This window comes from Chryseobacterium sp. UNC8MFCol (assembly GCF_000482305.1).
Taxonomy (GTDB): domain Bacteria; phylum Bacteroidota; class Bacteroidia; order Flavobacteriales; family Weeksellaceae; genus Chryseobacterium; species Chryseobacterium indologenes.
Genome location: NZ_AXUZ01000019.1, coordinates 57,672 through 115,342 on the forward strand (window position 1 = coordinate 57,672; position 57,671 = coordinate 115,342).

Sequence of the window (57,671 nt, forward strand, 5' to 3'; positions counted from 1 at the left end):
AGAATCAAACCAAATAGGAGAGGTCATTATGACCAAAAGGAAACCTGTGGTGAAACGGAAAGTAGACCGTCTGGAGTTTAATGTCGAAAATAGTAACATTTCATCTTTGAATGCCTGGGAAATTCTTAAAAATACACCCGGAGTAACCACTAATAATAATGTGCTAAGAATAAAGGGAAGTACCGGTATTCTGGTAACCATCAATGACAAAAAAGTTATGCTGTCCGGGGATGAGCTGAAAAATCTTCTCGAAAATACCCAGGGAGATGAGGTGAAGTCTGTAGAGGTCATTACCAATCCACCGGCAAAATATGAAGCATCGGGTAGTGCTGTACTCAACATCGTCATGAAAAAAAATAAGATTGAAGGGTATAGAGGAATTCTTACCTCCAAATATATTCAGACACAATATGCCAAAGCGGTTTTCGGACTTTCACAATATTACAAAAAAGATAAACTTTCGGTGATGGCAAGCTATTACAGAGGTTTGGGAACCTATTATCGCGAAGGAACAGACCACGTCAATTATCCGGAAAGCCAGACAAGATGGATAAGTACCATGAACAGGAAGGATAAAAACACTAACCAGAATACCCTGAATTTTAATGTCGAATACGAGCTGGATAGTCTGACCAACTTGAGTCTTAACTATTCAGGGTTTTTCTATCCGAAGTCCTACGGAACCTATCTTGTGCCTACACTGATTTATAATAGTCAGGATGTAGCGGAATCCAATTATACGACGGTCAATGACCACCGCAACCGTGTTACGAATAATGCTCTGAGCTTTCAGTTGGAAAGAAAACTGAATACAAAGAGTAAATTATCCTGGATAAACTATTTTGCCGGAAACAATTCGGATAAATTCCAGCGTGTGAATACGTATCTCAACTTTGCCGGACAGCCTCCGAGAGAAGAAAATTTTCAGACGCAAAATAATTCGGATGTTCAGTTGTATTCTTCACAGTTAGATTATCAATGGAAAAATGACAGGCTGGAATTTGAATCGGGAGCAAAATACAGCTTTGTAAAGACCAGAAGTACACTTGATTTTTCTGATAATGAAAACGGACTTTTACAGTATAGACCTGAAAAGAGCAGTGTTTTTAATTATAAAGAACATAATTTTGGCCTCTATTCTTCACTCTCATATACTCTGGGAAAATGGAGTTTCAAAGGTGGGCTTCGTGCTGAAATGACCAACCTGGAAGGAATCGTTTCCGAGCCTTATGAGCTGAATGAAAATAAATACTGGAAGTTTTTTCCCACTTTTTATGCACAATACACGACAGATGATAAACATGAGTTTGGCTTCTCTTACGGGAAAAGGATTACCAGACCTTTCTATTCATGGTTGAATCCTGCCAAATCTTATTATAACCTGTTTTCCTACTATCAGGGAGATCCGGAATTAAAAGCCACCATTACCCATAATCTGAATTTTACTTATTCATGGAAGGAATGGAATGTAGATTTGTATTACCGGAAAGAAATCTATCCGTCAATGGAAATCTCATATCAGGAGCCAAGTACCCATCACCTTATTTATTATTTTACCAATATTGAGAATGGCGAGGCTTTTGGGCTGAGCTTATATAAAAGTTTTCAGGTGAAACCCTGGTGGAATATCATGGTGTCTGAAAATCTTGAGCATAATGAAAACAATTTCAAGGGAACCGACGGGGCGCTTTACAAAAACAAGGTCTGGAATCTGGATTCCAATATTTCTGCCAGCTTTACCCTGGATAAAAGCAGTGACTGGAAAATGGAAGTAGGACACCGCTACAATTCCCCGGGCATTCAGGGAACTTTCAGGATCTCGGGTGTATGGTCAGCCTATTTTGTGATGAATAGAAAGTTTTTTAATAAAAAACTCGAAGCAAGCTTATTTTTTAACGATATATTCAGAACTACAGGAAAAAAAGTAAGTACAAAATATGCCAATCAGGATAATTATTATCTGGATTACGGCGATGCGCAGGGTTTTACATTTTCTCTGAAATACAATTTTGGAAATCAGTCCGTGAAAGATGCTAAAATGATAAAAAAGACAAGTGAGCAAGATCGTTTGTAGTATATTTTTAATCTAAAGCGAAAAATTGAAAAATATTATGTTAAAGAAGTAGTCGCGCTGTGTTACATTTTCGCTATTTTTGATACTTATCTCTAAAAAAGATCGTTATGAAGAGAATTTTTTCCGGAGTGCTGGTGGCGGTTTCATTATTGCAGTTGCCGGCTCAGGAGCTGTATATGCCCAGAAATATCAAAAAAGCTTACGAAAAAGGAACACGTGATATTTCCGGAGCGCCTGGTAAAAACTACTGGCAGAATAAAGGAGTGTATAATGTAGAAGTAAAGGTGGATGCCACAACCAAAACGGTTTCCGGAAAGGAGACTATAATGTATACGAATAATAGTCCTGATCATCTTAATGATTTAGCCATAAGGTTCGTCAATAATCTTCACAAACCGGAATCACCAAGATCAGGATCAGTCTCAAAGGATTTTTTGTCTTCAGGGCTTAAGATTAAATCATTTATTGTTAACAATGAAAAATATGATATCAATAGTGACGACTGGGGAACTGTTGAAAAAGTGAAATTGAAATCTGCTTTACAATCAAAATCAAAGTCAGAGATCAAAATAGAATGGGAATATCCCCTGTCAATACAGAGTGGGAGAGAAGGGCAGATTGATCCGGAAACGTTTTATGTAGCATATTCTTTCCCAAGAATTTCGGTGTATGATGACTACAACGGATGGGATATGCTTCCGCATTCAGACAGACAGGAGTTTTATAATGATTTTAATGACTATAGTTTTCAGATCTCTGCTCCGAAAAATTATGTTGTCTGGGCAACCGGCGATTTCCTGAATCCTGAAGCTGTTCTTCAACCGGAGTATCTGAAAAGATATAAGGCCTCTTTGAAAAGTGATCAGGTGATGCATATTGCTTCGGAACAGGAGATGAAATCCGGAAAAGTGACCAAACAGAACAAATGGAATGTATGGAAGTTTAAAGCGAATCATATTACAGATTTTTGTTTCGCATTGAGTAATCATTATGTATGGGACGCAGCAAGTGTTCAGCTAAAAACGAAAAGAGCAAGCGTTCAGGCAGGTTACAAAGCCGGGGCAAAAGATTTTGAACAATATGTTGGCTGGATGCGCTATAATCTTGATTGGTTTTCCAAAAACTGGCCGGGAGTAGAGTATCCGTACAATGTGATGACGGCTATTCAGGGATATGCAGATATGGAATACCCGATGATGATTAATGATACCAGTATCCCTGACGACCTTAAAGACGCCAGACTTACTGCAGATCACGAGATTGCCCATACCTATTTTCCTTTCTACATGGGAATCAATGAAACAAGATATGCCTATATGGATGAAGGCTGGGCCACAACCCTTGAGTATCTTATCGGAATCGATGAGAACGGTGAAAAAGCAGCCAAAGATTTTTATAAAAACTTCAGGGTTAAAAAGTGGATTACCGATGCTTCTGCTGAGCAGGACCAGCCCGTAATCACGATGAGCACGCAGGTGAGCGGTCCCGGATACGGAAATAATTCATACGTAAAAGCCTCCTTATCCTATCTGGCTCTGAAAGATTATCTGGGAGATGAGGCTTTTAAAAAAGCGTTACACCACTATATGGATAACTGGAATGGAAAACATCCGGTTCCATGGGATTATTTCAATTCGATGAATGCAGGTTCCGGGAAAAATCTGAAGTGGTTTTTCCAAAATTGGTTTTATACCAATAATTATATAGACCTGAAAGTGTCACAGGTATCCCAAATGAACGATTTGCTTACCGTGAATGTTGCCAATATCGGAGGTTTTGCCATTCCGTTTGATGCGGTATTGTCTTATGAAGACGGTACCACGGAAAAGTTGCATTTTTCACCTTCGGTTTGGGAAAAGGACCAAAAGCTCACAGATCTTGTGATTCCTATCAAGAAAAAAGTGAAATCAGTACAATTGGACGGCGATATTTTCATGGATTATACTCCTGAGGATAATACCAAAACATTATAAAATATAAAGCCTTCAGTTCATCTGAAGGTTTTTTTTATTTAAAAATAAGCGGTAAGTCTTAATCCAAGGGTGAAATAATTGATTTTCTCTTTGGCAGTCATATTATTTAACTGATCGTTCAGGTCATCACTAGACTCAATGGTATCACTGAAATAATACCGTATAGAAGATTTGATCTCATTGTAATCAGAATATAAAGTGACTCCCAATCCCGGATTGAATTTATAGCTTAAGGAAGCTCCGGTATTCCAGCGGAAAGCAGGCTTGGGTTTGTATCTTGCAATTTCAAGCTCATGAGTAGGAGTGTCTATATTATCACTCTTTATAAAAACTTTACCACTTGAGGTGGCAGAATAGCCGGCAGTTGCTTTTAAGGTAAGCTGCCATTTATCCGAAAATTCATGAGAGTAGTAAGGGCCTGCGCCGGCACCAAGAAAACCTAATGACTGAGTAATGATGCTGTAATCTCCAAAATCTTCTCCGTCATCTAAAGTAGCTTTTAATGGTTTGATCGGGAAGCTGCTGAAACTGATGTCTCCACCTATACCCCATTTTTTTGAAAAGAAATATGCCCCTTCTAATCCACCTTCAAAACCGATCTGTTTTTTATCATCCAGATCAGATTCTTTCAGGAAGTTGGTTGTAGCAAGGGCTGATCCCAGTTTAATAGACAGGAAGGAAGGATAGTCATTCCCCTGTATCCTTGATAAAAGACTTAGATTGTCTCCTTTGTTCTTATATATTTTATCGATAAAAAAATAGCCTAATTCCGTAGATAAGATTCCGATTCCGGCACCTGCCAGAACATCAGGAATCCAATGCCTGTTATTCAGGTTACGGCCAAGTCCGGTAAGGGCAGCACTTCCGTATCCTGCGATGCTGTATCCAGGGTTTACCATACCATATTCTTTGTGTAAAAAGCTTGCATTAGTAAACGCCATTGCGGTATGACCTGATGGAAATGAATTATTTTTAGAACCGTCAGGACGCTCAACTTTTGCCGTGTATTTGATGGAATTGACTAAAATCCCCATGATAGCTAAACTGGTTACATAAGAAAGCGTTGCTCTTCCCAGGTTATTCCGGCCTTTTACACCGGCTAATTTTAATCCGTAAACAGCTGCTGCAGGAGCGTATTGAAGATAGTCATCATATTTTGCCTTAAAAGTAGGAAGGTAACGATTGCGGACTTCCCGAATATTTTCTTTCTCTCCCCAGGTCGCTGCTGCTGCAGTAAAAAGAATAGCAGGGGCTACAGATTTTTTTACCCATTCTTTCTTGAAAAAAGGAGTTTTAATCTGCTGGGTACTATCTGCGCTTATGAGAGCAAGGTCTTTCTGAAGATTTCTGGATTGTACGGTATCTTGTGCCTGATAGCAACATAGGTTCAATAATAGGCCTGTTGCTATTACTATTTTTTTCATCGTTAGGGTCCCTGATTTTTAACGACGCAAAATTATAAAAAAAATCTATCTCAGTACTAGAGATAGACTTTTTTTAGTGAAATAAGTGATTTTTTTTAATAATATTAACAAATCTGTAGATTGTGATACAGTATTAATAAAGTCTTAAACCGGATCTGGGACCGGAAGCAGAAACTACGGCCTGCATTCTTTGTTTTTGGTTGGCTGTAAACATGTGCATTACTTTATCGTCTACATAATCCATATAATTCATGAAGATTTGTGAACGGCTTACCCCGCCACAGACTCTGTTTAAAGGATAGGTCGGAACACCGAAGTTCGGGCCAGGGGAAGCAGGAGTGTCATTGGAGTAATCTGTCTGACAACCTGTATTACTGGATCCCCAAAGATGTGGAAGATTTAAGTAATGCCCAACCTCGTGTGTGGTTGTTCTTCCCAGGTTATAAGGAGCAGCTGTTCCTGAGCCGGTTCCTATATATGGGGCTCCGATAACGACTCCGTCCAAAGAAGCAGTGATGGTTCCCGGATAATAAGCATATCCAAGAGTTCCGTCAGTCATGTTATTAACAATCCATATATTCAGGTAGTTGTCAGGAGAAGTAGCTGCAATTCCCGTAGTAGCAGATTTCATTTTATTCTCATCCGGATTCCAGATAGTGGTGCTGCTTTGCTTTCTGACAGTTTTTGCCAATCTGAATCTTATCTTGGTATCTCCTGCTTTTACAGGTACAAATTCAGCGGGTGTATTGTTGATGTCTGAATTGGTTGCTCCAAAATCCCTATTCAAAACATCAATCTGTGACTGTAGACGCGCATCGGATACATTTTCACTGCTCGTGTTGTATACCACGTTGAATACCACCGGAATTTCTACGGTGCCGTCTGCTAAAACTTTACCTACCTTAATATCGCTAAGACGTTTTTCGGTGTACTGTTCTATGGCCTCTACCCTGGCTCTTGCACTTGGATCTTTTAGTAAAATTTCTTCCCTCATAGCATCTGAAGGGCATACTCTTTTACCTGCTACCTGTGTTGTAGGAGCTTCTGCTGCTGTTGGATCATTTACAGAATTCGTGTCGTTGTTACAAGAGCTAAGGAATATAATCCCTGCTCCTAAGAGAACTCTTTTCATAAATATTATTTTTTTGGTTGGGATTGTGAAATTAATTCAAATTAATGTGATGTGCAAATAATTTTATATTTTATTTAATAATTATCATTTATTTCGCTTCAATACTGATATTATCGTAAGTTATTTAAGTTTAAAGTGTTTTTTATTCATTTTATAAATTTGTATTTATATCTTTTATTTAAAAGTATATTTTTAGAGTAAAAAATATTATAAAATATAAAATTCAAAGAAAATTTTGTATTAATAAATATCTTCTTATGCAGATAAAGTTTATGTTGATCATGATAAATCTACTGTCTGAGCAAATAAAAAATCCTCCCCATAAGACAGGAAGGATTTACAGAAAATAAAATAAAATATTTTTAGTAGACTCTCAGCCCCGCTCTTGATCCGGAAGCTGAAACTACAGATTGCATTCTTGTCTTCTGCCCTGCAGAAAACATAAACATTGCTGCATCGTTTACATAATCCATATAATTCATAAACATTACAGATCTGTTTTTACCACTGCAACGATTGTATAACGGATAAGTAGGCGTATCATAATTTTCAGAAGTTTGTGTTGGTGTATCAGCTACAAGATCATCTCCACATTTGGCATCTCCCCAGATATGCCTTAAATTCAGATAATGTCCTACTTCGTGAGTGGCAGTTCTTCCAAGGTTAAAATTGGCTGCTGCTCCTGTCTTACCAAAATATGGAGCCGGAATAACAACCCCGTCATTCCATAATCCTGCAGATTCCGGGAAGGTAGCGTAGCCCAGAATGGTTCGGCCATCACTGCTTACAACTTTTCCGACAATCCATATATTTAAATAATTGGAAGGGCTTGTGGCATCTATTCCTCCGTTAGCAGATTTTTTCATAGTATCTTTTACCCAGCTCGTTTGAGTGGTTGCTTTACGAACTGTATTCGCTAATCTGAATTTGATTTTAACGTCTCCCGCCTTTACCGACTGAAATTCTGCCGGTATGTTGGTAACATCAGTATTTGTTCCGCTGTAGTCAGCATTTAATACATCAATCTGCTCAGCGATTCTGGCATCAGATAGATTTTCTGCGGCATTGCTGTATAATATATTGACTACCACCGGAATTTCGACACTTCCGTCTGTCAGAACTTTTCCAAGTTCGGCATTTTTTGCAAATCTTTCTGTATTGGCTTCCAATTCTGCATATCGTTGTCTCAGTTCAGGGCTTTTTTGTAAAGCCTCTTGCCTGATTTCTTCTGAAAGACAACTTCTTTGCAGAGCAGTGGTAGGGGAAGAAGCAGCTGGGTTTGCTGAAGTTTCATTTTGATTGGACATGTTGTCATTGGTACACGCGGACATCATGCCTAGAGCGATAGCTCCAAATAGTAATTTTTTCATATCCTTTTTTGTTAAGGATGTGAAATTATATCATTTTAAATTAATATGCAAATAAATCGATTAATTGTTTAATTATTTACTATGTTAAGCCTGTTTTGTTAAATATTATTTATTGATTAGTGGCTTTACTTGTATTTTAGTTAAAAATTAGAATTTGATTATTTTTATTTTGTATTATTTTTATTTTGTAAAATTATTTTTACTTTTTAATGTGTTATAGTGTAATTCGTTAGTCTTCATATCATTATTAAAGGTCCAGATTTGTCAGTATGAATATTCCTGTACGGATTTTCAGCATAAGGAAATCCACCCGGATAATGGATGGATTTACCTGTTTTTACTTTTGATCTTATCAAAACGTACATAATGACAGGTTATCAGAATATCCAAATAATTCATAACATAAAAGATCTCTTTACATTATTAAAAATTGTACTGTAGATATGTTGGGTTAGCCTGCAAAACCGTTTTTAATGGCGAAAACAGCTAGTCCTACACGGGTTTTTAATTCCAGTTTTTCACACAGCTGATCACGGTAGCTTTCTACAGTTCTGGGACTACAACACATTTTGTCTGCAATTTCTTTATAACTAAGCTCGGTAACAGTGTATTTGAGGAATTCTTTTTCCCGTTCAGAAATTCTTATCGTAGTTTCTGTTTGTTTATCTTTATTAAGGTTGGAAAATATAATTTTTGAAGCCCATTCAGGATAAAAGAATCCATCCGTATTGAGCCTTGTAAGTGCTGTTTCCAGGTCTTTTGGATGGGTGTTTTTTAACAAATATCCTTTGGCTCCGCTTCTGATCATTTTGATGACACTGTTATCATCTCCCTGCATGCTAAGTGCCATGATTTTGATGTCAGGATGATTTTTTGTCAGCCATACAGCCGTTTCGAAACCATCCATAATAGGCATGCTGATATCTAAAAGTATAATGTCCGGGATGGGGTTACCATCTCCGAGTTTCTGGATAAGGTCCTTTCCGTTTTCGCAGACATAGATTACCTCAAATTCGTTAAAATTACCAATAATGCCTTCCAGTGCTTTTGCGATAAGTATATGGTCGTCAACAATGACAATTGATTTTTTCATGATTGTTTTTTTAAGGTAATATTAATGCGGGTTCCGATATTTTTTTCACTTTCAAGACGGAATTCTGCTCCTATAATCTCGGCTCTGTTTTTCATGTTTGTTAAACCTATTCCGTTGGATTCGGTTTGGGATTTGTCAAACCCTATTCCGTCATCACGTATTATAAGTTCCCATAGAATGTCCTCGGACGTATTCAGAGTAATGAAAATATTTTTGCAATAAGCATGTTTTATACTATTCTGAATAAATTCCTGTGTAATTCTAAGAAGTACGTTTTTATGGACAAAACCCAGGTCGAATTGGTTGGCGTTGTGTTCAAAGCTTACCACACATTTTTTAAATGTATTGGTATTATCAACTTCTTCCTGAATCAAAGTTACAATTTCCTTTTGGTTGATATTATCATCCGTCAGTGTTTTTGAAAGGCTCCTGAGATCCTGTAATGACTGGTTGATAATTTGTGAAACCTGGTCTATCCTTTCGCTGGCCTCCGGAGCTTTATTCTCATAAAGCATTTGTTGAACATAAAGACTTACGAGAGTAAGTTTCTGACCGATATTGTCATGAAGTTCGCGGCCAATCTGCTGCATCGTGGCCTGCTGGATTTCGAGTTGAGTCGAAAGAAGTTCTCTTTGATGAAGTTCATTTTTCATCTCAATTTCATTCAGATATTCTTTTTTTCGCTGCCTGTAATTCCGGATATAGATAAATACGGCGATTACAAACATCAAGAAAAAGATGTTGAACGAAATAATGGTGATTAAGAGCTCTGTTTTCCCCATATGAATGAACTTGCAAATAAAATATACATAACTGCTCCTGAAACCTGGAAGTATATAAAATAAATATCCCAGATTTCTATATACTTCCATAGAAGCGAATTAAAGGTCATAAATGGCTGGTTGGCAATATAAAAAAGTGTTACCCCCAAGTTAATATAAAACATTTTGTTTTTGCTGAAATTAAGAATTTCAGATGAATTGACCTGTTTATAATATTCCATAATAACAAGTGCCATTAAGAGCAGGCAACCTATATTGTAATTGAAAGAAAATATTGTCTTCTTTTCCGGAAAAAAGAGTGCTCTGAGTACATATGTTAACACATATATGCCCGTCAAGATATAGAACAGTTTTGCTTTCTTTAAGGATTCTTTTGCATAAAGCCAATAAAAAAATATGAACTGAAGTGGAATCACAAAATAGTTGTAGAAATTTATTCTGTCTATTTTGAGCGGCTTTTCTCCCCACTTTACAGCTGATTCACATAGAAAAATAATAATAAGGTAGATCGCCAAGTATTTCCAGGGTTGTTTTTTTACACGGTTATAATAAATAAGGGAGATTAAAGCAGCAAAGGCCTCTCCCCAATACATAAATGACGAAAAAATTTTTTGAATTTCAGTCATACTGTGTTTAAGAATATGAAGGGTAATTAATATGATGTACCCACCAGAGGTGATGGAGGTATCAATGTTCCACTGTTTTCACCAATCGTAATGTCTACAAGCTGATTTTGACTATTGGTATTTAATGCTAAAGCTATAGAATCATTATCGCCATCGCTTAGAGAACTGAAATCATAATCAAGAAGTTCTCCGTCTTCATTTTCTTTTTTTAAAGTAGGGATCAATACAAGTGTATGTTTTTCAGCATATTGTTCAGGTACGGGATGAGAGCTCATAATGTCCCAGTTTTCAGCCTTTGGATAAGCGGCATAATAAAATCTTACACCAAGATCTTCATCTGTGCAATCAGGTTTTGTTTTACGAGCTTCATTTTCAATCATTGTAATGAAATTTTTTAACTTGGGAAGATCAAACCAGATAGAGTGGGCGTCGTTTATTTCCAGTCTATCGTTAATAGCGCCTAAATGATTTGACGATAATTGTCAATTAAAGCTTTAATCAGGCTGTGGGACATTGTGCCTGGTTGTAACGGATCTTTGTTAAATTCTGTATTCATAACTTAATTATTTATAAGGAAAGTATTTCTTCAATACGCAAATTTCGTAAAAAATTATATCATAAAGTATAATAATAAATAGGGAATTATACTATTAATTTTACCGTGTTTTTACGGATTGCCAATCATAATATTACAAAAAGACGAAAGTAAATAATTCTATAAAAAATAAAAAACGGAGAAAAATCTCCGTTTACTTTTAGATGCACATGTATTTTCTGGGGTCTCTGCAGATATCGCCCGTTGAGCAACATAATCCCCGAGGACACATCATATTGATATCACAACTGATAATCTGGGTTGCGCCCCCTTCGATTTTCTTTAAATCGTTTCTTTTTAACTTTTTCATGTTGATTTTGTTTTAGTTATTAATTTGTTCGGTATGATAAAGATACTCATATTTCACCATTTATAGACAAAATAGGTAAAAATAAGTGCTGTAGGTTTCTCTACAGCACTTACTTACAAAAATTAATGTATATGAAAAAAAACTATTTTATTTTTCGGTAGGTCTGAAAACCAAACCTGTTTCTACGAAGTAATCCAATGTGATTCTGTCTCCGTCTTTTACATTTCCGGCAAGGATCTCTTTAGAAAGTTTGTTCAGGACTTCCTGCTGGATTACTCTTTTTAAAGGTCTTGCTCCGAAAGCCGGATCATATCCTTTGTCCATCAGATAATCTACAGCATCCTGGGTGAAGGTCATGATAATATTTCGTTTAGCCAATAGATCATTGAATCCTCTCAACTGATACTGAACGATTTTTCCGATTTCTTTTTTTCTTAAAGGCTGGAACAGCACAATCTCATCAATTCTGTTCAGGAATTCCGGGCGTAAGGTCTGTTTCAATAAATCGAATACTTCTTCTTTGGTTTTATCCACAATCTCATCCTGGTTTTCCTCGGTTAAGTTTTCAAAATTCTCTTGGATCAGATGTGAACCTAAATTAGAGGTCATGATGATGATTGAATTTTTAAAATTCACGACACGTCCTTTATTATCGGTCAGACGACCGTCATCCAGCACCTGTAAAAGGGTGTTGAAAACATCAGGATGTGCCTTTTCAATCTCATCAAGAAGCACAACAGAATAAGGTCTTCTTCTTACGGCTTCAGTCAATTGTCCACCTTCATCATATCCTACATATCCCGGAGGCGCTCCGACCAATCTGGAAACACTATGACGCTCTTGGTACTCACTCATATCAATTCTGGTCATATTGTTTTCATCATCGAATAAAAATTCAGCCAGTGCTTTTGCCAGTTCGGTTTTACCCACACCGGTTGTTCCGAGGAACAGGAATGATCCGATAGGTTTCTTATCATCACTCAGCCCGGCTCTGTTTCTTCTGATTGCATCTGCTACTGCCTGGATGGCTTCGTCCTGTCCTACGACTCTGTGGTGAAGCTCAGCCTCTAAATTCAATAATTTATCTCTTTCAGACTGTAATAGTTTTGTAACCGGAATACCTGTCCATTTTGCGATGACTTCAGAAATGTTTTCTGCTGTAACTTCCTCCTTGATCAGTTCATTCTGATGGTTTTGCATTTCAAGCTCCACTTTGGCAAGCTCATCCTCTTTTTCACGCAGTTTCCCATACTGAATTTCTGCAACTTTGGCATAATCTCCTGCTCTGGAAGCTCTTTCTGCTTCATGTTTTAAGGATTCAATCTCTTTTTTTATCTGAGTTAAATCTTCACTTTTCTGTTTTTCTTTCAGCCATTTTGCATTGATCTCATTTCTCTGTTCAGAAATTTTAGCGATATCTTCTTTTAAATGGTCGATTTTAGTCTGGTTACCTTCTCTTGAAATAGCGGCCAATTCAATTTCCAGCTGCATCAACCTTCTGTCTAAAACATCCAGCTCTTCCGGTTTTGAATTGATTTCCATTCTTAATTTTGCGGAAGCCTCATCGATCAGGTCAATCGCTTTATCTGGTAAAAAGCGGTCTGAAATATATCTTTGAGACATTTCCACTGCTGCAATGATCGCCTCATCTTTGATTCTTACTTTGTGGTGGGCTTCATATTTATCTTTGATCCCACGAAGGATCGAAATAGCAGATTCTGTATCGGGCTCTTCCACCATCACTTTCTGGAAACGTCTTTCTAATGCTTTATCTTTTTCGAAATACTTTTGGTACTCGTTCAGGGTAGTAGCTCCGATAGCTCTTAATTCGCCTCTGGCTAAAGCAGGTTTCAGAATGTTTGCCGCATCCATGGCACCTTCACCGCCTCCGGCTCCTACAAGCGTATGGATCTCATCAATGAAAAGGATAATCTGTCCGTCTGATTTGATCACTTCATTGACAACAGATTTTAAACGCTCTTCAAATTCACCTTTGTATTTTGCTCCGGCGATCAAAGCTCCCATGTCTAGCGAGAATAATGTTTTATCCATGAGGTTTTCGGGAACGTCGCCACTGATAATTCTGTGCGCAATTCCTTCAGCAATTGCCGTTTTACCAACACCCGGTTCTCCGATAAGGATAGGGTTGTTTTTAGTTCTTCGGGAAAGGATCTGGAGAACTCTTCTGATCTCCTCATCACGTCCGATCACAGGGTCCAGTTTTCCTTCAGCTGCTAATTCGTTAAAGTTTTTAGCATATTTATTCAAGGATTGATAAGTCTCTTCCGAACTGGCAGAAGTAGCTTTGCTTCCTTTTCTTAGTTCTTTAATGGCACCTTCCAGCAGGCTTTTTGTAACGCCCATATCCTTGAGCATTTTAGATACTTCTGAGTTTGTTTCTAAAAGGGATAGCCATAAATGCTCAATGGTTACATATTCATCACCCATTTTCTTGGCGATATTGGGAGCATCCAGTAAAACTTTATTGGCTGATTGTGAAAGATAAATATTTCCCCCTTGTACTTTAGGAAGTCTTTCTAAATTTTCACGGTTTCTTTCTCTCACTAAGTTCGCATCTGCTTCAGATTTTTTTAGTAGAAAAGGTGATATATTTTCATCTACCTGAAAAATTCCTTCAAGGAGATGTTGAGGTTCGATACTTTGATTGCCTAATTCCATAGCGACCTGTTGAGCTGCCTGGATGGCTTCTTGTGATTTTACAGTATATTGGTTTAAGTTCATATTTTATATATTTTTGGTAATGATTCGTTTGTAAGTTCAGGTTTAAAATAACATCAAGAAACTAAATTCTGAGGCTCAGTTTCTCAATGCCATCAATTATTTAATCATTTAATCGATGACTGTATCGCAAAAACTGTTCAATTATTAAATTTACAAAAAATATGGACAAAATTTCCGAAATTGGTATATTTAACGTAAAATTAACTTGACAAAATTTCCGATTCTTTAATTTTTTCTCTGAAATCGGTGAACAAATAGTCATACCTGGATGAAATCGTCATCTCAAAAAGCAGAAAAACCTTTTGAAAACAGCTAACTTTTAAAACTTCCTCTCTTTTACCCTCAAAAAAACAGCATTTTAAATCAGAATAACTACTTTTGCATTTTTACAAATGGAACTTAAAGAAAAACAAAGGAAAATATTAGATGTAGCCGTAGAGCTTTTCAAAGAGAAAGGTTATATGGGAAGCTCTGTAAGAGACCTGGCTACAAAGCTTAATATTAAGGCTGCCTCTTTATATGCACACATCCGTTCAAAGGAAGAAATTCTGGAATGGATCTGTTTTGGCATTGCACAGGAGTTTTTCGATCAGCTTCAGGAAGTAAAAAGTACCGATATCAGTCCGAAAGATAAACTGAACCTTTTTCTGGATAAACACCTTTCTGTTGTTCTTAAAAACCGTGATGTGACCCACATCTATTCCAACGAATGGAAACATCTGGAAGAAAGACTTTCTGAGTTTGTAGAGTTGAGAAAAAACTACCAGCAGGAAGTAGAAGCGCTTATTTCAGAGATTTACCAGGCAGAGGGCTGGGAACTGAAATCTCCCTCCTTCACTACACGATTTATTCTTCATACTTTAAATAATTCTTATTTCTGGTTTAAGAGAAGCAGCGATTCTACCGACGAGATTACAGAGGAAATCAGAAACAAGATTCTTTTTGGTTTGTTAGGCAATCGAAATGCATAATATATTCGTTCCGGCAAAAGTATTTCTAATAGCATTAGTCCGGCATATATTCTATTTTTAATTATTTAGAATCATTCAAAATATGACGAAAATCATAAAAATTTTGTCAGGTACCAAAATCTTTTTAAATTTACACCTAACAAATGTTAGTTAGTTTTATGGATTTTTCAGTTGAATATCTGGAGCTGGGTCAGTTGAGACAGCTTCAAACCGACCGGTTGATCAATTTGATCAGCTACCTGGGAGAGAAGTCGGAATTTTATAAAAGGAAATTTGATGAATTGGGTATGTCTCCACAGGATATAAGGTCGATTGAGGATATCACTAAACTTCCGATTACGTACAAACAGGATTTGAGGGACCATTATCCTTTCGGGTTATTTGCTGTTCCTAAAAGTGAACTCCAAAGGATTCACTGCTCAAGCGGAACAACAGGAAAGCCAACAGTAGTAGGATATACCAAAGAAGATGTAGATCTTTTCAGCGAAGTCGTTGCCAGATCTTTGAATGCCGCCGGTGCAAGACCGGGAATGCAATTGCATAATGCATATGGCTATGGAATTTTCACAGGAGGTCTTGGCCTTCATTACGGTGCAGAAAAATTAGGAATGAGTGTTCTTCCTATTTCCGGAGGAATGACTGCCAGACAGGTTGATCTGATTATAGACTTTAGGCCTGAAGTCATCTGCTGCTCTCCATCTTATGCACTGACGATAGCAGATGAATTTGCAAAAAGAGGAATATCTGCTGATGAAATCAGTCTTAAGTATGCCGTATTGGGCTCAGAACCATGGACAGAAATCATAAGAAACCATATTGAAGAAAGACTGGGACTTCATGCCACAAATATTTACGGTTTGAGTGAAATAATAGGCCCCGGAGTTTCTATGGAGGACTTTGAAGAAAAAGGAGGCGCTTACATCTGGGAAGATCATTTTTATCCAGAAATTCTGGACCCTGTCACAAAAGAACCGGTTCCTTTCGGAGAAGAAGGAGTATTGGTCATCACAACATTAACCAAGAAAGCAATGCCGCTTTTACGCTACTGGACAAATGATATTACAAGTCTTTATTATGATGAGAATGCCAAAAGAACAATGGTGAAAATGAGACCTATTGTTGGCAGAGCGGATGATATGCTGATTGTAAGGGGAGTAAATGTGTATCCGAGTCAGATTGAAGATGCTTTTTCACATATAAAAGGCGTGGTTCCCAATTATTATTTGACTCCGATAGAAAAAGAACATATGTGTGTCGCTTTGGATATTGATGTGGAAATTGATGATGAGCTTGTAGATGCTCAAAAAATAAAAGCAAATACCGACGATTATTTTAATTTTGTCGGAAAATTCGGAAAAAACATAGAAAACGAAATCAAGAAAAGAGTAGGGATCACTACAAAAGTGAAAGTCCATGCTCAGGATAGTTTGCCAAAGTGCGAAGGTGGAAAAATTAATAGAATACTAAAAAAATAATGAATTCATTTTATAAACTTAAAACAGTTAAAGTTCAGAAAGATACTCCGGATGCAGTCAGTGTAGCCGTAGAGATTCCTGAAGAACTGAAAGATAAGTTCAGATTCAAACAAGGACAATACCTGAATTTCCGAATGATGATCAACGGAAATGAAGAAAGACGTTCTTACTCAATTTGTAACGCTCCCAGTGAGAAAAGTAACAGACTGGAAGTGTTGGTGAAATTACTGGAAGGCGGAAAGGTATCAGGATATTTCAATGAGCATCTTCATATGGATGAAATGTTAGAAGTAATGCCTCCTATGGGTGGTTTCAATACTTCTTATCATCCTACCAATGTGAAGACGTACATTGGTCTGGCGGCAGGAAGCGGTATTACCCCTGTTTTGTCTAATATTAAAGAAAGCCTTTATCAGGAGCCCGACAGCAATGCTTACCTGTTCTACAGCAACAGAAGTATGAATCATGTTTTGAGAAAAAATGAAATTGATAAACTGGTAGAGCAATTCAACGGTAGACTTAAAGTTGTATACCTTGTAAGCCGCGAGAAACATGAAGATCCTGTTTTTGAAGGAAGGATCTCTCCTGAGAAATTAGATCAGTTGTTTGAAAGGTATACTGATATTGACATCAGAGAAGCCACTTATTTTATTTGCGGGCCTTCAGAAATGATCAAAGGGATTGCGGACTATCTGAAAAAAGATAAGAAAGTACCTGCTATTCAGGTTTTATTTGAATATTTCACGGCTCCTGACGAAGAGAATACGGAGGAAATGAGTGATGAATTCAAGGCTATTGCGAATATTGAAAGTATGGTAACGGTGATTATCGATGATGATGAATATTCGTTCCACCTTAATTCTAAAAAAGAAAGTATCTTAGATAAAGCATTGAAAGACCAGCTTCCCGTTCCTTTTGCATGCAAAGGAGGTGTTTGCTGTACGTGTAAAGCACAGGTTTTGGAAGGAGAAGTTTTCATGGAGAAAAACTATGCGCTTACCGAAGAAGAAGTAGCCAGAGGCTTCGTTCTTACCTGCCAATGTCACCCGACAACGAATGTGGTGATGCTTAATTATGATGTTTAATTTGTAGTAACGATTGAATGTAAATGGTAATCATAACTACATTAATACTTTTTACATTTTACAAAAAAACAAAAAAATGGACCTAGAAAAATTTGTACAATACGTACATGACGAAAATAAAGTAGAACCAAAAGATGTAATGCCTGATGATTACAGAAAGCTGTTGGTTCGTCAGATCTCACAGCATGCCCATTCTGAAATTGTGGGAATGCTGCCCGAGGCCAACTGGATTTCAAGAGCTCCTTCGTTGAGAAGAAAAATGGCGCTTTTGGCAAAAGTTCAGGATGAAGCCGGGCATGGTTTATATCTTTACTCTGCAACAGAAACTTTAGGAGACGGAAGTATCAGGGCAGACAGGGATGCCACCTACGAAGATATGCTGGAAGGAAAAGCAAAATACTCGAGTATATTCAATTATCCGACGTTAAGCTGGGCTGATATCGGAGCTATCGGTTGGTTGGTTGACGGTGCGGCAATTATGAACCAGGTAATGTTAATGGGGAATTCCTATGGACCTTATTCAAGAGCTATGGTGAAGATTTGTAAAGAAGAATCTTTCCACCAAAGACAAGGGTATGAAATTCTGATGGCTCTTTGCCGTGGGACCAAACAACAGAAAGAAATGGCTCAGGCTTCATTAAACCGTTTCTGGTGGCCGGCACTGATGATGTTCGGACCGAATGATGACAGCTCTCCAAACTCTAAAATCTCTATGAATTACAGGGTGAAAAGGGAAAGTAATGACAGTCTTCGCCAGAGGTTTATCGACGTTACCGTTTCTCAGGCAGAATTCCTTGGATTAACTATTCCTGATAAAGACCTGAAATGGAATGAGGAAAGGCAGCATTACGATTTCGGAGAACTTCCCTGGGATGAATTCATGGAAATCTTAAAAGGAAACGGCCCTGCAAATAAAAAACGTATCGAAACGAAGAGAAAAGCTCAGAGAGAAAACTCCTGGGTAAAAGAAGCAGCAATCGCTTACGCAGAAAAACAACAAAAAGAAGTAATATAATAATGTAACAATATACCGATGTAACAATGTAACAATCAATGGTCATTCCGAACAAAGCGAAGATTCCATTGATAAACTGGTACATTGATACATTGTTAAATTAATTTGACTATGGCAAATTTAGATATGTGGGAAGTGTTTATTCAGACTAAACCGGGATTATCTCACAAACATGTTGGAGTTGTACAGGCCCCAACAGCAGAAATGGCTTTACAAAACGCAAGAGACGTTTATACAAGAAGAAAAGAAGGAACTTCGGTTTGGGTAGTTCCAAGCAAATATATCGTGACTTCTGAAGGTGTGGATAAAGAAGCTTTCTTTGATCCGGCTGACGACAAATTATATCGTCACCCGACTTTCTACGAGATTCCAAACGATGTGAAAAATATGTAATTAATCAAGATTGTAAGATATGAGATCTCAGATACTAGACTTTTTTGTCGATCTGAAATCTGAAATCTGAAGTCTGAAATCTACTCAACAATGAACGCACTATATAATTATTTACTGAAATTAGCTGATGACAGCTTCATTATGGGCCAGAGACTATCCGAATGGTGTGGACAGGGACCATATCTTGAGGAAGACATTGCATTAACCAATATTGCTTTGGATGAGCTGGGCCAGGCTAATAACTTTTACGTCTATGCGTCACGGCTTATAGACAATGGTAAAAGTGAAGATGATATTGCCTTCTTAAGATACGAGCATGAATATATCAACGCCCACTGGACAGAGCTTCCCAATGAAGATTATGCACAGACCATCCTTAAAACATACGTCTTTTCTGTCTATCAGAAATTAATGTATGAAGCATTATCAAGCTCTGCGGATGAAGAACTTTCTGCAATTGCACAGAAATCGTTAAAAGAGGTAAGGTATCACTATACCCATACTTCTTCGTGGATGAAAATCTTTGCCCAGGGAACAGAAGAAAGCCGTACACGTTTAGAGAATGCAATTGAAAATATCTGGGAATACACCAAAGGCCTTTTTGCCAAATCAGAAGGTGAGGATGATCTTGTTGTCCTGAATATCGTTCCCAATGTCGATGACTTGTACAAAGAGTTCGTTGCCATAACAGAAAAAGATTTCCAAAGCTTTGGATTAGAATATCCAACGAATCCGTTTATGCAGCCGAAATCCAGAACAGGATATCACACAGAATACTTCGGATATATTCTTTGCGAACTTCAATATATGCAGAGGGCATATCCGGGATGTACCTGGTAAAAAATAATGAGACAATTTGAATATGAGTTAATTTAAAAATGACACCTGCATTTCATTTTTAAGTTTTCGAATGATCCAATTCTCAAATGAATAATGAACAACTTATTACACTTATTAAAAACCATTCCCGATCCGGAAATTCCGGTCATTGATATCGTGGAATTGGGAATCGTGAGAGATGCACAAATCACTGGTGAGAATACTTGTGAAGTGACCATTACGCCTACTTATTCTGCGTGTCCTGCAATGTTTACCATCGAAGAGGATATTATCAAAATGATGAAGGAAAATGGTTGGGATGCAAAAGTAGTGACCAAAATGTTTCCGATCTGGACAACAGACTGGTTGACAGATGAAGCGAGAGAGAAACTTCGTGCTTTCGGAATCACCCCTCCAGAAAAAGGAGCCGATGAACATCATATCGGAAAACCGAAAAAGTGTCCACGCTGTGGTTCTATGAATTCAAAACAGATCAGCAGATTCGGATCTACCCTGTGCAAAGCCTCATATCAGTGCTTAGACTGCCTGGAACCGTTTGATTATTTTAAATGTCATTAAGAAAATGATACGACGAGTTTTGGCGTTGATGGATTTTATTTTTGCTTTAGTATCATCAGGACTGAGGTACAGATAAGAAAAAAATAATCAACGCAAAAAATTTAATTATGACAAATTGTAACAAACCAACATTTCCTTTAATTTGTAATAGCGCAGATTTTAGTGAACCATTTCACAATACAGGAGAACTGATCTATTATCAGAAGATAGATCCCGTACATGCCGGCCATGTAGACGGAGTAGTTCTTCTTGAAAGAAACGGAAACTATTATAAAGCGATTTACACAGAAAATACCATCAATATTGAATGGTATAGATGTCGTTACACAGATCCGCTGAATGATAATGATGAAGCTATGATCACTCAGGCGATTAAAACAGCATCTTATTTAGGAGCAACTCTGAGATTTGATGCAAGAGAATATATTGTAAATAAGCAATTGGAGTTTGAGGAGCTTTCATGTTTTAGGCTTTTGGGAGACAAACAACGTACCATCATTAAGTCAAATAGTAAGCAACGTTTCAGTTCATACTTCTTACATTTCTCAGGTTGCAACAACTTCATTATTGAAGGGATAATATTTGACCTCAATAAAAGAAATTTGCGGGTTTATACTGAAGGTGATTGGAACAATGCGCAAAGTGAAATATTAAGAGATTTCAATGGAGGTATATATGTACTTAGTTCTACAAATATAGAAATTATTGATTGTCGCTTTTATGACTTGTATACCAGAGCTGTGCAGTTTTATGATTGTAATGGCGAAATAAAAATTTGTAACAATTTTTTTGAAAGTGATGTACAGCAGCAAATGTACAGAATGGAGCATTTAGGACTTACACAATCCCATAATGCAAACTTTTTTGTTGAAAATAATGTTTTTAAAAACGCTAAACATCATGATCCATCTAAAGCTCCGTGTGGCATATTTGCTTTTGATTGTGGATATTTTGGATCAGTTTTAATTAAAAACAATTATTTTGAATATTGTGGAAGAGATAATACAGGACATCATAGATTATATGCGATCGATTTTTATGATAATATAAACAATTTTATTATCAATAGCAACATATTTAGAAATACAACTTGGGGAGCCATAAGGTTCGATGGGACTAAGAAAAATGGTATTATTTCGGACAATTATATTCATCAGCTAATTGCCGATGATAGTGGAGTTATTAATTCTTCATCTAGGATAACAATTGGTCTTCCTAAAGAATTTAAAAATATCTCAATTATTAATAATATCATAGAAACATCTGATGAAAGAACTTATGGGATTTTAGTTCAGTCGCATGAAGATGAGATTAAAGTTGATAATATCAATATACAAAACAATAGCTTTAACAATGTGAGAACAGCAGTTACTATTGGAGGAAATATAAATAATATAAATATATCAAATAACTGTGCTGCTAATGTACATGCTGTAGGAATAGAGTATGCAGCTTATTCAACCACAATTATAACTAATCCAGATAACAGTACAACGACAAGTCCAAGACTTACTTCTGAATTGGGAAATGCGTTAATTAGTAATAACAATTTTAAATCTGCTATTCAAGGCGACTCTTTTGTGGGAATATCAATAAAAAGTTACACCCCAACAGAAGCAGAAGTTGAAAGAGTACATGAGCTTACTAAACGATTTGTTATTTCTAATAACTTAATTTATGGAAATGGGAGTAATTTCGGTGTAGTCGTCGATATTACAACATCTGTTATTCCTTACGGAACTTCATTGGATGGAAGAGTTACAGTATCAGGTAATGAAATTAGTAATGTTAAAAGCGGACTTTATCTGAGATGTAAAAATACAATTGCCAAAGATAATATTTTGTTTAAATGTAGTGTATTACCCATTTTGGAAGATCCAGGAGCTAATATTAATCTTAATAATTATTATAATAACAATCCTATATAATATTGATTGAAATAAGGCTTTTATCATAAATGCTTAAACTTTACAATAATAAATATACTAATGAAATAATGTAACAGTTTGTGAATGGAACGCAGGACTATGCAGAACATAACGATGGCATTGCTACATTATTAAATTCGTAGACTGTTACATTGATTTATATTATTAAATTAGTGCATTGTTAAATAAAATTACAAAACTATTATGTACACACAACTCGATATTGAAACACATTTTGACGGGAAGCTTAAAATCGCTTACCTGAATCAGCCTGAAACGATGAACGCTCTTACAAAACCGGCTTTGTCGGATTTAAAAGACTTCGTGAAAGAATGTAGCGAAGACGAAACCGTAAGATGTGTGGCCATCTCCGGAAGAGGAAGGGCTTTCTGTTCCGGTCAAAATCTTGAAGAAGCTTTCGCCGTAGGTAAAGAACACCACGATCAGGATATCATCAGAAAAATTGTGGTAGACTATTATAATCCATTGGTAATGGAAGTTACCCGTTGCAAAAAACCTGTTATTGCTTTGGTAAATGGTCCCGCAGTAGGAGCCGGTGCAATGCTGGCGTTGATTTGTGATTTCGTGTTGGCAAATAATAAAGCTTATTTTTCACAGGCATTTTCAAATATCGGATTGATTCCGGATACCGGAGGTACATATTTTTTACCGAAACTTTTAGGTAGACAATTAGCCAATTATTTAGCCTTTACAGGTAAGAAACTATCTGCAGAGGAATCTAAATCTTACGGACTTGTAGCTGAAGTATTCAGTGAAGAAGAATTCACAACGAAGTCAATGGAAATTCTGGAAAGAATGGCCAATATGCCGACAGCAGCGATTAAGCTTACCAAAAAAGCTTTCGCAAATTCATACACCAATACTTTAAAAGAGCAGTTGGAGCTTGAAGGCGATTTGCAGCAGGAGGCAGCAGAGACAGAAGACTTCATCGAAGGTGTAAATGCCTTTTTACAGAAAAGAAAACCTGATTATAAAGGAAAATAATATTAATATAACAATTTATCAGTGTAACGGTTTACCAATAGAGATGTTGTTTCAAGAATCAATTTTTGACAAAATTGTTACATTGGTAAACTGATACACTGTTACATTATTTTTTTAACTATGAATATTGGAATTATTGGTGCAGGAACCATGGGAATCGGAATTGCCCAGGTAGCTGCAACTGCAGGATGCAAAGTTGTCGTATTTGACGCTAATGCTCCACAAATTGATAAAGCACTTTCAGGTTTAGAGAAAACCCTTCAGAAACTTGCAGAGAAAGGTAAAATTACTGAAGATAAAGCCTCTGAAATCAGAAATAATATCACAAAAGGAGAGGCCTTACAGGATTTAAAAGATTCTGATTTAGTCATCGAAGCGATTATCGAGAACAAAGACATCAAGACCAAAGTTTTCACTGAGCTTGAGAACTATGTTTCAGAAGATTGTGTGATCGGTTCCAATACTTCATCCATTTCCATCACCTCTCTTGGTGCAGAACTAAAGAAACCGGAGCGTTTCATCGGAATTCACTTTTTCAATCCGGCTCCGTTGATGCCTTTAGTGGAAGTTATTCCATCTTTATTAACAGAAAAAACTTTAGCAGAAAAAATATACAACCTCATGAAAGAATGGGGAAAAACACCGGTTATCGCCAAAGATATTCCCGGATTTATTGTGAACAGAATTGCACGTCCGTATTATGGAGAAGGGCTCAGAATCGTTGAAGAAAATATCGCAACACCTGAGCAGGTGGATGAGGCAATGAAAACCTTAGGAAACTTTAAAATGGGACCTTTTGAATTAATGGATCTCATCGGGGTAGATGTGAATTTTGCCGTAACAACAACGGTTTATAAAGACTATTTCTACGATCCTAAGTACAAACCTTCTTTACTTCAGCAAAGAATGTCAGAAGCCAAGCTTCATGGCAGAAAGACAGGAAAAGGGTTCTATGATTACAATGAAGGAGCTGAAAAACCGGTTGCCCAAAAAGATGAAGCTTTGTATCAGCAAATCTATTTAAGAATCATTTCCATGTTGATTAATGAGGCTGTAGAGGCCAAAAGACTCGGTGTGGCCAATGACGGAGATATCGAATTGGCAATGCAGAAAGGGGTAAACTATCCGAAAGGATTATTAAGCTGGGGAAAAGAATTAGGATATTCAAAAGTTTCAGAGACCCTGCAGAACCTTTACAACGAATATCAGGAAGAAAGGTACAGACAAAGTCCTTTGCTGAGAAAACTATAATTACAGATGAATATAGAGGAACTCAGAGCGGAGCTGGAAACAAGGCTTTTAATAGAAAAAGAATACTTAATTCAGGAAGCTTCTTCTGTGAATGATGAGGAAAGACTCGGATTACTTGGGAAGTTTAATGACAAATACAGGGAGCTGATCAATAGGTTGGCAAATGAACATGGAATTGATTTAAAAGCTTCTTATGAAACTGATAACTCATCTAATGCTGAAGACCTTTCATATCAACAAATCATTCTGGGTAAAACCATGAGTATTTATGACAGGTTATCTGACCAACTCTATGAAGAAATAATAAAAGTATAGAAATGAATCCGAGACAAGTTGCAGATTATATGTTCAATCAGGATGAATTTTCCCAATGGATGAATATCAGGATGATTGAAGTTAAAGAAAATTATTGTTTAATAGAAATGCCTATTAAAAAGGAAATGCTTAATGGACTTAAAACAGTTCACGGAGGCGTAACTTTTGCCTTTGCGGATTCTGCACTGGCATTCTCCTCAAACAATACCGGAGATGCTGCTGTAGCACTTAACTGTATCATCAATTTTACAAAAGCAGGAAAAGAAGGTGATCTTTTCAGAGCAGAAAGTACTCTGGTGAATGATACCAGAAAAACAGCGGTCTACGATATTAAAATTACCAATCAAAACAATGAACTGATTGCCAAATTTGTAGGGACAGTTTATAAAATCGGAAAAAAAGTAACCGAACTATAAGTTCAATGTAATAATATTCCGGTATAACAATGTACCAATAATAAAAAGAAAATTAATTTCTGACACAAATGATAAGTTTCGAAAATAATCCATTAATTGAGAAAACTGTTTAATTTTCTTTAGATATAATTGAATTCTGTGAATTGTTAGAAGAAAAAAGAAAATTTGTTATTGCAAAACAACTATTACGTTCCGGAACAAGTATAGGTGCAAATGCTTTGAGGCATAAAACCCTCACAGTAAGAATGATTTTGTAAATAAAATTAAAATTGCAGCTAAAGAATTGGAAGAAACCAAATATGGGCTATATCTGTGTAAGAACTCTATAACTTATCCTTTTGAAGAAAAATTATAAGTTCAAATTACAAAGATTGGACAGATAATATATAAAATATTAAGTACAAGTTTAAATAAAAATCGATCAATCTAGTATTGTTACATTGTTACACTGCTAAATTGTTATATTAAAATAATTATGAACAACGTATACATCATAGACTATGTCAGAACTCCCATCTCAAAACTACAGGGAGGTCTATCAGAAGTAAGAGCAGATGATTTAGCTGCAATAGTTATCAAAGAAGTAGTCGCTAGAAACCCGGAAGTTCCAGTAGAGGAAATTGAGGATGTCATCTTCGGATGTGCCAACCAAGCGGGAGAAGATAATAGAAATGTAGCAAGAATGGGGCTCTTATTGGCTGGTCTTCCTTATAAAATAGGTGGCGAAACAGTCAACAGACTTTGTGCTTCAGGGATGTCCGCCGTAGCAAATGCGTTCCGCTCCATTGCAGCAGGAGAAGGGGAGATTTACATTGCTGGTGGTGTAGAGCATATGACACGTTCCCCTTATGTAATGTCAAAACCTAGTGCCGCTTTCGGAAGAGACAGTCAGATGTATGATACAACTTTCGGATGGCGTTTTGTGAATCCGAAAATGAAAGAAATGTACGGTGTTGACGGAATGGGTGAAACAGCAGAGAACCTTGCCGATATGCACCAGATCAATAGAGAAGATCAGGATAAATTTGCTCTTTGGTCACAGCAAAAAGCAACAAAAGCCCAGGAAAGCGGAAGACTGGCGGAAGAAATTGTAAAAGTTGAAATTCCTCAAAGAAAAGGTGATCCTGTTGTTTTTGAAAAGGATGAGTTTATTAAACCAACATCTTCTATGGAAGGACTGGCAAAACTTCGTCCTGCATTCAGAAAAGAAGGAACTGTAACTGCCGGAAACGCTTCTGGAATGAATGACGGAGCTGCTGCTTTGATTCTGGCCAGTGAAGAAGCCGTAAAAAAATACGGATTAAAACCAAAAGCGAAGATTCTGGGATCTTCCGTAGCTGGTGTAGAACCCAGAATTATGGGAATAGGTCCCGTAGAAGCCACTCAAAAGCTCTTGAAAAGATTACATCTTTCCTTAGGAGATATGGACATTATTGAATTAAATGAAGCTTTTGCTGCTCAGGCTTTAGCAGTCACCAGAAGTCTGGGATTACAGGATGATGACGCAAGAATAAATCCTAACGGTGGGGCTATTGCTATTGGACACCCGCTGGGAGTTTCGGGAGCAAGAATCATCGGTTCTGCAGCTATGGAACTTCAGAAACAAAATAAAAAATATGCATTGTGTACCCTTTGTATCGGTGTCGGACAAGGCTATGCAATGGTGATCGAAAAAGTATAACTTTTTCAATATAACAATATAATAATGTACCAGTGTAACAATCACACTGTCATGCTGAGCTTGTCGAAACATCTTATTGGTAAACTGTTACACTGATACATTGTTAAATTAAATTTTATTAAAAATTCTATGAACATCTACTCATATCACGGAATCCGTCCCATTATAAAACCTTCTGCCTATATTCATCCACAGGCAGTGATTATTGGCAATGTGGAAATTGGTGAAGAAGTCTATATCGGCCCCAATGCTGTCATCCGAGGTGATTGGGGAAAAATTATTATTAAAGACGGAGCCAATGTTCAGGAGAACTGTACGCTTCATGTTTTCCCGAATATAGAAACGATTTTAGAAGAATCAGCGCATATTGGACACGGAGCAATTATCCATTCAGGACACATTGGAAAGAATTGTCTGATCGGTATGAATTCCGTTGTGATGGATAAAGCTTATATCGGAGATGAAAGTATTGTCGGTGCCCTGGCTTTTGTTCCGGCAAACTTCAGATGTGAACCCCGAAAATTAATCGTGGGAAGCCCGGCGAAAATTATCCGTGATGTTTCCGATGAGATGATCCGTTGGAAAACAGAAGGAACCAAACTCTATCAGGAATTGGCAAGAGAGGGAAAAGAAGCCATTTTGCCTTGTGAGCCATTCACCGGATATGTTCAGCAGACTCCTACAAAGATTGTGGATTACAGTATCTGGGACGATGTAAAGTAAATAGGATTATTAATGAAGGGGTTTAGTGATTTATTGAATGCTTACGCAAAAGCTTATAACCAATATAGTTCATATCTGAATGTGAATAAGCCAAGCAAAATTTGCAGGTCAGAGATCATGCGCTATTTTGATACTTTAGATATCTTTGTTGCCTATCATCAATCTCATATGGAATATGATTTTTTGGATGTAGACTAATTAATTATGATCAACAAATTGAAACAGAATTAAACATGATTAAAAAAGCTTTGATTTTTTGCAGTATTCTATGGGCTGCGAATGCTATGATGTCGGGACAAACTGCAACAGTAAAACCGCTTACAATAGGAGAGGTGAGAACATTTAAATCTAAAACCTTACATGAAGACAGAACTTTAAATATCTATCTGCCTCAGGGATTTGACAAAACAAAATCATATCCGGTCATTTATCTTTTAGATGGAAGCATCAACGAGGACTTTATTCATGTTTCAGGATTAGTACAGTTCTTTAATGAAATGTATTCTATGCCGGAAACAATCGTGGTAGGAATTGCCAATGTAGACAGGAAAAGAGATTTTACATTTCATACCGATTTAAAAGACTTGCAGAAAGATTTTCCTACAGCGGGTCATTCTGATAAGTTTATTGCTTTTCTGGAAAAAGAATTGAAACCTTATATTGAGAGCCAGTTTAAAACTACAGAGAAATATATTTTCGGTCAGTCTTTAGGAGGGCTTGTGACAACAGAGATCCTTTTGAAAAAACCGGAAATGTTTGACAACTACTTTATCATCAGTCCAAGCTTATGGTGGGATGATGAAAGCCTGCTAAAGCAAGCCGGAACATTATTGTCCAAATCTCACGACACCAAAAAGTTTGTGTATGTTTCTGTAGGAAAAGGAGAACATCCGGTAATGGTAAAAGATGCTGAAGAATGGTATGATGTCCTGAAGAAATCAAATAAGAAAAACTGGACAGTAGAATATAAAATGATGGAAGCAGACAATCATGCAACGATTCTTCACAGAAGCTTGTATGAAGGATTGGTGAAAAAGTTTCCCTATCAGGAACCAAAATAAGTAATAAATCTAACTATATACCAGTGTAAAAAATGTAACAATCCATTTTGATCTGAGTAAAACACAGAACCTCAGTATAGATAGACTGTTAGATTGATGCATTGTTAAATTAATATTATATGGAAAAATTAAAAAACTATATCTACGGGCAATGGGTAGAAGGTAACGGAAACGGAATCCCTTTGTACAACGCTGTTACAGGAGAACAGGTTGCTGTTTCAGATACAGAAGGGCTCAATTTTGGGCAGGCACTCGACTACGGAAGAACAGTAGGATATAAAAACCTTTCATCAATGACTTTCTACGACCGTGGAGAGATGTTGAAAAAAGTGGCGCTTTACCTTTTAGAAAGAAAGAAAAAATATTACGAATTATCATATAAAACAGGAGCAACTCATGTCGATTCATGGGTAGATATCGAAGGAGGTTTCGGAACTTTCTTTACCTATTCGGGACTGGCAAAAAGAATGCTTCCCAATACTCCGTTCTGGGTAGATGGAGATACACAGAAAATTTCTGCCAACGGAACTTTCCTGGGAACTCATATTTTAACGCCTAGTGAAGGAGTATCTGTACAGATTAATGCCTACAATTTTCCTGTTTGGGGAATGTTGGAAAAGTTATCCACATCATTGTTGGCAGGAGTACCGTCAATTGTAAAACCATCTCCATTCGGATCATATCTCACCAATGCAGTATTTCAGGATATGATTGAAAGTGGAGTATTACCTGATGGAGCGATTCAGTTGGTTTGTGGAGAACCCGGAAATATTCTTGATTATGTTCAGGATGGAGACTCTGTTTTATTTACAGGCTCTGCCCAAACAGGCAGAAAATTAAAGTCTCTTCCTTCTGTTGCCGGAAATGCTGTTCGCTTCAATATGGAGGCAGATTCTCTGAACTGTTCTATCCTTGGATTGGAAGCAAAACCGGGAACTCCGGAATTCGATTTATTCATCAAAGAAGTTCGTAACGAAATGACCACCAAGGCAGGCCAGAAATGTACTGCCATCAGAAGGATTATTGTTCCTGAACACCTAATTGGTGATGTACAGAATTCTTTATCTAAAGCCTTAGATCAGACAAAAATCGGAAACCCGTTAAGCAGAGAAACAAAAATGGGTTCCTTGGTTGGAAAACAACAATACGAAGAGGTTCTGAGAAAAGTAAATATGCTGAAAGCAGAAACAGAGCTTATCTATGACGGAAAACACGAACTGGTAGATGCCGACTATGAAAAAGGAGCATTTATGAGTCCTAAACTATTCCTGAACGATAAGCCTTTCGAAAAAAATATCTCTCATGATGTAGAAGCTTTCGGGCCGGTATCTACGTTAATGCCTTATAAAGATGCAGAAGAAGCGGCAGCGCTGGCAAAAAGAGGAAAAGGAAGTTTGGTAGGGTCCATCATTTCTCACGATGAAAACTTCGTTGCTGAGACTTCATGGAAAATGGCTTCACAACACGGAAGAATCTTTGTTCTGAACAGAGACAATGCAAAAGAAAGTACCGGCCACGGTTCACCACTTCCGACATTAATGCACGGAGGACCGGGTAGAGCCGGCGGAGGTGAAGAAATGGGCGGTCTGAGCGGTCTTCATTTCTTCTTACAGAAAACAGCAATTCAGGGTTCTCCTGATGTTTTGAAAGCCATCACTAAAATTTATCAGCAGGGAGCAGAAAAGAAATTCTCAGACAAACATCCTTTCCAGAAATACTTTGAAGAAGTTGAAGTAGGAGATTCATTGGAAACAGCAGGAAGAACTGTAACAGACGCTGATATTGTAAACTTCTCCAACGTATCATGGGACCACTTCTATGCACATACAGATGCAACGAGTCTGACAGGTACAATCTTTGATAAAACGGTAGCTCACGGATATTTTATCCTTTCAGCAGCTGCAGGATTATTTGTTTCAGGTAAAAAGGGACCTGTTATTGCCAATTACGGACTGGAAGAATGCAGTTTCTTCAAGCCTGTATATGCCGGAGATACCATCACCGTCTATTTAACAGCAAAAGAAAAAATCAACAGAGGCGTAAAAGGAAGAAACATCCCGTCAGGTGTGGTTAAATGGCTTGTTGAAGTAATTAACCAAAGAGATGAGGTCGTTTGTGTAGCAACAATTTTAACACTGGTAGCAAAACAATCTCCTTTCATTGATCTGAATGTGAAAAATGTTCAGAAAATACTAAGCGGACTGACAGAAAATACACCTTCCCAATGGGGGAAAATGTCACCACAGCAAATGATTGAACATCTTGATCAGGCATTACTGGTAAGTTTAGGAGAACCTGAAGCAGAAAAATGTTTCACTCCTGAAGAACATCTTGAAAAATGGCAGGACTCCCTGTACAATCACAGAAAAATGCCAAAAGAATTTACCGCTCCGTTCCTGCCTGAAGATGGCTCACTTCCTGAACCAGCACATAAAAATCTGGAGGCGGCAAAACAATCATTTTTGGATAATCTGAAACGTTTTGTGATTTATTACAGAGAAAATCCTCAGGCAGAACATATGAACTATGTGTTCGGAAAATTAAATAAAGAAATGTGGGAGCTGATGCATAAGAAACATTTTACGCATCACTTCGAGCAGTTTGGTTTGATTTAATTCAAAATACAACTTAAATTTAACGTCCCTTCCAGTTTTACTGAAAGGGACTTTTTCGATATCATGTCAAGATTTTAAACCTTGGGGAGAATGATGTTTCCCTTTAGCAAAACGTAGATAATAATACACAAGAACAGGAAGCGCGAAAATCTGAAACAGAAAGACGAATAATGATAAGATGCCTTCAAGGTGATTACTGTTGGCTTTTACAAAAATGTTCTGTTGTAACGGGCCACCGGAAAAAAGGACAATATCCATGAGATTCCATCCCAGATGTAATCCGATCGGAAGATATAAAGACCTGGTCTGTGCAAAAGAATAGGCAAGCATGAAACCAAAAATAGCGGTCATAAAGAATATAATGGCCATCTGAAGAGGATTTCCAAAAGCACTGAAAGAAAACCAATGGTAGATTCCGAAACAAAACGCAGAGAGAAAACAGGCTTTTTTTACTCCCCATTTTTCCATGACCAGATAAAGCAGGGCACCCCGGAAGAGTAATTCTTCAAACAGCACAGATTTGATCGTCCACCAGATACCCGCCAATACCTGAAACCCTGTGATTGGTTTCCTGATCACCCAGTAATTATTAGCAAAAAGTGTAGACATTAGTTGGTAGATAATATAAATAGCTGCAGCCATCAGAAAGCCAAACCAAAAATGAAGCTGCCTGCTTTTAGTACTATGAAATCCTAAAACAGAAAGATCTTTTTTAAGCGTAAAACGAAGGATGAGCCAGGAAAAGAATAGCTCTACTATAATTCCAATCATGAGGTTAATCGTTTTTAATGAATGAATCATCCTCATTATTCATCTTTTCATTGTAAGCTAATTTACAAAAAAGATGAATGTGGGGAAAAGTAACGATCATTCACATGAAGTCTTAAACACAAAAACCTTTGCAAATTACCTGTTCATACACTATCTTTAAACTTCAATCATACAATAAAAATAATGAACGAAAGCTGGATGCAAAAATGGGAAGAAGTGAAGGGTAAATTTGAATCTCCCGTAGATCTTGAAACGTATTTTACTTCTGAAGAAATTATGGAGCAAAAAATGGAAGTGATGGCCATCGGAGATGTTTCTTTACCTTCAGGAAAAGTGATTGTCAGAGATCCTCTTGTTTATCTTAATAAAAAGGAACAGCCTTATTTCACCGAAGTACCCAAAGGAAACTTTCCCGTATCCATTGCCGTGGTAAAACTGCAAGACTGGGGAGATCGGTATGCTGCGGTGAAAGTAGAATTTACCAAGGAAAAGCCGGTAATGTACAGAGAAGCATTAATCGGGATTGAAAATCTTGAAGATACCAATGAAGGAGAGTTTTTTGGATTCAATGTGGATGCCGGTTTAGCTTGTATTACCGACCCGGAAGTTGTTCCTTTTGTAGATAGGTTTATCGAAGAGCTGGATGTAGAATATATTTATGATGATTATTTTGCCGGGCTGTTTGCAGAAAGCTATAAAGAAAATCCGAAAAACCAAAGAGATCTTGGAGACTGGATCAACTGGAAGGTTCCCAATACAGAATATCAGATTCCTATTTTTGCCAGTGGGGTGGGAGATGGTGTATATCCTGTTTACTTTGCCTATGATCAGGAAGAAAGAATATGCGGTGTCTATATCCACTTTATCGATATAGAATTAGAATTATCTTACGAAGACGAGGAAGATGAAGATGACGAAGCTTCAGATCTGTCAGATGATTATGTTCCTTTAAAATAACTGACTTCAATGAATAAAACTTTTGCTGATCAGGTCATTGCATTCAATGAAAACCTCACGTACACAGGAGACCTTCCTGAAGGTTTTGAAGTCCTGAATCCGTATCTGGATAATCCGGAAACAATGGTGGTCATGCAAAAGTTTTATCATAAGTACTATAATGATTCCAGTAAAAGGAAGTTTATGATCGGAATCAATCCCAGCCGTCATGGCGCCGGCGTCACAGGAGTTCCGTTTACCGACACCAAAAGACTGGAAAGTGTATGTGGCATACAAATGAAGTCTGCCCGCACCCACGAAGTTTCTTCAGTGTTTATGTATGATATGATTGCGGACTATGGAGGAGCAGAAGATTTTTACAAAAACATTTATATCAATTCTCCTTTTCCTTTGGCTATTGTAAGAAAAACAAAAACCGGATGGCTGAATGCGAATTATTATGATGACAAAAAGCTCTTTGAGTCCGTCAAAGGTTTTATGATTGATTCACTGAAGAAACACATCAGCCTTAATCTGGATACTTCCGAAGTCTTTATTCTGGGCAAAAAGAATGCGGATTTTATTTCTAAACTGAATCAAGAGGCAAAATTGTTTGATAAAATGACCGTTCTGGAGCATCCCCGATATATACAGCAATATAAATCAAAAGAAAAGCAATTGTACATTGATAAATATATGCTGGCACTGAAAAAATAAAAATCCCTCAATCATTTCAGATCAAGGGAATTCCCATTCATGTATTAGAATCTTATCGGGACTGTGACTTGTGAAAATTTTATTTCTTAATAATTTTACTGGATTCTGTTGGTGTTTTTATCAGATAAACTCCTTTCGGTAAGTCTGAAATGTCCAGATCATTTACTCCTTTTTTAATCTGTACACTTTGTAGCAGTTTTCCTTCCAGGCTATAAATCTGAGCTTCAGAATTTTTCTCTGTTCTGATCGATAGTGGCCCTGTGGTTGGGTTTGGGTAGATACTTACCTCTTTTACTACGGCCTTTGTTTCGGAAGTTCCCAGGACTATATTACTGTCTTTTACCCAGGTAAAGGCATCAAAACCGACATATCTGAATCCCCCGTTAGCTGTTATCTGTAATTCATCAATAACGATATTGGAATAATTCTGACCATTTAAATTCGTCATGTCAATCAGTGTATATCCATTTGTAGCTCCCAGGGATGTAGCGAAGCCGGTTGTTTTTGTCTGTGTAAACTTAGTTACACCACTCAGCTTTCCTGTGATAGTCAAACTTCCCACTACATTGAGCTGTAGGGTAAGATCTGAAAGATACATCCAGAATCTGTTTACTTTAAATAAGTTAGAAGTTGTTTTGACACTGAATGATGGTGGAGAGGCCGTGTTGTTGGAATTATCAATATATCTGTTGTCCGCTGCTGTTCCGGACCATCCTGTTCCCGGGAAATTGGACTGAATATCAAACACACTGACATGTGAAATGACATTAAAAATAACTCCGTTATCCGTAAAACTCGTGCTTCCGTTTGATTCGGTTTCAAAAGTTTCTGTACTGGTCTGCCCGAATGAGAAAATTGAAATGAGCAGACTACAGATCGTTAAAAAAGTAGTGCTTTTCATGATTTTATATTTTAAATTTGGTTATTATGTAAAACTAGCTTCTTGGTGGATAGATACCCTCAACGCAGATTATATAGTTTAAACCCAGGTAAGGAGGCATATTGTTTACCGGAAGGTTTTGCCCGACAAACGAAATACTCTGAGGGTTGATAGCTGTATCGGGATCGGCATTGTTGACAAAGCTGGTGACAACATTGAAATCTCTTCCCACCTGTGTTCCTGAGATAGCAATAGATGTGGTTGCCGATGGCGTACCTGAATTGGCATTCTTATTAGCTACTTTGAGTTGAAACCCGGCCCCTACACTTGGAAGGTTAGACGCTAAAAGTGTATTTTGAGTGGTTCCTGCCACAACACCCAATGGATAAAATTGATTAGCATTTACATTCCCGGCTCCCAATGCCATTCTTCCTTTAAGGTTAGGAAGGGCAAAAGTAGTGATTCCATCACCTCCATAGGTTGTTCCTAAAAGAGAGAACAAGGCGCTGTTCTGGGCAATACTTAAGAGGCTTCCGTCACAAAACATCCATCCTCTGGGTGCAAAATTTCCTGCAAATAATTTAACAATTCCCATATATTCTTCCATAATACTAGTTTTTTCAGTTTTTTACTATTCCTACTCTGTTTCACCGGCTTTTCGGAGTCCGCCAACTGGTTTGATTTACTGAGTCAAAGGAACAACGAATACAAAAACAGAACTAGAGTAGAAAATACCAAATTATACACTCCGTATTTCTACGTAATATCCGATTTGAAAATCAAGACTAATTTGTCGTCCTTAAGTTTCCCGGAGAGCACTGTATTTAGTATTTTTGTAAGAATCCAATAAAAAGTAAAATGAACGAATTTGTAGCAACAGAAATTAAAAATAATATTGCCGAAATCACATTCGGAACGCCAAAAAGCAATTCTCTTCCGGGAGCCATTTTAGAAAAGCTGGCCCATACTATTTTAGAAGAGGGGGCAAAAGATGAGGTAAAAGCCATTTTGATAAAAAGTGAAGGCGAAAAAGCCTTTTGTGCAGGAGCCAGTTTTGATGAGCTTTTGGCTATCGAAGAATTAGAGGCTTCCACAAAATTTTTCGGCGGTTTTGCCAAAGTATTGAATGCTATGAGAAATTGCGGAAAGATTGTGGTGGTAAGAGTACAGGGAAAAACTACCGGTGGTGGAGTAGGCATTGCCTGTGGGGCAGATTATTGTTTTGCAACAAAAGATTCAGCTTTAGCCCTTACTGAAATAAATCTGGGAATCGGCCCTTTCGTAATCGGCCCTTATGTAGAAAGAAAGATTGGAAAGTCCCAGTTTTCTGCAATGGCCATCGATGCTGATTTCAGATCTGCAGACTGGGCAGAACAACATAATATCTACCATTCTGTATCTGATACCATTTCGGAAATGGATGAAAAGCTTGACAAATTTATGCAAACCCTGGCCTCCAGAAGCAGTGAAGCCTTAGCCCTTATTAAAAAAGTTTCATGGGAGGGAACAGACCATTTCAATGAATTGATGCCGGCAAGAATTCATATGAGTGCCAGCCTTATTCTGGAAGATTCTGCAAAGAAAAATATCGGAGCGATTAAAGAAAGATTAAGAGCCAAATAATATACAGAGTTCAGGATTTTAAAATATTCAGCCATTGATAAGTTCAATGGTTTTTTTGTTGAGACCGGAAATTATTTTTTAAAAAAAGTTTTGTTCATTCAAATAAAATTTTAACTTTGTAATTCAAAGTTCTTTTTATGGATACCAAAAACTATCACGAAGACTTATCTCATATCCGTTCCATGATGGAGCGTTCTTCCAGATTTATTTCTTTAAGCGGCTTGTCAGGAGTTGTGGCCGGAGTTGTTGCTCTTCTCGGGGCGGGATATGCATATTATGCGATGGAAAGAGAAAAGGTAAGCTATGTTCATGGCCGTAAATTCTTGTATAATCCCGATCTTGTGCAGGAATTAATAGTAACGGGACTTACCGTTTTAATAGTAGCTGTTCTTAGCGGATATATTTTTACGGCCAATAAAAGCAAAAAGAAAGGATTGAAAATCTGGGATGCTACCACGAAGCGTCTTATTGTCACATTTGCTGTTCCGTTGGCGGCCGGAGGGATTTTTTGTTCAGCGCTTATTTTTCATCATTTAGTGGTCTGGATTGCTCCCGCAACATTGGTATTTTACGGATTAGCGTTGGTGGCTGCGGAGAGATATACGCTGCCGGATATAAAATATCTGGGATATTGTGAGATTATTTTAGGATTGCTGGCTGCCTTCGTATTAGGGTGGGGATTGGTTTTCTGGTCCTTGGGATTTGGAGTTTTGCATATTGTTTATGGACTGATTATGCACAAAAAGTATAAATAAAAAGCTAAATTTGCAGCTCTTTAGTCGCTAGTTTCTATAGCCTGCTGTCTGAGATCTGCAACGATTACCTTATTATGATAAAAATAAATCAACTCAACAAAGAATTTGAAAGCCGTGTAAGACTGGGGATTATGTCCGTTCTTATGGTTAATGATTGGGTTGACTTTTCCGAAATGAAAGCACTTCTGGAAATTACAGACGGTAATCTGGCCAGCCACAGTAATGCATTAGAAAAAAACGGATATATTGAAGTAAAAAAAGAATTTGTGGGTAAGAAACCTAAAACCTCTTACAGGGTTACCCAAAGTGGAAGACAGGCCTTTACAGATCATTTGGATGCTCTTGAAAAATTATTGGGACGCTAAACTCAATATTTTTTTGAAATAATACTTTGAAATTCAAAGTTCTTTGTTTTATAAAATAAAGGAATAAAACTGAAAATTAATCTCTTAAAATATATACACTATGAAAAAAATACGTGTTCACTTTCTGCTTTTTGTGTACGACAAAACTCAAAAGATATACAGAAAATACTTTAAAAAGAAAAAAAGACAATGGCAGTTTAATGAAAAGCAGCTTCTTGAATTTCAGGAAGATTCTCTGGGAAGGAAATTGGGGGAATTTTACCATAAACACGGTTTCTCTATGATTCCTAAAATGGAAAACCACGATGTACATCATCTCATTACAGGCTGCAGTACCCATTTTGAAGATGAAATTGCCATGCAGTACCTCTTACTGGGAAATGGTAAACTGAATGCTCATCTTTTGGCTGCTATTGTATTGGGAACGATCATTTTGCCTGAATATGCGAAAATTTATATCAAGGCTTTTCAGAAAGGCCAAAATATGAGACCTTTCCACCATTGGGATTTTGAAGAATTATTGTGGCAGAACTTTGAGCATGTGAAAAACTTCATCCATCAAAAAGATACCGTTGTACTTTATTAATAAACCTATGGGAACAATAAAATTCAGCTTGTTGGGGAAAAGAACTTTCCTTACTTCGTTTTGGCTGGGAACGCTCCTATTGGTCGCATTTTGGATGACGAATGCAGAATGGCTGGCCATTGTCGGGTTTTATTACCTTATCATTGTTGCTATTGCCAATTTCATGATTCTTTTACATGAGCTTTTAGAATATCTGAATGATGTCTCTGAAAAGAAAAGCTCAGGAAACTCAGTACTTCTGCTCCTTGTTAATATTCCGATTGCTTTCGGTTATTTCTATCTATTCCTGCATATCGTTACTTCTTCTTTCAACTCATCATTTTAAATCTACTCTTATGAAAACACATCAATATATACTGATCACAGCCATCCTTTTTGTTATCCTGTTTTATGAGCAGGAACCGGGGCTCAACCTCGGAATCCTTGCTGTTGTTTATACGGTACTGACCTTATTCAGGACATCGGAAAAAAACAGAACCCGGGCATTTCTCATTCTTTTTGTAACCAGTATTTTGTCCGCTGTGGCCTTTGCCTGGTATGGTGATTTTCCTTCTTTCCTGGCAGTGGTGAGTTCACTTCTGCTTCTGGCTTACAGGTCAAAGAACAGGAAGATGAAGATATTGTTTCTCCTTCCTGTTTTTATTGTAAACTGTTGTACCTCTTTTTGCCGCTTTTTCGGTTTTGATCAATGGATGCCTAAAAGAAATGTTTCCGGATTATGGCAGAAGACATTAGCTTTTATCCTGATTCCCTTGATTCTTGTATCTGTTTTCTTTGGAATTTATTCTGCCGGAAGTGACCATTTTGCAGCTCTCTTTACAGATTATGAACTGGATATCAATTTATGGCAGCTTTTCTGTCTTTCTGTATTGGGATTTTTTATCGCTTTTAATTACTGGAACTATGCAGTAGAAAAATTGATTTACAAAAATCATCACTTCCTGGATAATGATTTTAAGAAAGATGCACTGATTCCGAAAGCCACCTATTCTTTCCTGGATCTTGACTCCGAAAGAATGAGTGGGGTTATTTCTTTCCTTTTGCTCAATATTCTTTTGGTCTTTTTTATCATCACTTATAATTATGAACAGTTCTACGAAACTTCAAAAACACCGGTTCAGCTGTCAGAAGAAACACATGAGAGAGTCAACGCAGTGATTATGTCTATCGTTATGGCTATTCTCGTAATCATGTTTTATTTTAAATCCGGTTTTAACTTTGATCCTAAATCCGGATTGATGAAAGTTTTAGCCAAATTCTGGATTTTTCTGAATGCTGTTCTTGTTTTGTCAGCGGCAGTGAAAAATTATGAATATGTGGTTCAGTATGCATTGACCTACAAAAGACTCGGTGTTTTTGCTTTTTTAATGTTAGCACTCGTGGGACTTGCTTTGACCTATATTAAGATTCAAAAGAGAAAAAGAAATGCTTTTCTGTTCAATACAATGACATGGTATCTGTATGGGACAATTCTGGTTTGCAGCTATGTGAACTGGGGTGGTTTTATCACTTCTCAGAATATGAAACGTAAAGATTTTGCCGTCAATTATCATTTTATCTCCATCAATTTTAGCGAAAAGGATCTGTTGAAATATGCTGATGAAAAACATGATCAAAAGCTTAAAAAACAGATACTGGATAAGATTAGAAATGAAAGGTCAAAAACCTTTCTTTCAAAGATTATATATTATCAGACCATTAAATAATATAAGATGAATAAAATAATAAAATCGTCAAGGTTTACAATGAATATCCTGCTGGTATTCATGACCTTATTTTGTTTCAGTCTATCTATATTCAGGTATTATGTCAGTGAAACCAAAGTTTTTTTCTTCCTTAACTGGAATTTATTCCTCGCCTGGATTCCTTTTTTGTTGAGCTCATTCATTGGTGCTTTCAAAATCAAAAGTAAAACATCCCTGGTGTTGATCATTATCGTGTGGATTTTGTTTTTTCCCAATTCACCCTATATTCTTACCGATCTTTTTCATTTAAAAATGAGGGATTCAATACCGGTTTGGTATGATCTTATTGTCATTCTTTCTTATGCATGGACCGGGTTGATATGCGGATTTATAAGTTTACATGATATTGAAAAGCTGCTTTCCGAAAACGGTAAAAAGAGAATGGTTACCGGAATTGTAGTGCTTTTTCTTTTTATGAGCAGTTTTGGTGTCTATCTGGGAAGGTTTTTGAGATGGAACAGCTGGGATGTTTTTAACGATCCTTCCGGATTACTCGGTGACATTATTATTCGGTTTATCGATCCGACAGAGTATTCCGGAACATGGGGGCTTACCTTTTTAATGGGAATTATGCTCAATTGTATGTACTTCACATTTAAACTAATGGAAAGCAATGAGAAGACCGTAATCGAGGCAGAAAAGTGAATCTGTTGACTGCAGTTGGAACAATTTTAGCATGTAAAAAGACTTAACTGAATGTTGAATTGGAACATCCATAAATTAATTATTATGAAAAAAAGCCTATTGTTAATTCCTTTGATGATCGTTGCCTGTAAAAAAGAACCGGCTGTAACAGCAGTATCGGATAAAGATTCTACCATTAAAACAGAAATGCCGGATTCTGTCATGAAAAGTGATTCTGCTGCATTGAGAAAAAAAGATTCCATTATTAACAATGCACCTGCCACTAAAGAAGTTTTGCGTAAAGGCGTCATGAGAAGCGAAAAAGAAGGCCAGATTGTAAGAACGGCCGATGCTTCCCAACTTCCCTTTACACTGGGAGAAGCATTTACAAAAGACGGTCAGGAGCTGGTTTTAAAACTGATCAACTATGATCAACCCAACATTAAGGCAAAGATCACCACCAAAGAAAAGGAATTTAATATCCGCTTCAATCAGATCAAACTTCCTAATGGAGATTATGACGGTCCTTTCGGAAGAGATATTACCCATGAAACTCCGGGGAAAGGAGAGGTATGGCTGATTATAGGGAAAAGTAATATGGCATCAGGAAACACAAAAGGTAGTTTTACGGTAAGCGTGGAATAAGATAAACCAATTTGGTATAATTTCTGCAAACTAATCTTTGAAGTTTAAATTTTAAATTATGAAAAATATAGTTCTAACAGCAATGGCCGCTTCAGCTGTACTTGTAAGTTGCGGAACCGTACAGTCGCTGGTTCAGAATACGTTTCCATACACCACAAATGTTTTAGTTTCTACAGGAGTGCCCGCAGATAAAGAAGTGTCTTCTACGGCAACTGCTACGAACGTTCAGACATGGGTAGGAGGAAATAATAATGCAAAAATCAAAGATGTGAGAATCTCAGAGGCAAAAATCTCTGTAGCTTCACCGTCTGGAGGAAATTTAAGCGCATTCAAGTCCGTTAAAATTTACGTTTCGTCTGCCGGAACAAATGAAAGACTGATTGCATCACGTTCCAATATATCCACCAATTCATCCAGCTTAAACCTGGATCTTAATGACACCGGATATTTGGATGAGATTGTAAAAAGTACGGGACTTACGGTAAGAACGGTGTATGAATTGAAAAACCAGACCAGTTCAGATATGAACATCAAAGTGGCACTTAATTTCAACAGTGTCCCTGCACAATAATTTTTATAAAGTTTATTATGAAGAAAACGTCTTTCAGAGTATTGAAAGACGTTTTCGATTTATATGGTATCGACCGTATTATTGCTTTATCAGTTTTTCAACAACTCTTCGTTGCCCTTCACTGATCGTAATAATATATTGTCCAGGCAACAGGCTTGAAAGATCAATTTTTTCTTCCGGCATTGCTGTTCCCCTGATGACAGATCGTCCCTGCATATTAATGATTTCAAAATCAAGCTTTTTATTTTCCACATTTTGAAGGGTTATAACATTTTGGGACGGATTAGGATAGATTTTTACTTCCAATGATGGTAAAGCTTTAACAGCCGTTGCCGATTTGCCTTCCAATTGGAGTATGGCATTTTTTACATTGGGAAGAGGCCCGATTTTTTGATTGGCAACAGTGCCACCCTGAGGTATTCCTGTAGAAATTAAAAGGTTCTTCATGGCAGCCGGACTCAGGTACTGACCTGTGGTTTGGCGATAATATGACTGAATCAGCACTGCGGCAGAAGCTACCGTAGGAGTTGCAGAGCTTGTTCCACTGAAGTAATTGTATGTTCTGTTGTTATCATTATCATATTTGGCATAGGAACCATATCCTGCCGCCAGAACACTGCTTCCCCAACCTTGTACATCCACCCGGTTCCCGTATGTGCTGAAACTTAGTTTTGAATGTGTGGTATTTGGTGAACCAGCTCCCACGATAATAGCACCGCTGTTTCCTCTTGACATATAAGAAGCATAGAATGGATCATCCAGGTTCTGGTTCCCATTACCTGCTGCTGCAATAATGATTATCCCTGAATCTGTAGCCGCCTTTGTAAGATCCCAGATTACTTTGTCATATTCTGCAGGGCAATATTGCCCGTCTTTACCGCCGGTTTGCATTTCATACAGGATAATATCGCCGGCCTGGGATGCATTGATGGATCTGCTCACTGCAGCGGCCCTGTTGTAGCCTACAGTGGTCCACTCCATATATCCTTTGATTTCAGAAGCATTGTAGACTGCTCCTGTAAGTCCGATATTATCTTTTACAGAACCTAAAATACTGACTACAGCAGTACCGTGATCTCGGTAATTATTATTTGATAATCCGGAATTTGGAGAATATCCTGGTTCCAGTTGTATTGAGTTTTGATTGGCAAGCATTTCGTGAGTTTTATAAAAACCGTATTCTACATCACGGATTCTTATATTTTGTCCGGTAATCCCTCTCGACCAGGCATACTTGGCATTGATTCCGGGGTTGTCGTTCAGGTAAGTCTGAAGGTTTTCCAGATCAGGAGTTGCAACAAAAGCATTGATTAACGGAGGTTCTACAGGAGTACTGCTCATTACTGATGCATATTCAACTTCAGGAAATCTTTCAAGAGCCTGAGCCAGCCTTTGGGCATATTCTTCATTTTGAAGGGGAAGGTCAGCTTTGAATATTCTTTTCAGTTTTTCGACAGATTCAGGAGAATAACCGTTGAGCTTACTGTTTCTTGCCATCTCAGAAAGTTTTTCATCAGTAAAGCCAAGGTCATAGGTAAATGACATGCTGTTTTCCCTGGCCAATTTTTCCAGCTCAGGGTTTTGTGCAAATGCAGCTTTTGCTGAAGCAATACCTTTTGAAAAACAGACATAGATATTGGCTTTTGCATAAGAGTCTCCGTTTGAAGGTTTCTGTGCAAGACAGAGAGAACAGGAGAACATAAACAAAGAGAAAATTTGAATTTTTGTTTTCATATAAATTTTGTTAAATGGTTGTGGATCAGTTTATGTTTATGTCAAAAATAATAATAAAATTAAAACAAATCACGTTTTTGTGAAATTATTTTGATTTGTATGTTTTTTTGGTTACATATTAATTCCGTCGGAAAAAATGTTGCGGTAAAGGGCAAAAAAAATGTCTCACAACATGTGGGAGACATTTTTAATTTTTTATTCGATATATTTTAACTGTAATAATATCCTTCGGATATGTCCGGTAATAAACGCATTATTATTGGTAAGCCAGACAATAGAAATCTGTTTCTCAGGAATGATAAGAAGATGTGATTTAAAACCTCCCTGATCCCCGGCGTGTTCGATAACCTTTACCTTTTCTTCTGTTTTTATTCCCGTATAAAACCCATTATGAACGAACCAGATTCCGGTATGATCGGCTATTTTATCACTTTTCCAGTTAGCAGGCTTCCAGGTGGTTTGGGATTCTTTTATAGTATGACAGTCTGTAAATTTACATTGTTGAAGAGCTGAAATATATTTCTTTAAATCTTCAACAGAACTCCAGACTCCGCCATTTCCGGCAGCTGCAAAAGTAGGACATTCACCATAATCATATTCCTCATAGATATTATTCCTGAGAACATATCCGTGAGCTACCCCTTTGTCTGGGAAACTACCGTCAGTAATGGTTGTGTTTTGCATCCCTGAAGGTCTGAATATATTTTCTGCAATAAATTGTTGCCATTTTTGATGGCTTGTTTTTTCAATGATCAATGCAAGTCCGTTATACGCAGGATTGGAGTAATTTGATTTCGTTCCGGGCTCAAATTCCAATGAATCGGTAGATTTTAATGGCTCAAAATTTTCTTTGTCCTTCGCCGTAAGATAATATATACTGTCTTTGGCAACCTGTCTGAGATCCGGAAGGCCGGAAGTATGGGTAAGGAGGTGGCGGAGCCTGATATCTGCAACTGCTTTCCTGTTTTTGAAGTCCGGGAAGAATTTCAGAAGATGATCTTCTATGGAGAGCTTTTTCTTATTCTGGAGAATCAGAATTCCATAAGACACAAAAGTTTTTGTAATAGAACCAACATTAGATACTGTTTTACTCGTGAATTTTTCTTTTGTTGTAAGGTCTGCAAGTCCAAATGAATTTTCATAGAGTGTCTTATTGCCCTGTTGAATCAGGATACTGCCTCCGGGACTGTTTTCATTAAAGACCTGTGAAAAAGCGGAGTCAAGCTTTGTCTTTAAAAGTTGTTCACGGTCTTGTCCATAACAAGTAAACGCTGTAATGAGAAAGAGTAAAAGACAATGTCTTGCCTGTAACTGTAAATGAATAAACATGGTTTTTGTAGCTGTGATTGTATGTTTTTTATAATTCTGATTCTGATTCCTCTTTTTTATCTTTGTGATAAAAGATATTTTTTTTATTCATGATTTCGTATTCAATTCCTAGGCTGTCTTTATCGACGCTTACCAGTTTTGCCTTCTGAATGGGCTGTGCTTCTCCAGCTATATCATTGGTGAAATGATCCTGAAAAACTTTTTCCACAATCTCTAAATAGGGCACTTTATATATTTCTTTTTCCACAATGCCTTCGTTTTTGTAGATATACACTTTAGGTTTATCCAGGACATTCCGACGCGTTCTTTCAATTCTATAGATCTTGTCAAGTTGTATCTGCTGATAATCATCCAATGTTGAAAAGTAATTGACCAAAGCGAAAAAAGGAATCATCATAGGTAACATGCTCAAAAGAACAGAGAAAATGAGAACGGCAAAATATGCCTTGACAACTTTTTTTCTCCAAAACCTCAGGATGATCAATAAGGTCATTGCGAGCCACATCCAATTGATGATTTTATCCGTGTAATATCCGGAAAAGCTATACTGGTTTAAAGATAAAACAACTTCAGCAAGGAAGACCAGGCTGATAAAAGCATAAAGAAGGAGAATATTTTTATTGCTCATTGTTATCCTGCGATCAGTTTTTGGTAATTGAATCCATAACAATGGTTACAGGACCGTCATTGATGAGGGATACTTTCATATCTGCCCCGAAGATTCCGCTGGCTGTTTTCAGTCCTGATTTGGCTAGTTCTTCTTTGAAATAATCAAACAAAGGAACAGCCTTATCAGGTTTTGCCGCTTTGATGAATGAAGGGCGGTTTCCCTTTTTATAATCGGCAATCAGGGTAAACTGGCTGATGCACAGAATTTCTCCTGAAATATCTTTTACGGAAAGATTCAGTTTCCCGTCTTCATCGCCAAAGACCCTGAGATTTAAAACCTTTTGAACCAGCCATTCTGCATCTGCTTTTTCATCATTTTCATCAATGCCAACCAGCAGCATTAAGCCTTTTCCGATTTCTCCTGCGATTTTTCCGTCTACTTTTACATTAGCTTCCGAAACTCTTTGTATAACGATCTTCATTTTTAATTGTACTATGTATTTTGTGTTTTCTTATAAAAAGAATGGAAGCAAAAATACTAAGAATACTGATAATGATTTGATCTTATTATTCAAAAGAATCATTTCTGAATTGTGAGCTCCATTGCTATCCTGGTTTTTAAGAAATGCCTATTTCATTGTATATGTTTTATAGATAAAAATACTGTTTTTTATTCATATCATTGCGCATCGTGATTTCCATAGTGGATATGAGCAGAATTGTCCTGGATCCCGCAATGTTGAAATCAGAGATATTGACAAAAATAAAAGATTAAAACGATATCATACCATGAAGAAAATGCTTATTTTACTGTTATTGACCTTTCACTACTTGCTATCGGCCCAGAATGACCGTTTTATTTATGAAGTGGAGTATAAGAAAGATTCAATTTCCGGTAAAACCGATAAGGAGAATTATTATTTGGAAATAACAAAAGAAAATGCCGTCTATTACAACAGACTGTATTACGTAAGAGATTCTATATTTGAAGCGACAGGAATACAGGGTTATAAGGGATTTAGATTAACTTCATTTTTAACAAAAAAATTGAACGCTCCTTCATACGAGAATTATGAATATATCGGTGATGTCAATTTTTACAAAATAGAGGAGCCGGTACATCTTGACTGGAAGATGGCAAGTGATACAAAGGTGATTAATGATCTCAGAGTACAAAAGGCTGAAACGCGCTTTGGGGGAAGAACCTGGACTGCCTGGTTTACCCAGGAAATTCCATTTTCGTATGGCCCCTATAAATTCAATGGTTTACCAGGTCTGATTGTGGAATTGTATGATTCTAAAAAGAATTATGTTTTCCGGCTCGTTAAAAGTGAAAAAATTGTAGCAAACTATAAAAGTTACACCTTGAATGAGTACAGCAAAGGAGCGGTGTCAACCAATTACAAGAAGTTGTCTCAACTGAAGGTAGAGATTTATAAAGATCCTTTTAAATATGTTTTTAATGGCAGATTAAGCATTCCCGAAGGGAAAAAACTACTGCTTGAAGACGGAACGGTGCTGAGTAAGGATGAATTAAAACCTGCAGAGAAAAGGGAACGAGAAAAGATCAGGTCGTTCAATAATCCGATCGAGCTGGATAAAGCGGTCAAATACCCGGACTAAATAAAAAACCACAATAATTGTATTGTGGTTTTTTATTTACTTTATTAGTAATAAATATGTAAAACTTTGGTTGTAGGATCAAAATCATAGGTGTTATAAGTCTTTGGTGGGAGAGAGGTTTTGGAACCGGATTCCGGTTGCCCGGTTCTGAGAATCCATGTGCTGTTATCCTTCGGACATATGATGGCAATATTATTTTTCACCTCAAGAGTCGTGTTGTTATCCGGACATATGTGAGGTGCATTCCTGTCATATACTTTGAATGCATTTCCTACACGAACTATAATTAATCCTCGGGTTCCCGATTGCTGCTCATTCACATACACCCAGCCGTTGTCATAGTTCAGATTATTGTAAGCCGGAAGGTTTAGATTCAAAGTAACGTTGATCGGGTTATTGGGAAAGCAGCTTACGGTATCTTCTCTGCTTCCGCAAGAGTTTATGTATAATGAACTGGAAATCAACAGGATGAAAATAGATAATATAGAAAAAGTTTTTTTCATTTCAATTTAAATTTTTATATATTTGTAAAAATTAAACGATTATAACACGTAAAACATTGTCCGGCAAATGTCGGATTATTTTTTTATACTAAAACTAAATTTTGAAAATTATGGCAAGCTATGTAACAAAGGAGGGCCTGGAGAAAATGAAAGCTGAGCTGGAACAGTTGGAAACTGTGGAAAGACCAAAAATTACTCAGCAGATCGCAGAAGCAAGAGACAAAGGAGATTTGTCTGAAAATGCAGAATATGATGCGGCTAAAGAGGCTCAGGGAATGCTTGAAATGAGAATTTCCAAGCTGAAAGATGTAATCTCTACTTCTAAAATTATAGACGAAAGCCAATTAGATACTTCAAAAGTTTCCATCTTAACGACTGTGAAACTTAAAAATAATGCTACCAAACAAGAGCAGGTATTTAAATTGGTACCGGATAACGAAAGTGACCTGAAAACAGGAAAGATTTCTGTAAACACTCCGATTGCAAAAGGACTTCTGGGAAAAGCTGTAGGTGAAACTGCAGAAATTACTCTACCCAACGGAAACAAACTTTCTTTTGAAGTATTAGACATTACACTATAGTCTGATATCATCTTAGATTTCTAACCTCTAACTTCTATATAAATGAGCACTATATTCACAAAAATTATCAACGGCGAAATTCCCTCGTATACCATTGCAGAAGATGAAAACTTTATCGCTTTCTTAGACGCAATGCCGCTGGTGAAAGGACATACCCTGGTAGTTCCTAAAAAAGAAGTGGATCTGATTTTTGATCTTGACAGTGAAGAATACAAAAACCTTTGGGGATTTGCCCAAGAGGTAGCCAAGAAGATCAAAACTGCAATTCCATGTGTAAGAGTAGGAGTAGCGGTAGTAGGACTTGAAGTACCCCATGCTCACATCCATCTGATTCCTTTAAACAAGATGGAAGACATGAACTTCAGAAATGAAAGATTAAAATTAACGAACGAAGAATATACAGAGATTCAAAACTCAATTATTAATTCTTAACCAACAGAAAATCGTAAAAAAGAAATTTTTTACGATTTTCTTTAACATATACATATTATTATATCATATGAATTCAAACCAGTGTTCTTTCTGCGGTAGAAAAAGAAATGAAGTACAGATGCTGATTTCCGGGCAGAACGGTTTTATTTGTGAAAATTGTATAGAACAGGCACATGCTATTGTAAAAGATGGTGCTTCCAAAGCGGGATATGCTCCGGCAGAAAGTATGGAAGAACTTAAAAAGCCGAAAGTGATCAAGGAATTCCTGGATCAGTACGTGATCGGGCAAGATCAGGCAAAGAAGCAGCTTTCCATTGCTGTTTACAATCATTACAAAAGATTGCTGCATGCCCAGGATGAAAACAGAGAAGTAGAGCTTGAAAAGTCAAATATCATCATGATAGGGGAGACCGGAACAGGAAAAACTTTGCTGGCGAAAACAATTGCCAGAGAGCTGAATGTTCCTTTCTGTATCGTTGATGCTACTATTTTAACAGAAGCAGGTTACGTAGGAGAAGATGTGGAAAGTATCCTGTCAAGACTGTTGATGGTAGCAGATTATGATGTGGAAAAAGCAGAAAAAGGAATTGTCTTTATTGATGAGATCGATAAAATTGCAAGAAAATCAGATAATCCAAGTATTACCAGAGATGTTTCCGGAGAAGGAGTACAACAGGGGCTGCTGAAGTTGCTGGAAGGAAGTATTGTAAACGTTCCGCCGCAGGGAGGCAGAAAACACCCGGACCAAAAATACATTCAGGTGAATACCCAGAATATCCTGTTTATTGCAGGAGGGGCTTTTGACGGGATCAAAGAGATCATCGAAAGAAGAATGAATAAGCAGGCCATTGGGTTTAGCTCTGAAAAAATCAATAAAGTCGATGAGGATGAATATGTATTAACAAATATTAATGCAGTCGATCTTCGATCTTTCGGATTAATTCCCGAACTTTTAGGAAGATTTCCGATCATTACTTACCTCGATAAACTCACGAAAGAGACTCTGGTAAGAATCATGAAGGAACCAAAAAATTCAATCGTGAACCAATTTGTTGAACTTTTCAAGATGGATGGCACAGATTTGGTAATTACCGACGGGGCAATTGAAAAAATTGTTGAAGAAACAATTGAAAAGGGATTAGGAGCCAGAGGGTTGAGAGGAACTACGGAAAAAGTTCTGGAGGACTATATGTTTTCAATTGGAGAAGAGAAAAATATTATCCTTTCCGAAGATAATATTTTGATTAATAGATAAAATATTTTTTTTTTTTGGAAAAAAATAATACCTTTGCGGGTGAAGATTGTATTAACACACAAATATAATTTATACAATGAGAAAAAGTTTATTTGCTATAGGTCTTTTAGCCGTTAGCTATTCTGTTCAGGCGCAGAATGTTCTATGTCATGTAGACACTAACGCTAATATGTATGTGAGCGAAGGCACCCTAGTGTATAGCGGTGGCGGTGTACAAACAAGAGGTAATGGCCTTTTGGATCTACACGGAAACATGATGGTTGTAGGATCAACTACAGACGCCTTTAAAACAATTGATGCATCCGGTGCAGATAAAACTGACGGAGGAAACATCATTGTAAGGCTGAATGATCCCGCCAATTATGCAACCTCTACTTATGGCCAGTTATATATTCAAGGTTTATCCCAAGCCGGAATTACTGGTGTTGTAAGTAAGGAATACAGAACTAACAAACAGGGTGACGGAAACTACTTCCAACAAATTGCCCTTCCTTTCTTTGGTAAAACATTCAATTCATTATCTACTGAACTAGGCAAAACTTTTGGAACTACCAGAAGTGTAAACAATGCCAATTCTGTAAATAATGATTTGATCTTAAAATGGAATAACACAAGTGCTGTGTCTGACCATTTTACCAACCTTGCCAATACGACATCTGACGGTTCCGGATACTATATGTTAGGGTCTAGAAATAACAACCTGAACTTAAGTGCTCCTGCAACGGGTAATGTATTTACTCTTACAGGAAAGCCGTATGCAGAATTTGCAGCTCCTGTTAACTTACAAAACGCAGGAAATGTAAATTTTGGACCTAACGGAACTTACAAAAATTCTTATCAGGAATATTACTATACCTATATCCAGGATCAGTTTGACCTTCCTAATGGTTCTTGGACAGGAACCTACGGTAAAAATATTTACCAGTTCGGTAACCCATTCTTAACCAATTTAGATTTATCTAAAATCGGGTATATTGAGAACGGAACAATTACAGACGGGAATAACATTACCAACATTATGGGTATTGAATACACCTCAGGTAATGTAGTTACTCAAAATTCAGGTGGTTCTTCTGCAACTTATACCACAGGGGCCCAGATTCAGACGTTTGCTTTGAATGGTGTTCCGGTAGGAGATACAGGATTGATCATCAAGCCAATGCAGCCATTTATTATCAAGCTTAGAGATAATACAGCTCAAACTTTAAACTTCAACACGCTTAGAAGATTCAAAGATGTTGTTAGAGCAAACGGAGTTGATTATAACGTTAATGCTGCAAAGATGAGCAATGGAGGAAGCAAGACAGACAGAGGAACTGTAAAGCAACTAGGGGTTATTGGTCTTGATGCTAATAAAAACGAAATTGCAAGAACTTACTATGTAGTTACTCCTACTTCAGCTACTGGTCACCAGACTTCTATTGCCAGTACTGTACAGGCTGCTGCGACTCCAATGAACCTAATCGGAACTTTTGAAGAAGCGGTGAACGGAGGATATGATAATAACTATACTGGTCAGTATTGGTTATATATCAATGAAGCCAATGAAAGTGATTTCCAAGGTAAAAATGTAATGCTTGTAAATTATGATCAGACTAAGATCAAGTATTACAAGTTTGAAATAAAAGAAAATGCTGAACCAATTCCTGCAGGAGCACACCAGCTTTCTGCCGGTATAGGATTCTATTTCAAAGCTGAAAACGGAACTGTACAGCAGGCTAAACAAGGAGATATTGTTCCTGTAACTCATGAGGAGTATAATTTATACTACGGAGAGCCTAATAACGGTACGTTAGCAATTGATAAAAAAGAAGCAAGACCTTCAAGAACAGCGGTGGTTTACAATCCGGCAATTACAAACTATATTGTCAGATTTGATCCAAACTGGAAAAAAGCAGATATTGAAGTTTATGATATGAGCGGTAAACTGGTAATCTCCAAAAAAGCGGTTGATGCATCCAGAGATTTTGTAATTGAGCTCGATAGCTCTGTTAAAAACTCTTACGTTGTAAAAATTGTCTCTGATAAAGGAGAAACTGTTAACACTAAAATCTTAAAATAAACAATATGAAAACTATTAATAAACTAGTATCCGCAATTTTTCTTCTTGCTGTAGTATTCGTACAGGCTGCACCACCGGTACCGGGAGGAGGCGGAGGTACAGGAGGTCACGGTACAGGAGGGGGAGACCCAGCTGCACCAATCGATATGTATGTATATGTACTTTCTCTCGTAGCTATTGCATTCATTGTATTCTTTACCAAGAAGTATAAAAGCGTAAAAGCATAAAATTTTATTAAAATAATATTAAACTCTCTGATTAGTCAGGGAGTTTTTTTATTTTTACTTTATGAAAAAGATTTATACACTATCTGCAGTTTTAGCTGCATTTGCTTTGCAGGCTCAATTTTCAGTTACTATTCAGGCTCCTGCAGACTTTAAAGATCAGGACGCTATTCTATATACATTAAACGGTTCTAAAGATGTTGTTGTTACCAAAGAACAAAGTAAAAATAACACCTGGACATTCAAGTATCCCAATAATTATATGGGGATGATGAAAGTGTATTTTCCGGGTTCCAACAATACCGTGAACTTTATTTCTGAAAATAAAAATGTCAGCTTGAAGCTGGATGTTCAGAATAATAAAGTAAAAGATATTATTTACCTTGATGAAGCCAATGAGCTGATGAGTAAACAACAGGAAGGTTCTCAAAAGAAAGAGCTTATTCTTCCTGCTCTGAGCCAGATCAAAGAATATTACAAAGATAATACAGACTTCGGAAAAGCATTGAAAACCGAGATTGAAAGACTTTCGGGTAACTCTGGTGCCATTGATGCGGCAAAACATCCGTTTATCTCATATTATAATACCAACTACAGTAAGTTCCTTTCTAATCCGTCAGATCCTGCTAAAAAACCCAGCCAGGACGAGATAATCAATTTCCTGGATAAGTCTAATGATATGCTGGAAACATCATCCTTATTGAGACCGGTATTGGTCGCATATCTTAACTCAGGCGGTAATACAAACGTCACCGGTTCTGTAGATAAGCTTCTTGATCGTCTGAAGGTGGAAACTCCAAGAGGCCAGACTGTTTTATCGGAACTGATCGACATTTTTGACGTCTATCAGATGGATGAGTTTAAAAGTAAATATCTGGGGCTTGCTAAAAACCTCAAGTGTACCATTACCGACAGACTGGCTTCTACCATCAAATCTAATGCTAATGTAGAAATGGGGGCAGCTTTTCCAAACTATAAGTTCCAGTCTCCTGTAAATACGAGTGCAAAATCACTTTATGATGTAAAGGCAGATAAGAAGGTGGTTGTCTTTTGGTCATCTACCTGTTCGCACTGTGAAACCGAGCTTCCCAAGCTTTTGGAAAAATATAACGAGTTAAAGGGAAAAAATATTCAGGTTGTAGCGCTTTCTTTAGATGTTGATAAAAATTCATACACTAAGAAAATAGCTGCTTTCCCATGGGTGAATGATTCAGAATTGAGAGGATGGAACAGTAGCTATACTGAAACTTACAATGTACACGCTACTCCGACCTATTTTATTTTAGATGCTAACAATAAGATAATCAATAAACCAGAGCATGTTGGCGATGTTTTAGAATATTTTAAGCTAAAATAATTTTGGTAGATAAAATATATTTTCTATATTTGCACCACCGAAAAGGCGAGGTAGCTCAGTCGGTTAGAGCGCAGGATTCATAACCCTGAGGTCACGGGTTCAATTCCCGTCTTCGCTACAAAAAACCGCAGTCATTGTTTATAATGATTGCGGTTTTTATTTTCCAATAGGTCGTCTCCCTTTTATTATTTTACTGAGATTTCAGGGATCAGGTACAGAAGTCGGGGGCTGCACAAAAAGTTTGGTTAATCTGCAAATAAAAAGTTTCGTCTTTTACACTGTGAGTTGCAATCTGAAGTTTTACAAAACACAAAACAAATGTGATTCCTGTAAGAGGGGAAGAAAGCCATCAAGTAGCTGATGAATCTTTGTGGATATACATGCGCTCAGAAAGAATAAGTTCAGGAGAAATTTTATGGGAAAATAATGGAGGATAAGAATATATAAGTACAAAAAGGAAATGCCATTTTCACAGCTTGTGAAAATGGCATTTTTTGTTTTATCCGATGCATAATCAGGATTGGTATCCGAGGAGCTTTCTGATTTGATAGAAAAACCTCTCAATAAGCCTTAAATCCTGCGTCACGATCTCTGCACTTCCCCGAAGTTCTTTATCGAAAATAAGGGTCTTATTATAGCTTGTTTTTAATCCTTTTGGTAATACTACATCTACATAGTAATTTCCTTTATCATCAGGAATCAGCGATATATTCTGTACCTTACCCTCAATAATCCCATATTCCTGAAAACGGTAGTTATCCAATTTAATCAATACCTTCTCTCCCGGAATGATTTTTCCGGAGTTAACTGTAGGTACAGACATTCTGCCAACCAGCTTCTCTTTATTTTTAGGTAAGATAGATAAGATCGGTTCTCCCACTTTTACGAATTGATTTTCGCCGAAAAACTGCTGAAAGCTGGCTACCCCATCGGTTGATGAAATAACAAGGTAATTCTGCTCCCATTGCTTCAGAGATTTTCGAAGCTGCTCAAATAGCTGTAGTGTTTGTGAAGAGTAGGTGATTTTATCTTTTTCAGTATTAATGGCTGTTCCGCTTTTTGTTTTATTAAGATTGGAAATACCTTCTTCTGTTTGTGATATGGAAATATTAATATTTTCAAGGTTTTGCTGGGCCTGAAGATATTTGATTTTCTCATTTTCAAGTTCCATAGAAGAGATGACCCCCTGATTAAAGAGTTCCTGTGACCTCTGGAAACTTTTCTTGGTTAGGTCATACTTGGCCAACTCCAGATTTTTCTGTTGTTTTAAAGTTGTAATTCTTGTTCTGTATTCAGAAATACTGTTGTTGGCGGCCAGGTTTTCCGGAGCATAAGGCTGTAAACGGGTAAACAGGGCTTCATCCTGAAACGCCTTTGCAAAGCTGTTGTAATCTCCCTGTAATTCACCAAGTTTAAACCTTGATGCCTGGGCTAAAGGGAAGGAAGCTATCTGGTTGGGAGCAATTGAATCAACCAGTTTTTTAAGCTCTAATACATCTTTATAGTTGGCAGCAGATTGCATAACCATCAAAACTTCATTTTTTTTGACCTCCTGGTGATCTTTAATGAATATCTTTTCAATTTTGGAACTGATTCTTGCCTCCATTTTTTCCGGAGGATTCTGAGAGGTTACAATAATGGGAGCCGGTACAAACTCAGGGTATTTTATTATATAACTCATAACAAGGATGAGCAGGAGAATAACAAATATAACCGTATTGCCCCAACGTATCATCCAATGCGGAGGCTGGGTTAAGATATCTTGTACGCTTTCTGAGCGGAGTTCAATATTATCTAAAACGTCTTCTTTCATTTTTATAAGATAAAATTCTCCGATGTTTCGGAGGAAATATAATTAAATAAATGGGGAGTTTCTGCTGTACCATGACACCAGGGCCCACAACAATTTCTTTGTAGACACCCCGCCCAGCTATTAACGGAAATCAGGTCTAAAAGTTTTCTCAGATTTTTCATATTAATAGCTTTTTAGTTTTCCTACTCTGTAAGCTTTTCGGATTCCGCTGTCTTCATATTCGTGGATATTAATTTCCTAGTTCAAGCTGGTTTCTTACCAACCTGTAATATTCTCCCCTTAGGTCTACCAATTCTGCGTGGCTACCTTCTTCTACGACTTTCCCATTATCTAATACTATGATTTTATCAGCATGTTTTACGGTTGAAAGTCTGTGGGCAATAACCACTGCCGTTTTACCCCTAAAGAACTGTTCAAGGTTTTCCATAATAACCTTTTCATTATTGGCATCCAATGCGGATGTTGCTTCATCAAACAGAATATATTCGGGAGATTTGTATACGGCCCTGGCGATAAACAAACGCTGTTTCTGGCCTCCACTTACGCCAACTCCTTCATTCCCGATCTTTGTATTATAACTTAACGGAAGCCCTTCTATAAATTCTTTAATATTGGCAATTTCTACGGCGCGCCTTAGTTTTTTCTTATCGATATGATCTTCACCGACAGCAATATTATTGGCAATCGTGTCATTAAAGACATAGCCTTCCTGCATTACCACTCCGCAATGATCCCTCCAGTATCTTGGGGAAATATTTTTCAGACTGGTATTTCCGATTCTGATTTCACCCTGATCCGGATCATAGAATTTCATCAACAGCTTTAGCAGTGTGGTTTTTCCGCTTCCACTGGCTCCTACAATTGCTGTTGTTTTTTGATACGGTATGCTAAGGCTTAAGTTTTCAAAAACCGGAACATCAGAACCTATGTATCTGAAAGACATATTGGAGATCTCAATATCTCTTTGCGGGATTTCTGTAGCGTATTGTTCGTTTTTATCCTCTTCATCTTCTTTATCGTGAATTTCACCTAATCTTTCAAGGGAAATTTTGGCGTCCTGAGTTTGTTTTATAAAGTCGATAAGCTGCAGGAGCGGGCTGTTCAGCTGTCCGATAATATACTGTACCGAAAGCATCATCCCCAAAGTAAGATTTCCGCTAAGGACCAATTTGGCAGAAAGGAAGCTTACAAGAATATCTTTCATCTGATTGATGAAGTTTCCTCCTACGGATTGCCATTGCTCTAACGATAGAGATTTTATTCTGATTTTAAATAATTTCACCTGAAGAAACTCCCAATCCCATCTCTTTTGTTTTTCGGCATTATGCATTTTGATCTCCTGCATACCGTTGATCAGTTCAATCACTTTACTTTGTTCCTGCGAAACCTGGGAGAACCTTTTATAATCAAGTTCTTTTCTTTTTTTCAGGAAAAAGCTAATCCATCCGATATACAATACAGCTCCGACAAGATATACAATGAATAGCCTGTAATCATAGAATAGTAAAACAATACTGAAAATGATAAGGTTTACGAGAGAGAATAGTGTGTTCAGTGATGAACTGGTAAGGAGTTGCTCTATTCGGTGGTGGTCATTGATCCTCTGCATGATATCTCCTGTCATCCTTGTATCAAAAAAGCTTATAGGAAGTTTCATCAGCTTGATAAAGAAATCTGATATGATGGAAATATTTATCCTTGCAGATAAGTGGAGGAGGATCCAGCTTCGGATCACTTCTATTCCCATTCTGCCAAGAAACAGCATGATCTGGGCAAGCAAAACCATGTAGATAAAGTTGATATCCTGATTTTGTATTCCGACGTCTACTATACTCTGGGTAAGAAACGGAAAGATCAGTGAGAGTAAACTTCCTCCCAAAAGCCCGACTGCCAGCTGTATAACAAGTGTCTTATATTTAAGCAGGTATTTGGATAGAAATGTGAAGCTGGCTTTGCTTTGATCTGTATCAAACTCAGTCTGGAAAAATGCAGGGGTAGTTTCCAGAATCAGAACAATTCCTTCTTCTGTATTTTCATTGGCATTTTCGCCGATCCAGAATTGGATAAACTCATCGCGGGTGTAGGTGATCAGCCCGTAGCTGGGATCTGATACATATACTTTGTTATTTTTGTCAATCTTATAAACAACAACAAAATGATTTTTATTCCAGTGTGCGATACATGGAAAGGGCACTTCTTCTACAAGGGTATTAAAGTCGATCTGGACTCCCATAGAACGGAATCCCAGGTTTTCGGCAGCATCACTCAGCCCAAGAAGGCTGCTTCCCTCACGAGTGGTCTCAGAAAGGTTACGGATTTGTTGCAAGGATATGCTTCTGCCATAATATTTACTTACGATTCTAAGGCAGGTAGGCCCACAGTCTTTAGTGTCTGGTTGCTTATAAAAAGGAAATTTCTTCAAAACTAATATTCATTATAAAATGTCGTCAGAAAGATGACGACATTTTTACTTTTATT

At 37.2% G+C, this 57,671-nt stretch carries 57 protein-coding genes and 1 tRNA gene (1 of these 58 only partly in view); 40 read left to right on the forward strand and 18 right to left on the reverse strand.

The features are described 5' to 3' along the window. Positions 1-2,074, forward strand: partial view of an outer membrane beta-barrel family protein gene (locus M030_RS0113340; RefSeq protein WP_027373967.1) — the 3' portion only. It extends 296 nt beyond the left edge of the window; 2,074 of the gene's 2,370 nt are visible here — the last part of the coding sequence; its start codon lies off the left edge, out of view; the stop codon is at positions 2,072-2,074. Between the two features lie 107 nt (positions 2,075-2,181). Then, positions 2,182-4,047 carry a M1 family metallopeptidase gene (locus M030_RS0113345; RefSeq protein ID WP_027373968.1) on the forward strand — a complete coding sequence of 622 codons (1,866 nt, stop codon included), beginning with the start codon at positions 2,182-2,184 and terminating at the stop codon, positions 4,045-4,047. 38 nt (positions 4,048-4,085) lie between these two features. On the opposite strand, the gene M030_RS0113350 is transcribed toward M030_RS0113345, so the two are convergent. The 8 genes from M030_RS0113350 to clpB all read right to left on the reverse strand — a co-directional run bounded on the left by M030_RS0113350 (position 4,086) and on the right by clpB (position 14,121). Then, entirely contained in the window at positions 4,086-5,471 is a 1,386-nt protein-coding gene (locus tag M030_RS0113350; protein WP_027373969.1) for a phosphatase PAP2 family protein, read from the reverse strand. A 133-nt stretch (positions 5,472-5,604) separates the two neighbouring features. Continuing rightward, entirely contained in the window at positions 5,605-6,603 is a 999-nt protein-coding gene (locus M030_RS0113355) for a zinc metalloprotease (RefSeq protein WP_027373970.1), read from the reverse strand. 362 nt (positions 6,604-6,965) lie between these two features. Next, positions 6,966-7,973, reverse strand: a complete 1,008-nt coding sequence (locus tag M030_RS0113360; protein ID WP_027373971.1) for a zinc metalloprotease — start codon at positions 7,971-7,973, stop codon at positions 6,966-6,968. A 451-nt stretch (positions 7,974-8,424) separates the two neighbouring features. Next, entirely contained in the window at positions 8,425-9,066 is a 642-nt protein-coding gene (locus M030_RS0113370) for a response regulator transcription factor (protein WP_027373972.1), read from the reverse strand. Then, a complete protein-coding gene (locus M030_RS0113375) occupies positions 9,063-9,938 on the reverse strand; it encodes a sensor histidine kinase (RefSeq protein WP_228375235.1) in 876 nt (291 codons plus the stop codon). The genes M030_RS0113370 and M030_RS0113375 overlap by 4 nt, the downstream gene beginning before the upstream one ends. Before the next feature lie 562 nt (positions 9,939-10,500). Beyond that, on the reverse strand, positions 10,501-10,854 hold the full coding sequence (locus M030_RS24130; RefSeq protein WP_228375237.1) for a hypothetical protein: 354 nt from the start codon (positions 10,852-10,854) through the stop codon (positions 10,501-10,503). A gap of 375 nt (positions 10,855-11,229) precedes the next feature. Continuing rightward, positions 11,230-11,379 carry a hypothetical protein gene (locus M030_RS25550; RefSeq protein WP_155860252.1) on the reverse strand — a complete coding sequence of 50 codons (150 nt, stop codon included), beginning with the start codon at positions 11,377-11,379 and terminating at the stop codon, positions 11,230-11,232. A 147-nt stretch (positions 11,380-11,526) separates the two neighbouring features. Beyond that, positions 11,527-14,121: an ATP-dependent chaperone ClpB gene (gene clpB / locus M030_RS0113390; protein WP_027373975.1), complete on the reverse strand. Its 2,595-nt coding sequence runs from the start codon at positions 14,119-14,121 to the stop codon at positions 11,527-11,529. Positions 14,122-14,513: 392 nt separating this feature from the next. Between clpB and M030_RS0113395 the strand changes: the two genes are divergently transcribed. From M030_RS0113395 to paaZ, 19 genes are all read left to right on the forward strand, one after another. Beyond that, positions 14,514-15,092 carry a TetR/AcrR family transcriptional regulator gene (locus M030_RS0113395; protein ID WP_027373976.1) on the forward strand — a complete coding sequence of 193 codons (579 nt, stop codon included), beginning with the start codon at positions 14,514-14,516 and terminating at the stop codon, positions 15,090-15,092. A gap of 158 nt (positions 15,093-15,250) precedes the next feature. Then, the gene (locus tag M030_RS0113400) at positions 15,251-16,567 is read left to right on the forward strand and encodes a phenylacetate--CoA ligase family protein (protein WP_027373977.1); all 1,317 of its coding nucleotides are present in this window, start codon (positions 15,251-15,253) and stop codon (positions 16,565-16,567) included. After that, entirely contained in the window at positions 16,567-17,652 is a 1,086-nt protein-coding gene (locus tag M030_RS0113405; RefSeq protein ID WP_027373978.1) for a 2Fe-2S iron-sulfur cluster-binding protein, read from the forward strand. The genes M030_RS0113400 and M030_RS0113405 overlap by 1 nt, the downstream gene beginning before the upstream one ends. 76 nt (positions 17,653-17,728) lie before the next feature. Beyond that, on the forward strand, positions 17,729-18,667 hold the full coding sequence (gene paaA, locus M030_RS0113410; RefSeq protein WP_027373979.1) for a 1,2-phenylacetyl-CoA epoxidase subunit PaaA: 939 nt from the start codon (positions 17,729-17,731) through the stop codon (positions 18,665-18,667). Between the two features lie 111 nt (positions 18,668-18,778). Beyond that, on the forward strand, positions 18,779-19,060 hold the full coding sequence (paaB, locus tag M030_RS0113415) for a 1,2-phenylacetyl-CoA epoxidase subunit PaaB (protein ID WP_027373980.1): 282 nt from the start codon (positions 18,779-18,781) through the stop codon (positions 19,058-19,060). 90 nt (positions 19,061-19,150) lie between these two features. Continuing rightward, positions 19,151-19,900 (forward strand): 1,2-phenylacetyl-CoA epoxidase subunit PaaC, encoded by a 750-nt coding sequence (gene paaC / locus M030_RS0113420; protein ID WP_027373981.1) that lies wholly within the window; start codon positions 19,151-19,153, stop codon positions 19,898-19,900. A 93-nt stretch (positions 19,901-19,993) separates the two neighbouring features. After that, positions 19,994-20,458, forward strand: coding sequence for a 1,2-phenylacetyl-CoA epoxidase subunit PaaD (gene paaD / locus M030_RS0113425; RefSeq protein WP_027373982.1), 465 nt, complete (start codon positions 19,994-19,996; stop codon positions 20,456-20,458). A 107-nt stretch (positions 20,459-20,565) separates the two neighbouring features. Next, positions 20,566-22,386: a hypothetical protein gene (locus M030_RS0113430; RefSeq protein ID WP_027373983.1), complete on the forward strand. Its 1,821-nt coding sequence runs from the start codon at positions 20,566-20,568 to the stop codon at positions 22,384-22,386. 204 nt (positions 22,387-22,590) lie between these two features. Next, positions 22,591-23,391, forward strand: a complete 801-nt coding sequence (locus tag M030_RS0113435; RefSeq protein WP_027373984.1) for an enoyl-CoA hydratase/isomerase family protein — start codon at positions 22,591-22,593, stop codon at positions 23,389-23,391. Positions 23,392-23,511: 120 nt separating this feature from the next. Further along, positions 23,512-24,642: a 3-hydroxyacyl-CoA dehydrogenase NAD-binding domain-containing protein gene (locus M030_RS0113440; protein WP_027373985.1), complete on the forward strand. Its 1,131-nt coding sequence runs from the start codon at positions 23,512-23,514 to the stop codon at positions 24,640-24,642. A gap of 6 nt (positions 24,643-24,648) precedes the next feature. Continuing rightward, positions 24,649-24,957 carry a hypothetical protein gene (locus tag M030_RS0113445; protein ID WP_027373986.1) on the forward strand — a complete coding sequence of 103 codons (309 nt, stop codon included), beginning with the start codon at positions 24,649-24,651 and terminating at the stop codon, positions 24,955-24,957. Positions 24,958-24,959: 2 nt separating this feature from the next. Continuing rightward, positions 24,960-25,373, forward strand: coding sequence for a PaaI family thioesterase (locus M030_RS0113450; protein ID WP_027373987.1), 414 nt, complete (start codon positions 24,960-24,962; stop codon positions 25,371-25,373). Positions 25,374-25,516: 143 nt separating this feature from the next. Further along, positions 25,517-25,630 carry a hypothetical protein gene (locus tag M030_RS26010; protein WP_262486384.1) on the forward strand — a complete coding sequence of 38 codons (114 nt, stop codon included), beginning with the start codon at positions 25,517-25,519 and terminating at the stop codon, positions 25,628-25,630. A gap of 11 nt (positions 25,631-25,641) precedes the next feature. Continuing rightward, entirely contained in the window at positions 25,642-25,728 is an 87-nt protein-coding gene (locus M030_RS26015) for a hypothetical protein (RefSeq protein WP_262711227.1), read from the forward strand. A 120-nt stretch (positions 25,729-25,848) separates the two neighbouring features. Further along, positions 25,849-27,054: a 3-oxoadipyl-CoA thiolase gene (pcaF, locus tag M030_RS0113455; RefSeq protein ID WP_027373988.1), complete on the forward strand. Its 1,206-nt coding sequence runs from the start codon at positions 25,849-25,851 to the stop codon at positions 27,052-27,054. Between the two features lie 129 nt (positions 27,055-27,183). Beyond that, complete coding sequence (locus M030_RS0113460; RefSeq protein WP_027373989.1) at positions 27,184-27,777, forward strand: transferase hexapeptide repeat family protein; 594 nt, start codon at positions 27,184-27,186, stop codon at positions 27,775-27,777. A gap of 12 nt (positions 27,778-27,789) precedes the next feature. After that, positions 27,790-27,975, forward strand: a complete 186-nt coding sequence (locus M030_RS25555) for a hypothetical protein (RefSeq protein WP_123840731.1) — start codon at positions 27,790-27,792, stop codon at positions 27,973-27,975. A 35-nt stretch (positions 27,976-28,010) separates the two neighbouring features. After that, a complete protein-coding gene (locus tag M030_RS0113465) occupies positions 28,011-28,838 on the forward strand; it encodes an alpha/beta hydrolase (protein ID WP_027373990.1) in 828 nt (275 codons plus the stop codon). Positions 28,839-28,957: 119 nt separating this feature from the next. Beyond that, positions 28,958-31,453: a phenylacetic acid degradation bifunctional protein PaaZ gene (gene paaZ / locus M030_RS0113470; protein ID WP_027373991.1), complete on the forward strand. Its 2,496-nt coding sequence runs from the start codon at positions 28,958-28,960 to the stop codon at positions 31,451-31,453. Positions 31,454-31,519: 66 nt separating this feature from the next. Here the strand turns inward: paaZ and M030_RS0113475 are convergent, their stop codons facing one another. Next, positions 31,520-32,224, reverse strand: a complete 705-nt coding sequence (locus M030_RS0113475; protein ID WP_027373992.1) for a CPBP family intramembrane glutamic endopeptidase — start codon at positions 32,222-32,224, stop codon at positions 31,520-31,522. A gap of 183 nt (positions 32,225-32,407) precedes the next feature. On the opposite strand from M030_RS0113475, the gene M030_RS24135 reads away from it, so the two are divergent. Together M030_RS24135 and M030_RS0113485 are read left to right on the forward strand one after the other, a co-directional pair. Further along, positions 32,408-33,181, forward strand: coding sequence for a DUF4241 domain-containing protein (locus tag M030_RS24135; protein WP_051585072.1), 774 nt, complete (start codon positions 32,408-32,410; stop codon positions 33,179-33,181). Positions 33,182-33,190: 9 nt separating this feature from the next. Then, the gene (locus M030_RS0113485; protein ID WP_027373993.1) at positions 33,191-33,877 is read left to right on the forward strand and encodes an SMUG2 DNA glycosylase family protein; all 687 of its coding nucleotides are present in this window, start codon (positions 33,191-33,193) and stop codon (positions 33,875-33,877) included. A gap of 79 nt (positions 33,878-33,956) precedes the next feature. On the opposite strand, the gene M030_RS24975 is transcribed toward M030_RS0113485, so the two are convergent. Next, on the reverse strand, positions 33,957-34,778 hold the full coding sequence (locus tag M030_RS24975; RefSeq protein ID WP_027373994.1) for a T9SS type A sorting domain-containing protein: 822 nt from the start codon (positions 34,776-34,778) through the stop codon (positions 33,957-33,959). Positions 34,779-34,812: 34 nt separating this feature from the next. Further along, positions 34,813-35,364 (reverse strand): phage tail protein, encoded by a 552-nt coding sequence (locus M030_RS0113495; protein WP_027373995.1) that lies wholly within the window; start codon positions 35,362-35,364, stop codon positions 34,813-34,815. Positions 35,365-35,615: 251 nt separating this feature from the next. Here M030_RS0113495 and M030_RS0113500 point away from each other — a divergent pair, with 251 nt between their 5' ends. The 9 genes from M030_RS0113500 to M030_RS0113540 all read left to right on the forward strand — a co-directional run bounded on the left by M030_RS0113500 (position 35,616) and on the right by M030_RS0113540 (position 41,671). After that, positions 35,616-36,380 carry an enoyl-CoA hydratase/isomerase family protein gene (locus M030_RS0113500; protein ID WP_027373996.1) on the forward strand — a complete coding sequence of 255 codons (765 nt, stop codon included), beginning with the start codon at positions 35,616-35,618 and terminating at the stop codon, positions 36,378-36,380. Between the two features lie 137 nt (positions 36,381-36,517). After that, complete coding sequence (locus tag M030_RS0113505; RefSeq protein ID WP_027373997.1) at positions 36,518-37,135, forward strand: membrane protein; 618 nt, start codon at positions 36,518-36,520, stop codon at positions 37,133-37,135. Positions 37,136-37,209: 74 nt separating this feature from the next. Then, complete coding sequence (locus M030_RS0113510) at positions 37,210-37,500, forward strand: winged helix-turn-helix domain-containing protein (protein WP_027373998.1); 291 nt, start codon at positions 37,210-37,212, stop codon at positions 37,498-37,500. 100 nt (positions 37,501-37,600) lie between these two features. Then, positions 37,601-38,086, forward strand: a complete 486-nt coding sequence (locus M030_RS0113515; RefSeq protein ID WP_027373999.1) for a Coq4 family protein — start codon at positions 37,601-37,603, stop codon at positions 38,084-38,086. Between the two features lie 7 nt (positions 38,087-38,093). Beyond that, complete coding sequence (locus M030_RS0113520; protein WP_155860253.1) at positions 38,094-38,411, forward strand: hypothetical protein; 318 nt, start codon at positions 38,094-38,096, stop codon at positions 38,409-38,411. Between the two features lie 10 nt (positions 38,412-38,421). Next, positions 38,422-39,792 carry a DUF4173 domain-containing protein gene (locus M030_RS0113525; protein WP_027374001.1) on the forward strand — a complete coding sequence of 457 codons (1,371 nt, stop codon included), beginning with the start codon at positions 38,422-38,424 and terminating at the stop codon, positions 39,790-39,792. 6 nt (positions 39,793-39,798) lie between these two features. Next, positions 39,799-40,476 (forward strand): DUF1361 domain-containing protein, encoded by a 678-nt coding sequence (locus tag M030_RS24145; protein ID WP_051585074.1) that lies wholly within the window; start codon positions 39,799-39,801, stop codon positions 40,474-40,476. Between the two features lie 84 nt (positions 40,477-40,560). Then, entirely contained in the window at positions 40,561-41,100 is a 540-nt protein-coding gene (locus tag M030_RS0113535) for a hypothetical protein (RefSeq protein ID WP_027374002.1), read from the forward strand. A 58-nt stretch (positions 41,101-41,158) separates the two neighbouring features. Then, positions 41,159-41,671 carry a hypothetical protein gene (locus M030_RS0113540; protein WP_027374003.1) on the forward strand — a complete coding sequence of 171 codons (513 nt, stop codon included), beginning with the start codon at positions 41,159-41,161 and terminating at the stop codon, positions 41,669-41,671. Between the two features lie 78 nt (positions 41,672-41,749). Here M030_RS0113540 and M030_RS24980 read toward each other — a convergent pair whose 3' ends face one another. The 4 genes from M030_RS24980 to dtd form a co-directional block, all read right to left on the reverse strand. Further along, positions 41,750-43,405: a S8 family peptidase gene (locus M030_RS24980; protein WP_081806339.1), complete on the reverse strand. Its 1,656-nt coding sequence runs from the start codon at positions 43,403-43,405 to the stop codon at positions 41,750-41,752. Between the two features lie 195 nt (positions 43,406-43,600). Beyond that, complete coding sequence (locus M030_RS0113555; RefSeq protein WP_027374004.1) at positions 43,601-44,734, reverse strand: serine hydrolase domain-containing protein; 1,134 nt, start codon at positions 44,732-44,734, stop codon at positions 43,601-43,603. Between the two features lie 28 nt (positions 44,735-44,762). Continuing rightward, positions 44,763-45,362, reverse strand: a complete 600-nt coding sequence (locus M030_RS0113560; protein ID WP_027374005.1) for a hypothetical protein — start codon at positions 45,360-45,362, stop codon at positions 44,763-44,765. A gap of 13 nt (positions 45,363-45,375) precedes the next feature. Next, a complete protein-coding gene (gene dtd, locus M030_RS0113565; protein ID WP_027374006.1) occupies positions 45,376-45,825 on the reverse strand; it encodes a D-aminoacyl-tRNA deacylase in 450 nt (149 codons plus the stop codon). A gap of 307 nt (positions 45,826-46,132) precedes the next feature. Between dtd and M030_RS0113575 the strand changes: the two genes are divergently transcribed. After that, positions 46,133-46,966, forward strand: a complete 834-nt coding sequence (locus M030_RS0113575; protein WP_027374007.1) for a GLPGLI family protein — start codon at positions 46,133-46,135, stop codon at positions 46,964-46,966. A gap of 44 nt (positions 46,967-47,010) precedes the next feature. On the opposite strand, the gene M030_RS0113580 is transcribed toward M030_RS0113575, so the two are convergent. Then, entirely contained in the window at positions 47,011-47,469 is a 459-nt protein-coding gene (locus M030_RS0113580; protein WP_027374008.1) for a hypothetical protein, read from the reverse strand. 110 nt (positions 47,470-47,579) lie between these two features. On the opposite strand from M030_RS0113580, the gene greA reads away from it, so the two are divergent. The 7 genes from greA (at position 47,580) to M030_RS0113615 (ending at position 53,498) form a co-directional block, all read left to right on the forward strand. After that, the gene (greA, locus tag M030_RS0113585; protein ID WP_027374009.1) at positions 47,580-48,050 is read left to right on the forward strand and encodes a transcription elongation factor GreA; all 471 of its coding nucleotides are present in this window, start codon (positions 47,580-47,582) and stop codon (positions 48,048-48,050) included. Between the two features lie 42 nt (positions 48,051-48,092). Further along, complete coding sequence (locus M030_RS0113590; RefSeq protein WP_027374010.1) at positions 48,093-48,482, forward strand: HIT family protein; 390 nt, start codon at positions 48,093-48,095, stop codon at positions 48,480-48,482. Positions 48,483-48,549: 67 nt separating this feature from the next. Next, positions 48,550-49,737, forward strand: a complete 1,188-nt coding sequence (clpX, locus tag M030_RS0113595; protein ID WP_027374011.1) for an ATP-dependent Clp protease ATP-binding subunit ClpX — start codon at positions 48,550-48,552, stop codon at positions 49,735-49,737. Positions 49,738-49,813: 76 nt separating this feature from the next. Further along, a complete protein-coding gene (locus M030_RS0113600; RefSeq protein WP_027374012.1) occupies positions 49,814-51,799 on the forward strand; it encodes a T9SS type A sorting domain-containing protein in 1,986 nt (661 codons plus the stop codon). Between the two features lie 5 nt (positions 51,800-51,804). Continuing rightward, positions 51,805-52,026, forward strand: coding sequence for a hypothetical protein (locus M030_RS0113605; RefSeq protein ID WP_027374013.1), 222 nt, complete (start codon positions 51,805-51,807; stop codon positions 52,024-52,026). Positions 52,027-52,087: 61 nt separating this feature from the next. Next, positions 52,088-53,380 carry a TlpA family protein disulfide reductase gene (locus tag M030_RS0113610; RefSeq protein ID WP_027374014.1) on the forward strand — a complete coding sequence of 431 codons (1,293 nt, stop codon included), beginning with the start codon at positions 52,088-52,090 and terminating at the stop codon, positions 53,378-53,380. A 44-nt stretch (positions 53,381-53,424) separates the two neighbouring features. Next, positions 53,425-53,498: transfer RNA gene (locus tag M030_RS0113615), tRNA-Met, on the forward strand. A gap of 396 nt (positions 53,499-53,894) precedes the next feature. Here the strand turns inward: M030_RS0113615 and M030_RS0113625 are convergent. After that, a complete protein-coding gene (locus M030_RS0113625) occupies positions 53,895-55,193 on the reverse strand; it encodes an HlyD family secretion protein (protein WP_171032609.1) in 1,299 nt (432 codons plus the stop codon). A 229-nt stretch (positions 55,194-55,422) separates the two neighbouring features. Beyond that, positions 55,423-57,615 carry a peptidase domain-containing ABC transporter gene (locus M030_RS0113630; protein WP_027374016.1) on the reverse strand — a complete coding sequence of 731 codons (2,193 nt, stop codon included), beginning with the start codon at positions 57,613-57,615 and terminating at the stop codon, positions 55,423-55,425. Positions 57,616-57,671 lie beyond the last annotated feature (56 nt).

What these genes read in the sequence shown, in the direction of transcription:
- M030_RS24145 (WP_051585074.1), top strand. Translation starts at nt 39,799, where the DNA reads ATGAATAAAATAATAAAATCGTCAAGGTTTACAATGAATATCCTGCTG.
- M030_RS0113520 (WP_155860253.1), top strand. Translation starts at nt 38,094, where the DNA reads ATGGGAACAATAAAATTCAGCTTGTTGGGGAAAAGAACTTTCCTTACT.
- M030_RS0113450 (WP_027373987.1), top strand. Translation starts at nt 24,960, where the DNA reads ATGAATCCGAGACAAGTTGCAGATTATATGTTCAATCAGGATGAATTT.
- M030_RS0113495 (WP_027373995.1), bottom strand. Translation starts at nt 35,364, where the DNA reads ATGGAAGAATATATGGGAATTGTTAAATTATTTGCAGGAAATTTTGCA.
- dtd (WP_027374006.1), bottom strand. Translation starts at nt 45,825, where the DNA reads ATGAAGATCGTTATACAAAGAGTTTCGGAAGCTAATGTAAAAGTAGAC.
- M030_RS0113575 (WP_027374007.1), top strand. Translation starts at nt 46,133, where the DNA reads ATGAAGAAAATGCTTATTTTACTGTTATTGACCTTTCACTACTTGCTA.
- paaZ (WP_027373991.1), top strand. Translation starts at nt 28,958, where the DNA reads ATGGAAAAATTAAAAAACTATATCTACGGGCAATGGGTAGAAGGTAAC.
- M030_RS0113525 (WP_027374001.1), top strand. Translation starts at nt 38,422, where the DNA reads ATGAAAACACATCAATATATACTGATCACAGCCATCCTTTTTGTTATC.
- M030_RS0113535 (WP_027374002.1), top strand. Translation starts at nt 40,561, where the DNA reads ATGAAAAAAAGCCTATTGTTAATTCCTTTGATGATCGTTGCCTGTAAA.
- M030_RS0113580 (WP_027374008.1), bottom strand. Translation starts at nt 47,469, where the DNA reads ATGAAAAAAACTTTTTCTATATTATCTATTTTCATCCTGTTGATTTCC.
- M030_RS0113360 (WP_027373971.1), bottom strand. Translation starts at nt 7,973, where the DNA reads ATGAAAAAATTACTATTTGGAGCTATCGCTCTAGGCATGATGTCCGCG.
- M030_RS0113395 (WP_027373976.1), top strand. Translation starts at nt 14,514, where the DNA reads ATGGAACTTAAAGAAAAACAAAGGAAAATATTAGATGTAGCCGTAGAG.
- M030_RS0113405 (WP_027373978.1), top strand. Translation starts at nt 16,567, where the DNA reads ATGAATTCATTTTATAAACTTAAAACAGTTAAAGTTCAGAAAGATACT.
- M030_RS0113445 (WP_027373986.1), top strand. Translation starts at nt 24,649, where the DNA reads ATGAATATAGAGGAACTCAGAGCGGAGCTGGAAACAAGGCTTTTAATA.
- M030_RS24135 (WP_051585072.1), top strand. Translation starts at nt 32,408, where the DNA reads ATGAACGAAAGCTGGATGCAAAAATGGGAAGAAGTGAAGGGTAAATTT.
- M030_RS25555 (WP_123840731.1), top strand. Translation starts at nt 27,790, where the DNA reads ATGAAGGGGTTTAGTGATTTATTGAATGCTTACGCAAAAGCTTATAAC.
- M030_RS0113505 (WP_027373997.1), top strand. Translation starts at nt 36,518, where the DNA reads ATGGATACCAAAAACTATCACGAAGACTTATCTCATATCCGTTCCATG.
- M030_RS0113510 (WP_027373998.1), top strand. Translation starts at nt 37,210, where the DNA reads ATGATAAAAATAAATCAACTCAACAAAGAATTTGAAAGCCGTGTAAGA.
- M030_RS0113435 (WP_027373984.1), top strand. Translation starts at nt 22,591, where the DNA reads ATGTACACACAACTCGATATTGAAACACATTTTGACGGGAAGCTTAAA.
- M030_RS0113590 (WP_027374010.1), top strand. Translation starts at nt 48,093, where the DNA reads ATGAGCACTATATTCACAAAAATTATCAACGGCGAAATTCCCTCGTAT.
- M030_RS0113460 (WP_027373989.1), top strand. Translation starts at nt 27,184, where the DNA reads ATGAACATCTACTCATATCACGGAATCCGTCCCATTATAAAACCTTCT.
- M030_RS0113475 (WP_027373992.1), bottom strand. Translation starts at nt 32,224, where the DNA reads ATGATTGGAATTATAGTAGAGCTATTCTTTTCCTGGCTCATCCTTCGT.
- M030_RS0113500 (WP_027373996.1), top strand. Translation starts at nt 35,616, where the DNA reads ATGAACGAATTTGTAGCAACAGAAATTAAAAATAATATTGCCGAAATC.
- paaA (WP_027373979.1), top strand. Translation starts at nt 17,729, where the DNA reads ATGGACCTAGAAAAATTTGTACAATACGTACATGACGAAAATAAAGTA.
- greA (WP_027374009.1), top strand. Translation starts at nt 47,580, where the DNA reads ATGGCAAGCTATGTAACAAAGGAGGGCCTGGAGAAAATGAAAGCTGAG.
- M030_RS24130 (WP_228375237.1), bottom strand. Translation starts at nt 10,854, where the DNA reads ATGATTGAAAATGAAGCTCGTAAAACAAAACCTGATTGCACAGATGAA.
- paaD (WP_027373982.1), top strand. Translation starts at nt 19,994, where the DNA reads ATGAACAACTTATTACACTTATTAAAAACCATTCCCGATCCGGAAATT.
- M030_RS0113540 (WP_027374003.1), top strand. Translation starts at nt 41,159, where the DNA reads ATGAAAAATATAGTTCTAACAGCAATGGCCGCTTCAGCTGTACTTGTA.
- M030_RS0113555 (WP_027374004.1), bottom strand. Translation starts at nt 44,734, where the DNA reads ATGTTTATTCATTTACAGTTACAGGCAAGACATTGTCTTTTACTCTTT.
- M030_RS0113375 (WP_228375235.1), bottom strand. Translation starts at nt 9,938, where the DNA reads ATGGAAGTATATAGAAATCTGGGATATTTATTTTATATACTTCCAGGT.
- M030_RS0113560 (WP_027374005.1), bottom strand. Translation starts at nt 45,362, where the DNA reads ATGAGCAATAAAAATATTCTCCTTCTTTATGCTTTTATCAGCCTGGTC.
- M030_RS0113610 (WP_027374014.1), top strand. Translation starts at nt 52,088, where the DNA reads ATGAAAAAGATTTATACACTATCTGCAGTTTTAGCTGCATTTGCTTTG.
- pcaF (WP_027373988.1), top strand. Translation starts at nt 25,849, where the DNA reads ATGAACAACGTATACATCATAGACTATGTCAGAACTCCCATCTCAAAA.
- M030_RS0113605 (WP_027374013.1), top strand. Translation starts at nt 51,805, where the DNA reads ATGAAAACTATTAATAAACTAGTATCCGCAATTTTTCTTCTTGCTGTA.
- M030_RS0113355 (WP_027373970.1), bottom strand. Translation starts at nt 6,603, where the DNA reads ATGAAAAGAGTTCTCTTAGGAGCAGGGATTATATTCCTTAGCTCTTGT.
- M030_RS24975 (WP_027373994.1), bottom strand. Translation starts at nt 34,778, where the DNA reads ATGAAAAGCACTACTTTTTTAACGATCTGTAGTCTGCTCATTTCAATT.
- paaC (WP_027373981.1), top strand. Translation starts at nt 19,151, where the DNA reads ATGAACGCACTATATAATTATTTACTGAAATTAGCTGATGACAGCTTC.
- M030_RS0113465 (WP_027373990.1), top strand. Translation starts at nt 28,011, where the DNA reads ATGATTAAAAAAGCTTTGATTTTTTGCAGTATTCTATGGGCTGCGAAT.
- M030_RS0113515 (WP_027373999.1), top strand. Translation starts at nt 37,601, where the DNA reads ATGAAAAAAATACGTGTTCACTTTCTGCTTTTTGTGTACGACAAAACT.
- M030_RS0113370 (WP_027373972.1), bottom strand. Translation starts at nt 9,066, where the DNA reads ATGAAAAAATCAATTGTCATTGTTGACGACCATATACTTATCGCAAAA.
- M030_RS0113345 (WP_027373968.1), top strand. Translation starts at nt 2,182, where the DNA reads ATGAAGAGAATTTTTTCCGGAGTGCTGGTGGCGGTTTCATTATTGCAG.
- paaB (WP_027373980.1), top strand. Translation starts at nt 18,779, where the DNA reads ATGGCAAATTTAGATATGTGGGAAGTGTTTATTCAGACTAAACCGGGA.
- M030_RS0113440 (WP_027373985.1), top strand. Translation starts at nt 23,512, where the DNA reads ATGAATATTGGAATTATTGGTGCAGGAACCATGGGAATCGGAATTGCC.
- clpB (WP_027373975.1), bottom strand. Translation starts at nt 14,121, where the DNA reads ATGAACTTAAACCAATATACTGTAAAATCACAAGAAGCCATCCAGGCA.
- M030_RS0113400 (WP_027373977.1), top strand. Translation starts at nt 15,251, where the DNA reads ATGGATTTTTCAGTTGAATATCTGGAGCTGGGTCAGTTGAGACAGCTT.
- M030_RS0113600 (WP_027374012.1), top strand. Translation starts at nt 49,814, where the DNA reads ATGAGAAAAAGTTTATTTGCTATAGGTCTTTTAGCCGTTAGCTATTCT.
- M030_RS0113485 (WP_027373993.1), top strand. Translation starts at nt 33,191, where the DNA reads ATGAATAAAACTTTTGCTGATCAGGTCATTGCATTCAATGAAAACCTC.
- M030_RS24980 (WP_081806339.1), bottom strand. Translation starts at nt 43,405, where the DNA reads ATGAAAACAAAAATTCAAATTTTCTCTTTGTTTATGTTCTCCTGTTCT.
- M030_RS0113430 (WP_027373983.1), top strand. Translation starts at nt 20,566, where the DNA reads ATGACAAATTGTAACAAACCAACATTTCCTTTAATTTGTAATAGCGCA.
- M030_RS0113625 (WP_171032609.1), bottom strand. Translation starts at nt 55,193, where the DNA reads ATGAAAGAAGACGTTTTAGATAATATTGAACTCCGCTCAGAAAGCGTA.
- M030_RS0113350 (WP_027373969.1), bottom strand. Translation starts at nt 5,471, where the DNA reads ATGAAAAAAATAGTAATAGCAACAGGCCTATTATTGAACCTATGTTGC.
- M030_RS25550 (WP_155860252.1), bottom strand. Translation starts at nt 11,379, where the DNA reads ATGAAAAAGTTAAAAAGAAACGATTTAAAGAAAATCGAAGGGGGCGCA.
- clpX (WP_027374011.1), top strand. Translation starts at nt 48,550, where the DNA reads ATGAATTCAAACCAGTGTTCTTTCTGCGGTAGAAAAAGAAATGAAGTA.